The sequence below is a fragment of the uncultured Oceanicoccus sp. genome, from assembly GCF_963968385.1.
Taxonomy (GTDB): domain Bacteria; phylum Pseudomonadota; class Gammaproteobacteria; order Pseudomonadales; family Dasaniaceae; genus Oceanicoccus.
Map to the genome: position 1 here is coordinate 1 of NZ_CAXAHB010000006.1, position 42,237 is coordinate 42,237.

A 42,237-nucleotide genomic window follows, 5' to 3' on the forward strand; every position below is an offset into this window, starting at 1 on the left:
GTTGTGGATGAAATTACTGACATCGAGCCGGTTAAACAGCCCGATATTGCCGAGGCGGCTATGCAAACCAAGCCAGCTCCGGCTAAAAAGACTGAGCCCAAAGCCGCTCCGGTAATAGCCGCCACCCCATCCATGCCGGTGCGAGAACAGCGCCTATTGGCCTATCCACAAACAAACTACCTACTACAGCTGTTTGGCTCAGTGGAAGAGACGCGTGCCAGAGAGTTCGTTAAACGCTATATCAATCGCCTGCCGGTCACTTATTTTCAGGCCCGTCTGAAGGGCAAGCCTTGGTTTGTTGTCGTGACAGGCTCATACAGCGATAAGCCAGCCGCGCATGCCGCTGTCAAAACCCTGCCCGCAGAGCTACAAAAACTTCGCCCCTGGGTGCGAAGTGTTGCCAGTGTGCAAAAGGATATCCGCAGTAATCGGCTATAAGGCCGTGTTTTAGGGCTGGTTTATCCCTATGATCAAAAAATAACCTTTTCCTTTCCAAGTTTGTCACCTCAGAGCCATGCGTGTAGAATGTCCTCCCTTTTTTCCTGCGCAGGGCAGAATTTTGTCCTGCTGTCGTTGTATCTTTTTGATTTTACAAAAGATTTTTTGGCGAGATTCGTTATATGAGTACAGGCCTTTACCGACCTGAAGACGTCCGTGACAACTGTGGCTTTGGCCTTATTGCCGATATGGCAGGCAAGCCCAGTTATGAACTATTACGCACCGCGATTGAGTCCTTAACCTGCATGACTCACCGTGGTGGTATTGCGGCGGATGGTAAAACCGGTGATGGCTGTGGTTTATTAATAAAGAAGCCAGATAGCTTCCTTCGTACGGTCGCAAAAGAGAGTTGCGGGGCCGAACTGTCGGCGCAGTATGGTGTGGCGCAGATTTTCTTAAGCAAAGATCAGGCAAAAGCTGCCGCTGCCCGTCAAGCCGTTGATACTATTTTGGCAGAGCATGGCTTGTGTTCAGCGGGCTGGCGAGTGGTGCCAACCGACACCGCCTATTGTGGTGAAATTGCTCTATCCAGCTTACCTAGCATTGAGCAACTCTTTATTAACACCCAAGAAACTGACGAACAGGCTCTGGCCACCCAGTTATATATTGTCCGTCGTAAAATTGAATTGGCGCTGGCCAATGATGAAGATTTTTATATTTCCAGTTTTTCTGCTTCGGTTATTTCCTACAAAGGCTTAGTGATGCCGGTGGATTTACCAAAATTCTATCCGGACTTGGCGGACCCACGTTTAGAAACCGCTATTTGTGTTTTTCACCAGCGTTTCTCGACTAACACCTTGCCGCGTTGGCCGCTGGCGCAACCGTTCCGCCTGTTAGCCCATAATGGTGAGATCAATACCATTGAAGGCAATCGCAATTGGGCTGATGCCCGCGCCAGCAAATTTGAGACTGAGCGGCTGCCGGACATTGCTAGCATCAGTCCGCTGGTTAATCGCACCGGTTCTGACTCCTCCAGTATGGATAATATGCTGGAAGTGTTATTGGCTGGCGGCATGGATCTGTTTCGCGCAGTGCGGATGTTAGTCCCTCCCGCTTGGCAAAATATGGAGCATATGGATGCCGATCTCAGAGCCTTCTATGAATATAACTCCATGCATATGGAGCCTTGGGATGGCCCTGCCGGTATTGTAATGACCGATGGCCGTTACGCTGTTTGTATGTTGGATAGAAACGGTCTGCGTCCAGCTCGTTATGTTATTACCAAAAATGGTTTTATTACATTGGCCTCAGAAATCGGCACCTACGACTATAAGCCGGAAGATGTGGTCGCCAAAGGCCGTGTTGGCCCCGGACAAATTCTGGCGGTTGATACTCAAGCTGGCAAATTGCTGCATACCAAAGATATTGATCAGCAGCTAAAAACGGGTCAGCCCTATAAACAGTGGATGAAAGAAAATGCCACCCGAATAGAGTCGACCTTTGAGCCAGCACAAAAGCCTGATCTGATTTCGGCTGAAGATATTCCTGTATACCAAAAAATGTTTCAGGTCAGCTTTGAAGAGCGCGAGCAGGTGTTACGCCCACTGGCTGAAGCAGGTAATGAGGCGGTTGGTTCCATGGGCGACGATACCCCAATGGCGGTGCTCTCGCGCCAACAGCGTTCTCTTTACGATTACTTTCGCCAGAAATTTGCGCAGGTAACCAATCCGCCGATTGATCCTTTGCGGGAATCGATCGTGATGAGTTTGGAAACTTGTCTGGGTGTTGAAAAAAATATTTTTGAAGAAGATGCGGATCATGCCGATCGTATTATTTTAACCACACCGGTGCTTTCACCCGATAAATTTCAGCGCCTGATGGCGGTGGATAAACAGGGCTATGATAGTCAGACTATCGAGTTAAGCTTTGATCCCGCAGAAAAAGATTTGCAACAGGCAGTAGCAGAGATTGCCGCACAAGCGGAAGCCGCGGTCCGTGCCGGTACCGTATTACTGGTATTGTCGGATCGTAACTTACAGCCGGGCTGGTTGCCGGTACATAGTTTATTAGCCACCGGTGCCGTTCACCATCGCTTAATCGAGCAGGGCCTGCGTTGCGATACCAACCTGATTATTGAAAGTGGCTCAGCCCGTGACTCTCATCAGTTTGCCTGTTTGTTTGGTTTTGGTGCGACCGCTGTTTACCCTTATCTATCCTATAGCGTGCTGGATGAAATGATTCGCGTCGGTGAATTATTAGGTGACCCAGTACAAGCGCATATTAATTATCGCAAGGGCCTTAACAAAGGCCTGCTAAAAATTATGTCAAAGATGGGTATTTCCACCATCGCCTCTTACCGTGGTGCCCAATTATTCGAAGCCGTTGGTTTGGGTAGCGATGTGGTTGATCTTTGTTTTAAAGGCGTTGCCAGCCGTATTCAAGGCAGTGACTTTGCAAACCTTGAGAGCGAACAGGCCCAGCTGGCTAAAGCGGCATGGATTGCCCGCAAGCAAATTGATCAGGGTGGATTGCTGAAATATGTTCATGGCAAGGAATACCATGCGTTTAATCCCGATGTGATTAAAGGTTTGCAGGACGCTGTTTCAACCGGCGATTATGCAAAGTGGAAAACCTATGCTGCGTTGGTTAATGACCGCCCCGTAGCTTCACTGCGTGATTTGTTAGCGTTGAAAAAAGATATTAAACCGATCGCTTTGGATGAAGTTGAATCGATAGAATCGATTATGCCGCGGTTTGATTCAGCCGGTATGTCATTGGGTGCATTAAGCCCGGAAGCTCATGAGGCTTTAGCCACAGCGATGAACCGTTTAGGTGGTCGTTCCAATTCCGGTGAGGGGGGTGAAGATCCTGTTCGCTACGGTACCGAGCGCACCTCAAAAATTAAACAGGTTGCTTCAGGTCGCTTTGGTGTTACGCCGCATTATTTGGTTAATGCTGAAGTGCTGCAAATTAAAGTGGCGCAAGGTGCAAAACCCGGTGAGGGTGGTCAGCTGCCGGGCGGTAAAGTGAATAAACTAATCGCCCGTCTGCGTTACGCGGTACCTGGTGTGACCTTGATTTCACCGCCGCCGCATCATGATATTTATTCTATCGAAGATTTGGCGCAGCTAATTTATGACTTAAAGCAAGTTAATCCCAGCGCGCAAGTTTCGGTTAAATTGGTTTCAGAACCTGGAGTTGGCACCATCGCAGCCGGTGTAGCCAAAGCCTATGCCGATTTAATTACTATCTCCGGTTACGACGGCGGCACTGCGGCAAGTCCATTAACCTCTATTCGTCATGCCGGCTCTCCCTGGGAGCTAGGTTTGTCTGAAGCGCAACAAGCTTTGCGCTCCAATGGTTTACGCGGCGTGGTCAAAGTACAAACCGACGGTGGTTTGAAAACCGGCCTAGATGTGATCAAGGCTGCCATACTTGGTGCAGAAAGTTATGGTTTTGGTACCACCCCCATGGTGGCCTTAGGGTGTAAGTATCTGCGTATTTGTCACCTCAATAACTGTGCCACCGGTGTGGCGACTCAAAATGATTATCTGCGTGATGAGCATTTTATCGGCACGGTAGAAATGGTGATGAACTTCTTCCGCTTTCTTGCTATGGAAACGCGGGAGTGGATGGCACAAATTGGCGTGCGTTCGATTGAAGAATTAATTGGGCGTACGGATTTATTAGAAGCTCTTGACGGCTTTACTGAAAAGCAGGGTAATCTCGACCTTGCGCCGATTCTATACAAAGATCCGGCCGCCGAAGATCAGCCAGAATTCTGTCATGCTGCATCCAATGATCCTTTTGATAAAGGCGTCAAAGCGGAAGCGATGGTAGCGGCGACGATTGATGCGATCGACAACAAGGCCGGTGGTGAATTTAGTTTTGATATCACTAATTGTGACCGTTCTATCGGTGCACGTTTGTCCGGTGAAATCGCCAAGCGTTATGGCAATCAGGGTATGGCGGATACGCCGATCAAACTAAAGCTAAGCGGTACCGCTGGTCAAAGCTTTGGTGTCTGGAATGCGGGTGGCTTGCATTTGTATCTGGAAGGCGATGCCAACGACTATGTCGGCAAAGGTATGGCCGGTGGTAAACTGGTGATCTACCCGCCTAAGGTCAGCGAATTTGCCTCGCAGGAAACCTCTATTATTGGCAATACCTGTTTATACGGTGCAACCGGCGGACAATTGTTTGCCGCTGGTACGGCCGGTGAGCGTTTCGGTGTTCGTAACTCGGGTGCTTTTGCCGTTGTTGAAGGTGCCGGAGATCACTGTTGTGAATATATGACTGGCGGCAATATCACCGTACTGGGTGATACCGGGGTTAACTTTGGTGCGGGTATGACCGGTGGTTTTGCTTATGTGTTGGATCAGAGCAATCGTTTTGTTGATCGTTACAATAACGAATTGGTAGAAATCCAGCGTATCAATAGCGAACATTTAGAGGCATATCGCAATCACCTGCGCAACAATATTCAAACTTTTATTAATGAGACTGGCTCCCAATGGGGGCAGCATATTCTCGATCACTGGGCTGATTTTGTCGGTAAGTTTTGGTTGGTGAAACCCAAAGCTGCCAGCGTCGATACGCTACTAGACACAATCAAGCAACGCCCGGAATAAGCGACGAGACTTTTTTATGGCTGAACGTTTAAGTAATAATTTCCAATTTGTTGAGGTCGACCGTAAAGGTCCGGCAAAGAAGCCTATACATGCTCGCACCACCGAGTATGTAGAGATTTATGAACCTTACCAAAAAGAAGAAGTACAGGATCAAGCACACCGTTGTCTAGAGTGTGGTAATCCCTATTGCGAGTGGAAGTGCCCAGTGCATAACTTTATTCCGAACTGGTTAAAGTTAGTATCTGAGGGCAACTTATTTGAAGCGGCTGAACTATCTCATCAAACTAACACCCTGCCTGAGGTCTGTGGTCGGGTATGCCCGCAAGATCGTTTATGTGAAGGCGCTTGTACTTTGAATGATGGTTTTGGTGCGGTCACCATTGGTTCTACAGAAAAATATATTACCGATACGGCCTTGGCCATGGGTTGGCGTCCGGATATGTCAGGACGTGTTTGGACGGATAAAAAAGTCGCCATTATTGGTGCAGGTCCTGCCGGCTTGGGCTGTGCCGATGTTTTGGTGCGCGCAGGGGTTAAACCGGTAGTGTTTGATTTATACCCGGAAATTGGTGGCCTACTAACATTTGGTATTCCCGAATTTAAATTAGAAAAAAGCGTACTGTCCCGTCGTCGCGAAGTGTTTGAAGAGATGGGTATCGAATTTCGCCTCAACACAGAAGTCGGTAAAGACATTAGTATGCAGTCGCTAATGGATGAGTACGATGCGGTATTTATGGGTATGGGTACTTATAAATATATGAAAGGGGGTTTTCCCGGTGAAGACCTTGACGGTGTTTATGATGCACTGCCATTTTTGATTTCAAACGTTAACCGCAACTTGGGTTTTGAAAAAGATCCCGCTGATTATATTAGTGTTAAAGGCAAAAAGGTGGTTGTTCTTGGTGGTGGTGATACCGCGATGGATTGTAACCGGACTTCTATTCGTCAGGGAGCCAGTCAAGTGGCCTGTGCTTACCGCCGCGATGAAGAAAACATGCCCGGTTCTCGCCGCGAAGTGGCCAATGCCAGAGAGGAAGGAGTAGAGTTTTTGTTCAATCGCCAGCCTGTCGCTATTGTCGGTAACGATAAAGTCGAAGGCATTAAAATGGTCACCACGCGTTTAGGTGAGCCCGATGACAATGGCCGTCGTCGCCCTGAGCCGATTCCGGGTAGTGAAGAAGTTATTGCAGCGGATGTGGTGTTGGTGGCCTTTGGTTTTCAGCCAAATCCTCCGGCGTGGTTAAAAGACTTTGCCGTGACGACTAACAGTTGGCAAGGTGTTATCGCGGAAGAAGAGCAGACCTATAAATTCCAGACCGCCAACCCGAAAATATTTGCCGGCGGTGATATGGTGCGCGGTTCTGATCTGGTGGTCACTGCGATCTGGGAAGGACGTCAGGCTGCCGAAGGTATTTTGGATTATTTGGAAGTATAACCCACTAACCCCTGATTGATTCTTTTAAGGCAGGGTTACCGTGCCTTTTTTGCATTGAGTGATTAGTTCCTGTGGAAGGTAAAGGCAGTATGTCCGAGTTAAAAAACGATCGCTTTTTACGTGCCTTATTAAAACAGCCCGTTGATGTAACACCAGTGTGGATGATGCGTCAGGCGGGGCGTTATTTGCCGGAGTATCGGGCCAGCCGCGCCAAAGCCGGTGATTTTATGTCGCTGTGTATGAATCCTGAGTTTGCCTGCGAAGTCACCATGCAACCGCTTGATCGTTACCCTTCATTAGATGCCGCGATTTTATTCTCTGATATTTTAACTATTCCCGATGCAATGGGCCTGGGTTTATATTTTGAAACCGGTGAAGGTCCGCGGTTTAAAAAAACCGTTAGATCAGCGGCGGATGTTGAAGCGCTACCGGTACCTGACCCACAAAAAGATTTAGGCTATGTGATGGATGCCGTTAGCACCATTCGCAAAGAGCTCAATGGTCGGGTGCCGCTGATCGGTTTTTCTGGCAGCCCCTGGACACTGGCCACTTATATGGTCGAAGGTGGTTCATCAAAAGATTTTCGTTTGGCCAAAGCCTTAGCCTTTAATGAGCCCAACACCATGCATGCGTTGCTGGATAAATTGGCTCGTAGCGTCACTTCCTACCTTAATGGTCAAATTAAAGCTGGCGCACAGGCGGTACAAATTTTTGATACTTGGGGTGGCGCGCTCAGCCATAATGCCTATAAAGAATTTTCACTCAACTATATGCAAAACATCGTTAATGGTTTGATCCGTGAACATGAAGGCCGTGAAGTGCCGGTGATTTTATTTACCAAAAACGGCGGCCAGTGGTTGGAAGCGATTGCAGATACAGGTACCACTGCTTTAGGCCTGGATTGGACAACCGATATTGGCAGCGCGCGCAAGCGTGTAGGTGATAAGGTGGCGCTACAGGGCAATATGGATCCAACGATGTTATATGCAGCGCCAGAACGTATTCGGGAAGAAGTGAAAACAATTCTTGCAGGTTTTGGCAACGGTAGCGGCCATGTATTTAATTTAGGTCACGGTATTACCCCGGAAGTTGATCCGGAACATGCCAGAGCATTTATTGAATCGGTACATGAACTGTCCGAACCCTATCATCAATAAGTCTTATTGATGCGTTTCGGTGGGTAAAACGCCAGAATCTCAGCTACAGCGGCATCAACCACCGCAGTCATTTCTGCTGGCGATTGTTTGGCCAGTTTAAAAATTTTGCTGCCGCGCCATATCAGTTTGTTGTTCTTAACATTAACAAGATCAATCATCAGTTCAACCTCTTTGACAGCGATATCGCCACCAAGAGGAAAGCTCAATGAAACCCCCATCGTCGTATTGCCGCCACTACCACCGCCAAAACTTATACTGCCGCCTGATTGCGGTTGCTGCGATCGGGTCTGAGCGGCAATCTGGTAGCGCACCCAGATATCCGCCTGCTGTTGACTAACAGCTTGATGAAAACCGGCATCTAACAGCTTGGTTCTTAAAGCCTGCTGAACTCGCTGGGCAAGTAATGGATCAATATCGTTGGCCGTTCCCTTATCGGCTGCCAGCCAGTCGTAAGTCTGAAAGTTAGAGAAATCGGTGCCGGTATCATAATCCACGATGACATTGCTGCTAGTCTGACAACCAGCCAGCGCTATGCAGATGGAGAAAAAAAACAACCGTTGGATGCCTAACAGTAACGGCATGGTGGCCTCTGGAAGTGATGGATCAGAGGCATCAATATAGGCGATCGCTCAGGCGACATCAATTGTAGCTGCATTTTAATAATAGTTAAAAATTATCAATATTATAATTATAATTAACTTTTATAATATTCAGTGTGGCGGCATACTGTTGTCATCATTTAATAGAGGAGCAATATGATGCCAAGGTTTACGATATTTGGAAAAGAAGATTGCGGTTTTTGCCGCCGGGCCAAAGAGCTCTGTGATATCAAGAGGTTGAGCTATCGCTATGTCGATATCAATAAAGAGGCTATTAGTCAGGCTGACCTTGAAAAAACAGTCGGCGGCCCCGTGACTACCGTGCCACAAATTTTTCATGGTCGTCAGTATATCGGTGGTTTTGATGCCTTAAGCCGTTTGCTGGAAGAGTACGCTACATAATGCGCGTTACCGTCCGAAACAATTGTTGCTTGCCGGTAATCGCTATAAAATTTATTCTCATAACCCGCGCTCAATGTTACGGTCATTGGATAGATTTATGAAGCCTCTTGCCATTGTTTTACTCGCCTTGATGACAGTGGCCTGTACCACATCGCCAACCGGTCGTTCACAACTGTTATTAGTGTCGGCAAACGAAATGGATAAAATGGGTGCGGCCGCTTTTGCCAAAATGAAGAAAAATGCCGAGATAGAAAAAGCCGTTGCCACTAATGACTATGTGGACTGTGTGGCCAATGCCGTAACGGCGGTATTAGCTGAAGATCAACAGCGTGACTGGGAAGTGGTGGTTTTTAAAGATGACAGTGCCAATGCCTTTGCCTTGCCTGGTAATAAAATAGGCGTACACACCGGCATCTTAACGGTAGCTAACAACCAAGATCAGTTAGCTGCGATTATTGGTCATGAAGTTGGTCATGTTCTCGCCCAGCATGGTAACGAACGAATGTCGATCGGCTATGCTTCACAGGCTAGCCAGCAATTATTAGGTGCTGTATTTGAAGGCACCGATCAACTTATGGCCGTTTTAGGCGCAGGTTCAAAGTATGGTGTACAGCTTCCCTACAGTCGTGTGCATGAAATCGAAGCCGATTTAATGGGTTTAAAATTAATGGCAACGGCCGGTTTTGATCCCCGTGCCAGTGTTATGCTCTGGCATAACATGGCGGCCAATTCCGACGGTGCTCCGCCGGAAATTATGTCGACACATCCGTCCAATAAGAATCGTATCAAAGGTTTGCAGGAGAATATGGCAGCGGCTGTAGATGTGTATAACCGTGCGCGCCAGCAGGGGAAAACACCTCACTGTACACCATAGGCTGTGTAGCCTTAATCGTCATCCATATCACAGTTGATGCCGTGATTCATGTCCAGCGCCGGCTGGTCAGTAGTTGGATGACCAATTTCCTTGGCAGGAACACCAACGACAGTGGTATGTGCCGGTACGTCTTGCAGTACCACACTGCCGGCACCGACTTTTGCGCCAGTGCCAATTTGGATATTGCCAAGAATTTTTGCACCGGCACTGATTAAGACGCCGTCGCCTATTTTGGGATGGCGATCACCTTCTTGTTTTCCTGTGCCGCCCAGAGTCACAGATTGCAAGATAGACACGTTATTGCCAACGACAGCCGTTTCACCAATGACTACACCGGTACCATGATCTAGCAGCACACCATGACCAATATTGGCGGCTGGATGAATGTCGACCCCGAATTGTGTGGAAACAGCATTTTGCAAAAACAAAGCAAGTTCTTCTCGGCCCTGCTGCCACAGCCAGTGGCCAACCCGATAAGCCTGCAAAGCATGAAAGCCTTTAAAGTACAAAAAGGGAATAGAGTAGGTATGGCAGGCAGAATCGCGCTCCATAACCGCTCGCAAGTCACAGCGTATAGCCTTGCCGATATGGGTATCCGTTTTAAGTGCCTGTTCAAACACTTCACGTAGCAATAGCGCCGAGGCGGTTGGGCTATCAAGTTTATGCGCCAGATGAAAACTTAACGCACACTCCAGTGATTGGTGATTCAGAATCGTGGAGTGAAGAAAACTGGTTAGCAAGGGTTCCTTGCTAACGGTTTGCTCGGTTTCCTCGCGAATACTAAGCCAAATACTGTCGTTGTCAGCGTTAATAGAAATCGGTTGTGTAGCCATGACAAAGTGTCCGTGGTCGAATATTGACTGCTGTTGTTAATTGTGGAGGCTGATTAGCGCTTAATCAAGAGAGAAATTTATCCAATTGGCTAACACATTGCCATAGCGGCTGCCCTGATTCATGGTATTTACGTTCAAACGGGGTGATGGATGGTTTCGGAGTAAACTCTTCAAGGGTGGCACTATGGCCGGCGATTGCCAGTGCGGCAGCAAATTCCTGTAAATAAATAGGCCAGTTACTGCGTACTTCCACTTCGCCTCCCAGTGCTAACAGCGTAGCGAACAAGGGAGAGCCATGAATCCGGCGCTTGAAATGACAGGACTTGGGCCAAGGGTTAGGGTAAAACAGACAGTGGCGCGCAAGGTGCCAGCCATCTTCAACCGCCAGCCGCCAAAAATCATCGACATCTGCGCGCAGCAGTAGGTAATTATCAATCCCTGATTGCCGGTAGTGATCATCGTGTTTATTGAGTCTGGCAACCGATTTATCGATCCCTATGACTAGAGCATTGGGATATTGTCTGGCGAGATTGACGGTGCTTTCACCGACGCCACAAAAAGAGTCGAGAATAATTTCGCCTTGATGCTGGCTAAGGCGCTGTTTGGCTTGTGCAAAAACTTCGAGGCTGTAATCGGGGTAGGGTCGTTGAAAACGGGTGTTTAAATGCCGTCGAACCACCGGCTCCAGATTGTGGTGGAGCTGCTGTTGGTTGCTAGTGATAATGCGAGAGTCTGGCACAGTGATCTTCTTTATATCGAACGGGCTGCGATTATAGCAGGGATAGGTATCCAGTTATTGCGAAATTAACAGCCTACTGTCAGACTGCTTTTTAAAATAATGAGTTTGAGATATTTATGCGACAGGATAGACGCCCCTATTGGGTTAAAAAAAATTACCTTCGCTTTCGCCGTTGGTATGCCAACCATTTTTTGCGTCCGGCTTGTGATGAGCTAGGGGATCACCACACCATTATGAAGCCGTGGTATGTAGCTATTTCAGGCCCTAATATTTCTATAGGTCAATGCGCTACCATTATTGGTGAGCCGGCTGATAGGGTGAAGCTGGGAGTCTGGGGCCGAGAGCCTGATCAGGGGGAATTGCGGATTGGTGATTATGTCTTGATTAGCCCGGGTTGCCGAATTTCTGCTGGCGATAAAATCATTATTGGTGATAGCGTTATGATGGCTAACGGTGTTTATATTACCGACTCCGATTGGCATGATATTTATGATCGCAGTCGTCGTAGTGAAAAAGTAGCGCCGGTGATTATTAAAGATAATGTCTGGTTGGGCGATGGCAGTAAAGTACTAAAAGGTGTCACCATAGGTGAAAATAGTATTGTTGCTGCTGGCGCTGTTGTGAGTAAAGATGTTCCCGCCAATGTTATTGTAGCGGGTAATCCGGCGACGGTGGTTAAAGCAATTGATGCCGAACGAAAAATGACAACACGCAAAGATTTTTTTTCCGATCCTGTCGGGCAACAGCAGTTCTTTGATGATGTTGATAAAACGGTGTTAGAGAAAAACACCTTGTTCAGTTGGTTGCGAGCGTTGTTGTTCCCGAGTAAGGCAGATTAGCGGTTAAAACAATTGTAACGGTGGCTCATTAACCATAGAAAATTGTTCTCTCAATTGCAGAATATGATCCGACCAATATCGCGCGGTATTAAACCATGGAAAATGGTGAGGGAAAGCTGGATCTTGCCAGCGTTTTGCCAGCCATGCACTGTAATGAATAATCCGTAAAGTGCGCAACGCTTCAATTAAACGCAGCTGTCTTGGATCAAAATCAAAAAATTCGTTGTAACCTTCCACCAGTTCGCTGATTTGTGCCGTTTGGCGTTGTCTGTCGCCAGACATAAACATCCATAGATCCTGAATTGCAGGAGCCATACGGCTATCATCCAAATCGACAAAGTGGGGTGATTCGCCGCGCCATAAAATATTGCCGGCATGACAGTCGCCATGTACGCGAATAGCGTTAACTGTGGTTTGTGCAAATTGTTCTTTAATGGTTTTAATTAAATCTTCGCATAAACTGACATAGGCAGTACGTAAATCGCTGGGAATAAACTGTTCGCTAATTAATTGAAAGCTGTCTTCAGCAAAGGATTTTATATCGAGTGTTGGACGATGCTGGAAGTCTTGCTGGGCACCCACTGCATGAATTCTTCCCATTAGTCGCCCAAGAATTAATAGATTATCTAAATCATCTAGTTCGGGTGCGCGGCCACCTTGGCGTTGATAAATAGCAAACGGATAGCCGTCATAATCAAGTAAAGTTTTTCCCTTTGCATTCTTTAGCGGTGGTACTACTGGAATTTCAGCATCAAACAATTCATAGCTAAATTGGTGCTCTTCTAAAATTTGCGCTTCACTCCACCGTTCAGGACGGTAGAACTTAACAATAACTGGCTCAGCTTGGTCCATGCCAACTTGATAAACCCGATTCTCATAACTGTTTAATGCAAGGATGCGCAGATCGGTTAAGCGGCCAGTGCTTTCTACGGCATCAATCACTAATTCCGGTGTTAGTCTGTGGTAAGGATGGGGGTTAGTCATTAAATTTCTCATGGCTCGCTAAGCAGAGCGACTGTTTTTATTTGCGCGTAGACTTGTTGGCCTATATGTAGCTGAAGTCGGGCAACGGATTTATGAGTTAACCTGACTAACAAGTATTGTTGCGCTACTGCCAGTTTGATCAAAACTTTGGCGCTATTATCGCAGTTTTCAATATCGAGTAGCGGGTAGAATATTAGAATACTACTATTTTCTTCCCGCTCTAAGTTGATGCTGTTATCCTTTTTAAAATTACTGGCAACGGCACTAGTGGCAGTATCGGTATGAAGTAGCTTATTGGATAACGATTCTGGTCAAAATCTAGAGACTGTATAAAGCTGGCCAGTATGGCTTGCTAGGGCGTTCTTGCCAACACCCATATATGCACCTCGCCAGCGCCGGCCTTTAACAATACCTTGCTGATTTCAGTGGCGGTCGCTCCGGTTGTCATCACATCATCCACCACCGCAACCGATTGCCCCTTTAATGCGCTAGTCGCCGCAAAGGCTCTGCTTAGGTTATGCCGCCGCTGTTGGGCATCCAGTTGTTGCTGGGGCGGGGTGAATTGACAGCGTTTTAGTAGGGGTAGCGAGCGGATACCCAAGGCTTTAGCAAGATAGCTAGCAATATGTTCGCTTTGGTTAAAGCCGCGTTTTAGCCTGCGGCGCCAGTGCAGGGGAGTAGCGGTGATAATATCCGGCATGTCTCCGGAGTATGCACTTACAAACCCCTTGAGAGCTATTTTAGATAGGGTTCTGCCATAACTAAGCTGTTTTTTATACTTAAAGCCAGCAATTAGCTCGGCGATAGGGTATTGATATAAGTAAATCGCCACTACTCGCTGAAAGGGGGGAGGCTGCAACTGGCACTGGCCGCAAAGGGTTTGATCGAGATTTGGCAGAGGCAAGGCGCAACGCCGACAGTGGCTCCCCAATCGTGGTAATGGCGCCTCGCAGTCTTGGCAGATATCCAGCCCGGGTTGGCCGATATCATCACAGAGAATACAGCGGCCGCAAAGCTCTAGGCTGCTGAGCGCCGGTAAAGCCAGGCGCATGCTCAGTAAACCATATCTTATAAAGCAGTTAACCATGCTCGTCCTTGTAGGTTGACAGCGGAGCGATAATCCTTATCATTGATGGCCACTTTAGGGGATATTCAGTCCCGTTTCCAGCCACCCATTATCTTTGCAGGATATCCCTATGACCGCTGCTAATAGCTTGATTCGTCACGATTGGACCTCACAGGAAGTACAGTCCCTGTTTGAGCTGCCCTTTAACGATTTGTTATTTAAAGCCCAAACGGTGCATCGCCAGTTCTTTAATCCCAATGAGGTACAGGTCAGTACTCTGCTGTCGATCAAAACCGGCGCCTGTCCTGAAGACTGCAAATACTGTCCGCAGAGCAATCGCTATGACACCGGTCTGGAAAAAGAAAAATTAATGGCAGTTGAGAAAGTGCTAAAAGAAGCGGCCGAAGCCAAAGCCACCGGCGCTACCCGTTTCTGTATGGGTGCGGCTTGGCGTTCTCCCAAAGCCAAAGATATGCCCTATGTTACTGCCATGGTTAAAGGCGTGAAGGAAATGGGGCTGGAAAGTTGTATGACGCTGGGGATGTTAACCGCAGAGCAAGCGGACGAATTATCGGCGGCCGGTCTTGATTATTACAACCACAACCTAGATACCTCGCCCGAGTTTTATGGTGAAGTAATTACCACCCGTACCTATTCTGATCGTTTAACCACCATTGCCAATGTGCGCGATGCCGGTATTAAAGTCTGCAGTGGCGGTATAGTGGGTATGGGTGAAACAGTTAAAGACCGTGCCGGTTTATTAATTCAGCTAGCCAATATGCCGCAACACCCGGAAAGTGTGCCGATCAATATGTTGGTACGGGTTGAGGGCACCCCGTTGGCTACAGAGAACGATTTGGATAATTTTGATTTTATTCGCACCATTGCGGTAGCGCGTATTTTAATGCCCGAGTCGCATGTGCGTTTGTCCGCTGGCCGTGAAGCCATGAATGAAGAGATGCATGCATTGGCCTATTTTGCCGGCGCCAACTCTATCTTCTACGGTGAAAAACTACTAACCACCGCCAACCCCGAAGCCAATAAAGACTTGCAGTTATTTGAGCGTTTAGGTATTCAGCCGGAAGATCGTCAAGTTGAACGATGTGATGACGGCGAAGAAGACCGTATTCGCGAACAGATTCAACAAGCCGAACACGATAAGTTTTTCTACGACGCTGCGCAGGCCTGATTCGCCAGCGCAAACTGCGGCCATACTATGTCAGATCCTCTTCAACTGACGGCAGCGCTCGACCAGCGTAAGTCCAATCATTTATATCGACAGCGCCGGTTACTGCAAAGTGCTCAAGGCGCTGAAGTGGTTGTGGATGGCAAACCCTGCCTGAACTTTTGCAGCAATGATTATTTAGGTTTGGCCAATCACCCAGATGTTGTCGCCGCCTTTACCTCAGCAGCCAATGACTTTGGTGTAGGCAGTGGTGCTTCGCATTTAGTCTGTGGCCATAGCAGTTTGCATCATCAATTGGAGCAAGAATTGGCTGACTATGTTGGCCGTGATCGTGCCGTATTATTTTCAACCGGCTATATGGCCAACCTTGGCGTAGTTAACGCTCTGGTTGGCAAACAGGATGCGGTGTTTGAAGATAAACTTAATCATGCTTCACTACTCGATGCCGGTTTATTATCCGGCGCACGTTTTCAGCGTTTTTTGCATAATGATCTGGCGAATCTTGAAGCGCGATTAAAAAAATCTACTGAAAATAAAAAACTGATTGTGGTCGATAGTGTTTTCAGTATGGATGGTGATTTAGCGCCGCTGGATGATTTGGCCGCTTTGGCAAAACAATATAACGCTGGGCTGATGGCTGATGATGCTCATGGTTTTGGTGTGCTGGGTAATAGCGGCGCCGGTTGCGCAGAGCATTTTCAATTAGACCAGCAACAGCTACCGGTATTAATGGCCACCTTGGGCAAAGGCCTGGGATGTTTCGGCGCATTTGTCGCCGGTAGTGAACAGCTGGCTGAAACCTTGATTCAATTTGCTCGCCCTTATATTTATACCACCGCCTTGCCGCCCGCTGTCGCCGCCGCTACTTTGGCCAGTTTAAAAATTATGCGTGAAGACGTCGCCCGGCGTCAGCATTTACAGTCGTTAATCGCTTATTTTAGAGAGCGGGCCGAAACACTCGGTTTAACACTGATGCCATCGATAACCGCGATTCAGCCGCTGATGATTGGCACTAGTGAGCAAGCGCTGGCGATAAGTGATGCACTATTAGCAAAAGGTTTTTTAATCAGTGCTATTCGCCCGCCGACGGTGCCGGTTAATTCAGCCCGTTTACGTATTACCCTCAGCGCTGCGCATAGCGAGCAACAAGTAGAGCGTTTGTTAGTAGCTCTGGCTGAGGTGATGTCATAAATACCACTAAACTACCTTGTCTATGCGATCACTCAACTGCACCGACGCTAGTGCTTTTTCATGGCTGGGGAATGTCTAGCGTTGTTTGGGATCATTGGCTGCCGACCCTGCGTCAGCGTTGCGAGATTATTCAGATCGACCTGCCCGGTTATGGTGCCAGTGAAGTGGCTAGTTATGCTGAAATTGATCTGCTGATCGATCAGTTATTAGTTGAGCTACCTGAGCAGGCTATTTATCTCGGCTATTCTCTGGGTGGTATGTTGGCGACTACAATAGCCAGCCGTTATCCGCAGCGGGTAACAGCATTAATTACCATGGCAAGCAATGTGCAGTTTGTCGCCGATGATCAATGGCCCGCTGCCATGGACAAAAAAGTGTTTGATGATTTTTATTCCTTAGTAGAAAAAAATCCTGCGCTGGCATTAAAGCGTTTTGCAGGGCTGACGGCTTATGGGTCCAGCGATGAAAAATCCTTAGTGAAGCAACTTCGAAAAAAAAATGAACTATTCGCTGATAAAATTCTTTGCGATTCGCTGAATTTTTTATCCATATTAAATAATCCCATCCATAGAAAGCCAGTAACGGTGCCCGCGTTGTATTTGTTTGCTGAAAAAGACCATTTGGTTCCGCTATCGGCAGCAACAACCTTACAAGAACAACTGGGTGATCAGGTAAAAATTATCAGCGAAGCCTGTCATGGTTTGTTTTTGGATAAGCCGGATGAGTGCTGGAAAATGATTGAAAATTGGCTTGAAGACAATAAAATCCTGACGTCGAAAAAACGTCTATTGGATAAGCAGCAGGTCGCTCGCTCTTTTAGTCGCGCGGCTAATACTTATGATAGCGTCGCCGAGTTGCAACGCCGTATCGGCAATCGATTGCTGGATTTTTTACCGGCGGAACCAGCGGAAGTCGTTTTGGATTTAGGTTGCGGTACCGGTTTTTTTGCCAAGTCATTACAAGCTGCCTACCCGCATAGTCGTGTGATCGGATTGGATCTTGCCGAGGGTATGGCCTGCTATGCTGCAAAATATCTGTCTGATCATCAATGGCTATGTGGTGATGCTGAAAGTTTGCCGTTGGCAGACAATTCTGTAGATATTATTTTTTCCAGTCTGGCTATTCAGTGGTGTGAGGATAACAAAGCATTATTTAGCGAGGTATTTCGAGTCTTAAAGCCCGCCGGCCATTTTGTTTTTTCAACGCTAGGGCCCAATACACTGCATGAATTACGTCAAGCTTGGCGCAAGGTGGATAACCATATACATGTAAACCGCTTTGTTGAGCGCGGCATTATTGACGAGGCTATTGCGGGCGCCGGCTTTTGTTCCACTTATCAAACCAGCGAAGAAAATATCTTGTTAGAGTACGGCACTTTAAAACAACTGACTCGGGAATTAAAAGCACTGGGTGCCCATAATGTTAATAGCGGTCGCCAAACCGGCTTAACCGGCAAGCAACGCATTCGTCAATTAATCGCCGCCTATGATGAGCAGCGCAATCAGCAGGGCGAGTTAACGGCAACCTATCAAACATGGTACGGCCACGTACAAAAACCGGCTGTTGGTCATGGTGTTAAACAGCAGGGGCTAGGGTAAATCATGGCGCGCACATTTTTTATTGCAGGCACTGATACCGACGTGGGTAAAACCTTAATAGCCAGAGGCTTGCTTGCCGCCGCCAACCAGCAGGGTTTATCAACGGCAGCGATCAAACCAGTCGCAGCGGGTTGCAGTGAAACGCCTGAAGGTCTGCGCAATGAAGATGCCTTGTTATTGCAACAAGCGATGTCGCTAGAATTGGGCTATGAGCAGGTTAACCCTGTGGCGCTAAAGCCTGCGGTGGCGCCACATATTGCCGCTCAGCAAGCCGGTAAGCGTTTAATGGTTGCTCAATTGGCGGGTTATTGTCGCGGTGTGCTGATGCAGCGGGCTGATGTTACGCTGATTGAAGGCGCCGGCGGTTGGCGAGTACCGCTCAATTCGGTGGAAACCATGGCTGGCTTGGCCAAGGAATTAAATCTGCCGGTCATTTTAGTTGTCAGAATAAAATTGGGTTGTATCAATCATGCCTTATTAACCGCTGAGGCTATTGCCAATGATGGTTTGCCTTTGGGGGGTTGGGTAGCCAACTGCCTTGAGGCCGATATGCCTTGCTACGAAGAGAATATTGCTACCCTAAAATCGCTGATTAGGGCACCCTGTTTGGGGGTGGTGCCCGCGTTGGAAAGCCCCACCGCAGAGGCTGTCAGCGCCTATTTAAGTCTGAATTCGGCTTTAAATAGCTAATAGCAACTTTATCCCGACTAGCTCAATCTTTTGGTTGCTGAAAGATACTTCACTATTGGCAGGTTTATCGTAATTAAGGGATAATCAGCTTGCTAATAGCTCGCAACGCTTGTGTGTAATCCAGTAGGTTATTTGTTATGACAAAAGAAAATAAGTTATATCCTGAAGATCAAGCCAAAGTGGATGAGTTTCTGAGTAAAGGTGTTAACTCGGTAGAGCGAAAACCATTTCGTCCTTTGCGTTTATTGTTAATCCTGATTGTAATGGTGACCGGCTTGAGTATTTTTAGTCTGATGCTAGCAAGAAGTTCAGGTATTTATTAAAACCTGTTTATTCAAACTCGCTTATAGAAAAATAGTTGATTTTTGTAGCATCATCCAAGACTGGTAGAGAACTCTGTTGGTAATCAAGCCATGATCACAGCACTTATTGATCGCTTACGCGGTAAGCCCTCGACGAAAGCCGATAAAGCCGATAGTGCTTTAAATTATATGTATTTGCATTTATATCAGGCGCAGAGAAATCATGATCTTGTAGAGATTATGGTTGAAGGGGGTGAGGTTGCTTATCAAAGCATGATTTTGGCATCGGACCCCAACGAGCGCACCATTCTAATGGATGAGCTATTTCCCGCAGGTTTTGTCGGATTGCCCGGCCAAAAGGTCCGTATAACGGTGCGGCAACAGGGCGGCAGAAATATCAAATTTGAGACGACAATCCTCCAGCAGCATAACCATGACGATGTCCCCATCGTTGTATTGGCTATGCCGCAGGATATTGAAACGGGTCAGCGTCGCAACGCCTACCGTTTGCCGATGACTGAGGCGATGGCGATTGGTACTCGCTTTGTTTCCCCAGGTGGGCATGTCTATCAGGGTCGTTTACGCAATCTGTCGAGTAGCGGAATCGCTGTTGATGTATTCATTGAGAATGATGCCAAAGAAAATTTTCAGTACAGCGATAGGCTTGATGAATTGGTGTTTGACTTTGCCGGTGCCCATATTAATTGTGATGCAGCGGTGCGTAATGTTAACGCCGATGCGGCAGCTAAAAACCATTGGCTAATTGGCGCCGAGTTTATCGATTTGCCGCTGGTTCAGCAGCGTCTGCTGGAGCGTTCGATTATGCGTATTCAGCGCGACAGGATTAAACTGTCAGGTGCGTTTGAGGCGAATATGGCGCTAGTTTAAGCTGGGTGCATTATTAAAGTAATACCCTATATATTCCGATTGGTCCGCTGCTGAACTAGATCGTTAGCCATAAGGCTTAACTAATCCAGTCTGGAATAGGCAGCTTCATCCGTTTTAGAAAAGCGGGGTTAAATAGCTTGCTCTGGTAGCGGTGACCATAATCACAAAGTATCGTCACAATGGTATGTCCTGGGCCCATTTCTTTGGCCAGATGAACTGCGCCTGCAATATTGATTGCGGATGAACCACCGAGACAAAGTCCCTCATGCTTTAACAGGTTATAGATATACGGTAGCGCTTCTTCATCGCTAATTTGATAAGCCATATCAATAATGGCTTCACGGATATTGTCAGTAAGGATGCTGATGCCGATCCCTTCGGCAATTGAGCGCCCTTCGGTTTTCAGCTCACCATTTTTATAGTAAGTGTAGAGGGCAGAGCCCATTGGATCGGCAACGCCAATTTTGATATCGGCATTATGTGCTTTCAGGGCAGTACTAACGCCGGCTAAAGTCCCCCCTGTGCCCACGGAACAAATAAATCCGTCGACTTTACCATCGGTTTGCTGCCAGATTTCTTCACCGGTGGTGCGATTATGGATCTCCATATTGGCGAGGTTATCAAACTGCCTTGCCCAGATTGCACCATTATCAAGTTCGTTATTCAGTTTTTCCGCCAGTCGATTGGCTTGATGCACATAGTGATTGGGGTTGTCATAGTTAGTAGCTTGGACCAAGCGTAAGTCGGCGCCATATAAATCCAGCAGCTCTATTTTCTCTTTGCTTTGTGTTTGCGGCATAACCACAACACTTTTATAGCCCAGTGCATTGGCGATCAGGGTTAAACCAATACCGGTATTGCCCGCGGTACCCTCTACGATAGTGCCACCAGGCTGCAATTCACCTTTGGCTTCAGCATCACGAATAATACCCAGTGCGGTACGATCTTTAATCGAACCACCAGGGTTAAGAAACTCCGCTTTGCCATATATTTCGCAGCCAGTCGCCTCAGACATTTCACGCAGGTAAATTAAGGGAGTATTGCCGATCATATCGACAAGGGTGGCATGGCTGGACATTGGATTTCCTTGGTAGAGTGTTCGATACCGATAGTAACTAGCGGGGGCCAATGTGGCAATGTTAAAAGTCGTTAAAGCTATCGCTTTTTTCCAGTGGAGCGAGGTATGCGGCCATCAACCCAATTATCGATGATTGAGCATCGGCGATAGTATGGAGGACTGTTATCGCTAACTCTCTCAGCCTTACTTTTTCACTATTGAATTGTTACTATCCAACTATATTAGTCATGGAAGATACGTTAACCTATTCGTTTTTTAGGGTGTCAATATTAGCTCTGGCTGAAAGGAATCAGCTATTTCAGTTTGTTTGATTGGGGTTTGCATGAGTCGTAACAATCTTAACAGTTGGCAGCAATTAGAAGCGATGGCTGCCTCGGTCAATAATAAGCAAATCAAAACCTTCTTCGCCGACGATGCTGCGCGTTTTTCAAACTATCATATCGCCCAGTGTGGCCTGTTATTTGATTATTCCAAAAATCGCATCAGCGATGCGATAAAAGCAGCGCTGGTTCAGCTGGCGCAAGAGTGTCAGGTCGAGACATGGCGGGATGCCATGTTTAACGGCGACAAGATAAACCGCACAGAAGACCGAGCGGTATTGCATACGGCCCTGCGCGGCAAGCATTGTCCTGATAAAGCCATCAATCAGCAGGTAGAGCAGGAACTGGATCATATTCAATCTTTTTCTGAGCAGCTACGTTCAGGAAAAGTGCAGGGCTACACCGGTCGGGCAATAACCGATATTGTATGCTTGGGTGTGGGTGGTTCTAATTTGGGACCGCAAACGGTTATCGATGCATTGCTTCGGCGGCCAGAAGATCGCTTAAACCTGCATTTTATTTCCAGTGTTGACGCTGTGCCGCTAGAACAGTTGTTTGCTTGTCTTGATATAGAAACAACGTTATTTATTGTTTCTTCAAAAACCTTTACTACTACCGAAACCCTGCTTAATGCCGAGGCGGGTAAGCGCTGGTTGCTTAGTCAGGCGCCTGAATCAGCTGTTGCGCAGCACTTCGTTGCTGTTACTGAAGAGATAGAAAAAGCGCAGGCATTTGGCATAGCGTTTTCATACTGCTTTAAAATCCATGATTGGGTAGGTGGCCGATTTTCATTGTGGTCAGCAATCGGTTTGCCGATTGCAATCGCTAGAGGTTTTACGGTTTTTGAATCCTTGCTGGCTGGAGCCAGCGCCATGGATGACCATTTTCTTAGTGCTGATATTGAACAGAATATGCCAATGATGATGGCTTTGATTGGTGTTTGGAATACGACATTTTTACAGATAAACACCTTGGCTGTGTTGCCTTATGATCAAAATTTGCATCGTCTACCGTCCTATTTGCAGCAGGCCGAAATGGAAAGCAATGGCAAGTCGGTAAATTGGAACGGCGAAACAGTGAATTATAAAACCTGTCCGATTGTTTGGGGTCAGACCGGGATTAACGGCCAGCATGCTTTTTATCAGTTGCTGCATCAAGGCACCCATAAAGTGGCAACAGATTTTATTGCTTCTGCTATTAGCTGTGGTGAATCCGAGCTTCATCATAAAAATTTACTCGCTAATTGTTTTGCACAATCACAAGCTTTGATGAATGGCGTTAGCGAAGAGGAAGTTAAAAATGATTTGTCGAGTAAAGGGTTTACTGCCGAACAAATAGCGCAGCTGGCGCCGCATAAAGTTCATTCCGGTAATTCCCCGAGCAATACACTTATCCTTGAAACACTGGATGCCTATCATCTGGGGGCGTTGATTGCTCTCTATGAGCATAAAATATTTGTGCAGGGAATTATCTGGCAAATTTATTCTTTTGATCAGTGGGGCGTGCAGCTAGGCAAGCTGCTGGCTAGCCATCTGCTCGTTGATATGCAATCCAATAGCCAAAGTGATAACCATGACAGCTCAACTAGCGGCTTGCTTGATTATATAAAGTCGTTTTCCCAATAGATCCGATTATAAGCCTTGGTTTTATCAACAGGTTGGCTGTATCCTTGACAATATTGTGAAATGACTTAATGGTTAAACGATGCCCATTAACTTGAGAGGGATATCATGCAAAAAACCTTGATTCTGTATCCAATATTCCCAATGTTTGCGCTAACGGCTTATGTGGCATTTCGAGCCTTTATTATGAGAGTGGCTGCAGTCAAGTCCGGAGCAATTTCACATGAATACTATCGTCTCTACAATGGGGGAGAAGAACCTCAATCATGCCGTGTGTACACCCGCCATCTGGCCAACTTACTTGAATTTCCCCCGCTTTTTTATATCAGCTGTGTTCTGGTTTATGTTGCGGATATAAATTCACTGACACTAATGGTCTGTGCTTGGCTTTATGTAATCACACGCTTTATTCACAGTTATGTGCATTTGGGTAGTAATAGATTGCGCAATAGGTATCGCATCTTTTTCTTGAGCATTTTCACATTAATTACCATGTGGATTGTAGTCTTTGTCTCTGTTCTGACGTTGTAGAAGGTAGGGTAAGAATATCTATACGCTTAAAATACAATTTGGGCAGAGCGTTTGGACGGGGAGTCATTCTTGATAAAGTTAGCTTGAAAATGGCAGCTGCTCATTAAAAATAATCTCTATAATAAGGTTGTTAATCGTATTACAAAAGGATCTCTAATTAGCACAACATTGTATGAATAGCGATATCGGCAAAATGCACTTACTTGATTTTAGTAAGCTCAAATTTTCTTCAAACAAATTAATATGTCTAAATGCGATAGATGTAGTTAGCGAAGATGAAGTTAAAAGTGATTTATCGAATAAACGGTTTGCTGCCTAACAAATAGCGCAGTTGGCGCCGCATAAAGTTCATTCCGGTAATTCCCCGAGCAATACACTTATCCTTGAAACACTGGATGCCTATCATCTGGGGGCGTTGATTGCTCTCTATGAGCATAAAATATTTGTGCAGGGAATTATCTGGCAAATTTATTCTTTTGATCAGTGGGGCGTGCAGCTAGGCAAGCTGCTGGCTAGCCATCTGCTTGAGGATATGCAGTCAAACAGCTCAAGTGATCGTCATGACAGCTCAACCAACGGACTGTTTAATCATATAAAGTCATTTTCTTAATGTTCTAAGTTATAAAATCTGATTTGATCATCAGGCTTTTTACATCTATGGTAATATTATGAAAACATTTAATTAATAAACGGTATCTATTCGGTCAGTCTTTTCAATAGTAGGGAAATAAGCCAAAAAAATTCACTATGTAATATTACCTCATTGACATGGCAGTGACTGGGAGTAATTGATAATGAAAAAGTGCATTAAGGCTGTTTTAGTTTTCGTAGTCAGTATTCAGATAGCATGTGCAGGAAGTGCTAACCTGCCATCGATATTTTCCGGCAACAATCTATTTAATGTCATTGAGCGTCAACAACTCGATATCAATTTTTTTAAACCTCAGAGACAATCACTGATTTTTTCTTTTGGTGGTGAGGGTAAACATCGTTTCGCGCAATTCCCCTCGCGTAATCCGAACTTTTGGCCGCTTTTCGCCCATCAATATCTGCTAGGTGCTGATAGGAATAACAGGCATCAGTTAGCTATTGGTAATTTGGCCAGGGTTCATCAAACGGCGCAATATAAAATATCCGGCAAACAAAAGAAGATGGGTGGTGTTGCGAGCGATTTGAGCGTTAATAGCGCAGGTGATATGTTTCTAGATGACGAAAACTCAAATACTGAAGAGCATATAAATAAAAATAGAGACATTGGTTCTATGACCAATAAGGCAGCGATAGGTGGCCTAAGCGGTTATAGCTCAAATCGTGTTGGTGATATCAATGGCGATGGCTTCGATGAGGTGATGTTAACTGATGGTAAAGTGGCATTTGTAGTATATGGCAACGAAGGAAGTTATTTTAAAAAAAAAAATTAATAAATCTAAATAACTTCACAGAAGTACAAGGTTTTAAAATTCAATTTTATAATGAAGACTATCGCATAAGCGCTGTAAGTGGCGCTGGCAAGGTCAATAACGATAATCTCGATGATATAATTATTGGCGTTGCGAATGCTGACAGCGAGAGTGGGTCTAGTTATGTCCTGTATGGCCGACAGGAAAAAAAGAAAGGAATTATAAGGCTCAGCGAAGAAAATATTTCGAGCGACTTAGGATTTATTATTAAAGGCGCTGCCGCTGGAGATAAGAGCGGCTCCAGCGTGATGGGCGCGGGTGATATAAATTGTGATGGTTTTGATGATGTTATTGTAGAAGCATCAGGCGTTATTAATGGCGGAAGTGTTACTGGTGCCAGTTATGTGGTGTATGGGCAAGAGAATAATCCTGAAGTGATATATCTCAGTAGTTTTCATACTGCAGATTATGCCGGTTTTATGTTTGCGGGAGATAATAAAAAAGGCAGGAGTGACTACGGCGTGACCAATGCGCCAGCTATTAATCGTGATAGCTGCGATGATGTAATTATTGGTCGTGCTTATGCTGGCGCTGATGATAACCAAGACAGCGATGTTGGTTATGTGGTGTATTGGGAAGAGGATGGCTATCAAATTAACAACTTGGGTGGCTTGGGTTATCTAAAGGGTTCTATTCCTCATATTATTAACTTTGATGCTCTCAATGCCGACCGTCTAACCCATGCAGATTCCGACATACTCTTATATCCTAGTGCATTCAAAGACGACTCTATTAATCATTTAAAGGTTGCTGATGATGTGGCGTTAAATGTAGTGCCGAAGATTGCAGTTGATTTTAATACCATTTCATCGGAGAAAGATGCGTATGGCAGAGATTTTGTCTCTTTTAATGGGTCGGCTATAAATTCGCATTATCTGCAGCTTGATCATCAACAATTAAATGGTCTTGAGCAATTTACTATTCAGATAGACTTCGAGCTAAATTTCAAAAGGGATTATAAAAAAATACAGCATGCATACCTTCTTAGCTTAGCAACAAAAAGTGGTACTAAGCAGGTAAGGGATAATATGCTATCCATTTATCTAAAAGATCGAAATAAAGAATACTTATATAGCAAGGGCGGCTTTTCTGGCCGTTGGGATCTCTCTGTCGTATTAGAAGATAAAGAAAACAAAGAGCATCAAATTTTTCTTAATCAAAACTGGATTGGGCAAAAACGCAAACTAACATTAACGGTAGCGGTAAACCTGTCGAATAATCCGCAGACAATAAAAGTGTACCGCAATGATAACGACAGTATTTCTCATGGACATACTCATTTGCGGGATCAGAAAGTGGTGATTAATCAGATAGAGCAACCTGAAGGAGAAAGTGTGTATCAATTTACAACCGATATAACAGAGCTAACCGTAGATCCGAAAGGGGCATATTTTGGCAACGATCAAGATATGGTAGGTGGTAAGTTCAATCAAGAGCAGGCATTTGAAGGTAAGCTTTATAGTTTACGGATTTATAACAAAATGTTTGACCCCAGAGAAACTCACGGTCATGAGTACTTGCAATATTCTGTATCCGGAGACTCTATTACTTTTAAGCAATAGAGTAATTATCGGCTTTAGTGTTATTACCGTTGCCGAATAGGTGAAGTTGATAGACCCAATAAAAAAATTAATTAAACATCCTTTTCGAAATCTTTAAATAATAAGCTGGGTTGAATGCCTTTATTATTTTGATATTTGCCGCTGGAATATTCTTGATAGTTACCTTCAATAGTGTGGTAATAAACCTGACATATTTCTACGTCTGAATAGATTCTAATCGGTTGCACACAGAAAATTTCCAGCGTCCAGTACCCTTTAAAGCCGACGTCTCCAAAGCCTGCAGTCACATGCACAAATAGACCAAGCCTGCCAACAGAAGAGCGGCCTTCAAGCATCGGTACTAGATTATGGGTTTCGGTGTATTCACGGGTACGCCCCAGATATAAACGATTAGGCTCCAGCAACAAGCCCTCTGGCGGTATGATGAGTTGCTGACAGCGATTGTCTTTTTTCATATCGAGCGGCGGTTCATCGTAGACCAAAAGCTCATCATGTAACGATAGGTTGTAGCTATTGGGGTTAAGCCGATGTTTATCATAGGGCTCAATAATAATGTCGTTGCCAGCTCTGGCGGCGATTTCATTGCCTGAAAGAATCATTTATTTATCCTAGTGGTTTGCCAAATCGTAGAGGGCGCTCATCAGTGCCCAGATGAATCGGATCAAGACGTTTTTGAGGGATGTAACTCCAGCAACCCATTGCTAAAAACCCTTATCGACTAATCGCTCATATCATCTTGTTTATGAACGGCTTTTTCTGCCTAACATGCACAGCAAATAAGCCTTTTATTACTTGCCCGAAGTAATGTTATATCATATCATTTTATGCTTTTTCAGCCACACTTTACTTTTGCTTAATCGATAAAAGAGATTCAGGCCATGCAACACAGCCAAAAACTTCCAGTCACCGTGCTTTCAGGCTTTTTGGGTGCAGGAAAAACCACCGTGCTCAGCCATATTTTGAATAATCGAGAGGGCAAAAGAGTCGCTGTAATCGTCAATGATATGAGTGAAATCAATATTGATTCGGCGATCGTACAAAGTGAAGTGTCCCTAAGCCGTAGTGAAGAAAAGCTGGTTGAAATGAGTAACGGCTGTATTTGCTGCACGCTGCGCGAGGATCTGTTGGAGGAAGTGACTAAGCTTGCAGAGGAAGGCCGCTTTGATTACTTGGTTATTGAATCGACGGGGATTTCAGAGCCGCTACCTGTAGCAGAAACCTTCACCTTCGCCGATGAAAGTGGCATTTCACTGTCTGATGTTGCCGATTTGGATACAATGGTGACGGTGGTTGATGCAGTCAATTTTCTCAAGGATTATGATGAGGCAAAGTGCCTGCAGGATACCGACGAATCACTAGGTGAAGAAGACGAGCGCAGTGTCGCCGATCTATTGGTTGATCAAGTCGAGTTTGCTGACGTGATTCTTATCAGCAAAACGGATTTGGCGAGCTCGTCCGATATAGAGCGTTTAACGGCTATTCTTAAAACGCTAAATACCCATGCCAAGATTGTACCGATTGCTCAAGGCCAGGTGAATATTGACGAGGTGCTTAGCACCGGGCTATTTGACTTTGAGCGTGCACAGCAGGCACCCGGTTGGCTCAAAGAAATGCGTGGCGAGCATGTTCCCGAAACGGAGGAATATGGCATTGGCAGTTTCAGCTATGAAGCGCGCAGGCCGTTTCATCCGCAAAAATTTTATCAGTTTCTACACAGTACCGACCAATACGGTAAGCTGATTCGTTCCAAGGGTTATTTTTGGCTGGCGTCACGCCCTGAGTTTGCTGGCCAATGGAGTCAGGCTGGGGGCATTGCTCGCTATGGTTTTGCGGGCATGTTTTGGAAAGCCGTTCCTAAAGAAAACTGGCCTACCGATGCAGAATCTCTCGAATCTATTGAAAAGCAATGGATAGAACCTTTTGGTGATATGCGTCAGGAGCTGGTTTTTATCGGTCAAGGTCTGGATCAAAGCGGCATGACCCAAGCGCTTAATGAGTGTCTATTAAGTGAAGAAGAAATCTTGCGAGGGAAAGCCTATTGGGCGACATTGCGAGATCCATTTCCTGTATGGGAACCAGCATAAGCACTACCTACTATCCACTTGATCATGCAGCCGTTGACAGCTTTCGGTTAAGAGCCAAACGCGCATTACTAAAGCTTAATATCGGTAGCGCTAAACAGAATGGCTTTGAGCTAAAAGTTGCGCTTGAAAAGTTGCAGCTACTTATTGCTAGTGAGGGTTAAACAATATGACATCGACATTAATTAAAAACGCCCGCATTGTTAATCAGGGAAAAATCCTAGCAGCAGACCTGCGGATTCAAGATCAGCGCATTAGTCATATCGATACAGAATTAACGGCTAATGCACAAGAGCATATTGTCGAGGCTGACGGACGTTATTTGCTGCCTGGTATGATCGATGATCAGGTTCACTTTCGTGAGCCGGGGTTAACCCATAAAGGCACTATTGCCAGTGAATCTCGTGCAGCTGTTGCCGGCGGTATTACAAGCTATATGGAAATGCCCAATGTCGATCCGGCAACCACAACGATTGAAGCCTTAGAGAAAAAGTATGCCATCGCCGAGCAGCATTCCATGGCCAATTATGCGTTTTATCTTGGAGCGACAGAGCATAACCTTGAACAAATCAAGTTGTTAGATCCCAGCAAACACTGTGGTGTAAAAGTGTTTATGGGCGCGTCTACCGGTAATTTATTGGTAGAAAATCCAACTGCACTAGAAGGAATATTCCGCGAAAGCCCGACATTGATAGTCACCCACTGTGAAAGCGGGCCTGTTATTGCCAGCAATTTGGCGAAGTTTAGAGCTGAAGGTAAAACACCAACAATACTTGACCACCCAGTCATTCGTGATACTGAAGCCTGCTATGCTTCATCTTCATACGCCGTTGGTTTGGCTAAACAATACCAGAGTCAGCTACATGTTCTACATATCACCACGGAAAGAGAATTAAGTTTATTTGAGGCTGGCCCGATTGAAGCCAAACATATTACGGCGGAAGCCTGTGTCCATCATTTGTGGTTCAGTGATCAGGATTACCCTCGCTTAGGTAATCTGATTAAATGTAATCCATCGATAAAATTAGCGACTGATCGAGATGCAATACTGCAAGCAGTGCATAACAATCAAATTGATATTATCGCGACGGATCATGCGCCACATACCTTGCAAGAAAAACAACAAGACTATAATCAAGCGCCAGCCGGCTTGCCGCTAGTACAGCATGCTTTATTGAGTTTGCTGGATCATGTCAAACATCAGCGTCTCAGCCTTGAGCAAGTGGTTGAAAAAACCGCACATAACCCAGCTAAACGTTATGCCGTAGCGGAACGCGGATATATTCAAGAAGGCTATTTCGCTGATTTGGTTTTAGTCGATACCGAGCAGCCGACAACCGTGACAGATGAGTCTGTTTTCTACCATTGCGGCTGGACCCCTTTTGTGAATCATCAATTTTCATCAAGCATTAGCAGCACCTGGATCAATGGTCAGCAAGTGTTTGATGGTCAGAAAATTATTGAGCAAGCCTTGCCTTCGCAACGCCTTGCCTTTAACCGTTAGTTGAGGAGTTAAACCTTGTTAGTACAAGCTTTGCCGGATATAACATCCGACATTTATACTGAAGCGCCGGCTTCATTGCAGTGGGTGGGTATGGAAGCAATTGCCGTTCCCATTTCAATGGAACAGGCCAGTGGTAAATTGATGCAGATGTCAGCTAAAGCCAACGTCTTTGTCAGCTTGGATTCGCCTGAAACCAAAGGTATCCATATGTCTCGCTTACATCTAGTGATTAACAAGCTTGACGATCTGACATTGGAACAAAACAATATCAATGACTTACTCGATCAGATGGTAGATTCCCAGAGTGGCATTAGTGGCCAAGCTAAAATAGAGCTGAGCTTTGATTTACTATTAAAGAAATCGGCGCTATTGAGTGGTGAAAGCGGTTATCAATCTTATCCTGTGGTTATGCGTGCTGAGAAAAATGCACGGGAATACAATTATGCATTTGAAATCACCATTCCTTATTCCAGCACTTGTCCCTGTTCGGCCTCATTGACAAGGCAGCTGTATGCCAATGCAATAAATACGACCTTTGCTGATTCAACGATTGATAAGGCTGACTTGCTAACTTGGGTGCAATCCCAACAGGGGTCAGTCGCCACACCTCATAGCCAGCGCTCCTATGCTTATATTCACCTTTCGACCGGTGATGCCGCTTGGCCGGAGTTGTCTTCACTGATCTTGCAGCTGGAAGCCGTGATTGGAACGCCGGTACAAACTGCGGTAAAACGTAGTGATGAACAAGAGTTTGCGCGGTTAAATGCCAACAACCTCATGTTTTGTGAAGATGCTGCCAGACGGATTAAACAGCATTTGCAACAGATGGCCAATGTTAAAGACTATTGGTTTAAGGTAGAGCATCAAGAAAGCTTGCATGCACATAATGCCGTGGTTATTGATAGAAAAAATAGCGATCAAAAAATTTAACCGTAACAAGCCTAAATAGATGCAAAGAAGATAATAGAAATGATGAGTGACAATAAGCAAATAGTTATTACCTTGCCAGATGGTTCGACTAAGCAGTTACCGTTAGGTACTACAGTGATGGATGTGGCACAAGCAATTGGCCCCGGCTTAGCAAAAAGCACCATTGCAGGTGAAGTGAACGGCAAGCTTGTGGATGCCTGTGACCCTATCAATGAAGATGCCAACATCAGAATTATTACAGCTAAAGATGAGCAGGGCGTTGATATTATCCGGCATTCTTGTGCCCATTTATTAGGGCATGCCGTCAAGCAACTTTATCCGACCGCCAAAATGGTTATTGGTCCGGTTATTGAAAACGGCTTCTATTACGATATCGCCTATGAGCGTCCATTTTCGGCCGATGATTTAGCGGCGATTGAAAAGCGCATGAAACAGCTTATTGCCACCAACTATGATGTTATCAAGCAAGTAACACCGCGAGCACAAGTTATCGCAGCGTTTAAAGATAGAGACGAAGATTACAAGCTACAGCTGATTGATGATATGCCTGATGAACAGAGCATGGGCTTATATTATCACCAGGAATATATTGATATGTGTCGAGGGCCACATGTCCCCAATACTCGCTTTCTGGCCTATATGAAGTTAACTAAAATTTCCGGTGCCTATTGGCGCGGTGATTCGAAAAACGAACAGTTGCAACGTATTTATGGCACGGCTTGGGCGAATAAAAAAGACCTGCGTGCGTATTTGGCCATGATGGAAGAGGCGGAAAAACGCGATCATCGGCGGCTGGGTAAGCAGCTGGATCTTTTTCACTTTCATCAAGAGGCGATGGGTGCGGTGTTTTGGCATCCTAACGGCTGGACATTATTTCAAACGCTGATTGACTATATGCGCCGTCGTCAACACGAATCAGGCTATATTGAAGTTAACACGCCAGATATTATGGATCGCAGCCTATGGGAAACCTCTGGTCATTGGCAAAATTATCAAGATTATATGTACACCACAGCAACTGCTGATGAAAAAACCCTGGCTTTAAAACCTATGAGCTGCCCGGGTAGTGTTTTAATGTATGACCATGGTTTAAAAAGCTATCGTGATCTACCGATCCGAATGGCGGAATTTGGCAAGGTGCATCGTTACGAACCATCCGGCTCATTGCATGGTTTGCTCCGTGTCAGACATTTTACTCAGGATGATGCGCATATTTACTGCACTGAAGACCAAATGCTGGACGAGTGCAGTAAAATCATTCGTCTGGTGCTGGATATCTATCAACAACTTGGTTTTGAAGATATCAGTATTAAACTTTCCACTCGGCCTGAAAATCGTATGGGTGATGATCAAACATGGGATATTCTGGAATCATCGCTGCTTGATGCCTTAAAAAATCTCAATTTGGATTATCACTTAAACCCAGGCGAAGGTGCCTTTTATGGCCCAAAATTAGAGTTTGTACTGCGCGATGCAATTGGCCGTGACTGGCAGTGTGGCACCTTACAAGTCGATATGAATTTGCCCACACGCTTTAATCTCGACTATGTTGATCGCGATGGTGAGAGACGAGCTCCGGTGATGCTACACCGGGCCTTATTCGGTTCGTTAGAGCGCTTTACCGGTATACTGATTGAGCATTATGAAGGCAAATTCCCTGTTTGGCTGGCGCCAGTACAAGTTACTGTGTTGACCATTTCCGAAAAGTTTGAAGACTATGCTAAAAAAATTAATCAGGTTTTGGATATTGCCGGTTTGCGTAGCGAGTTGGATACATCCAAGGAAAAAATAGGCTATAAGATTCGCCAGCAAACACTCAAGAAAGTGCCCTATATGATGGTGATTGGAGCCAATGAAGCTGAGTCGGGTCAGGTTAATTTGCGCTCACGCGATGGCGAGCAGATCAATTTCGATGATATTAATAGTGCATTAGCCTATCTGCATGATGCCTGTAGGCCGCCGGATATTGTCGATCAGCAACAAGCCCTGAGGGCCTCAGTCGAAGCCTTAAAAGCAGTCAGCATCAACGACTAAACGGCTTTTTTAACAGCAAAGAGCAACCATCTCTTCTAACTATGAGGAATGGCTCCGCTGTATTACAATAAGCCACAGGTGATCTTGCACCTGATTACGCTTAACATCGCACCCTATCAATCAGTGACATTGGCAACATGTACTTACTTGGTTTAAGTAAGCGCAAGGTTTCCTTTAAAGAAACTAATAGGTCTAAATAGACTAGATAGCAAAGGCACTAATTATGGCACAGAGTGACATTCAAGCATTATTTGAAGCGTGGAATAACGCGTTGCAAACCGGCGATCCAAAAAATGTGGTATCACTTTACGATACTGACGCTATTTTGTTGCCGACGGTATCTAATCAAGTTCGTCATAACCATGCAGAAATCGAAGACTACTTTGTCCATTTTTTAGCAAAAGGACCGCAAGGTAAAATTGATGAATCCAATGTGCGTATATTGGGTGATATTGCGATTAACTCCGGGGTTTATACATTTACCTTTAAAGATGGTGCCGTTGTACAAGCGCGCTTTACCTTTGTGTATTCGTGGAATGGTCGGCGCTGGATAATCATCGAGCATCATTCCTCAGCCATGCCTGAGTGAGAATGATTTAAGCATAAGATTTAAACACTGGATTTAAACACTGTATGGCACGCTTATTTGTAGACAATCTAACAGTTATTGACTTTTCATACCTCGACAGTGAACGAGGAATTGTTGGTGAGTCATGGATCGTTGATATCGAATTATCTGGCGAATTAAATGATCAGGGTATGGTGTTTGATTTTGGTCATGTAAAAAAACAAATCAAATACTATATCGATGAGGAAATTGATCACTGTTTGTTAGTGCCTATGGTTGGATCAGGCTGTACTTCAAGCCTTGATAAAGGCGAGCTGACGATTGAATTTCCACTGAATAACGGCGGTGTTATTTCTCATCAATCACCTTCGGACGCAGTAGTATTAGTCGATGCAGAAACGATCAATACAAAATATATTGCTGACGATTTGCAGCTGAAAATAAAAGCCCTGTTGCCGAAAAATGTCTTAAAAGTAGCCATTAAACTTCGCCCTGAAGTGATAAATGGCGCTTATTATCACTATACTCATGGCTTGCAAAAACATTTGGGCCAATGCCAGCGTATCGCCCATGGTCATCGTTCCCGCATTGAAATTTTATTGAATGAAACACGAAGTGCAAAGCTTGAAGCGCAGTGGGCCAATACATTGAAGGACTGCTATATTGCCACTGAAAGCCATATCGTCGATGAGTATCAGGTCGATGGTATCGCCCACACCCAATTGGCTTATACGGCACAACAAGGCAATTTTTCAATCAGCTTACCTAGCAGTTATTTATTTACTATGCCGAAGGAAAGCACCGTTGAAAATATCGCTATTTGTCTGGCCGAGCTTATATCAACAGAGTGTAAAGAGGCTGTGTTGGTGAAAGCCTTTGAAGGTCTTAACAAAGGTGCCTTTGCAGAGGCTGTTTGGTCATAGCAAAATAATAAGGTGGTATGAAAAACATTGTCGCCACTACGGCTATTGACCGAAAACAAAGGAAAAATGGTGAGCCTTCCCCGATTTGAACGGGGGGCCTGCCGATTATGAGGCTAGTTTGGCGAGATAATATCGCCGCAAATTCTGCAGGACTAACGAGGGTGCTAACCAAGCTCTTACCGAATTTCGTACCAAGCTGGTACGGTCATCTTCATGGGGAGATTACCCCATAATCTTGGCTTCGGCTTTTAGAATGGGCTGCATAATTGGATGTGCTCTTACCCGATCGATAAAGGCGGACAGTTTAGGCCAACGCTGCGCATCGACTGTGTAATTGGCATAACTCGCGTTTATGAACGGGCTCACCAAACTGACGTCAGCCAATTGCAATTCACCAAATATAAAGTCGGTCGCAGGTACTAGCGTCTCTAAGTAATCGAGAATGGGCGGTAGATCTTTGTCGATTATTTTTGCGATCAGCGCCTCGTCTGGGTCTTTTTTAAACGCCATGGGGCGCATAAAGCGTTGGAAAAATATACCGGCTGCCAGCTCAGTTACACGGCTGCCCGCGAGCTCTTCTACCCAGCGCGCTTTGGCTTTGTTGGCATGGTTGATTGGGTATACATTGATCTCAGGATAGATGTCTTCTAGGTATTCGCAGATCACCGTGGAATCGCATAGGGTAATGTCGCCATCTTGCAGAGCAGGGACCTTGCCTAGCGGGCTGATTTTATTGAACTCGGCATCCCTCGCGAACGGCATTTGTTGTTTGTGTTCGAACGATAGTTGTTTCATCGCCAATACGGCAATGACTTTTCTAACATATGGTGAGGCGGATACGCCGTGCAGTATGATCATCGAAGCTGTCTATGCTTTCTGTATTAATAGGGTTTTAACACCATGCTGTGTTGGCGTTTACTTTTGCAGCATTGCGCGCGCGTTAGCCTTGAACTTTTCCTGCTCTTTTTCATTATGCAGTAAATTACTAAGTTTAACAGGCACTTCAATACCTTTGGCCATACCTGGTTGTTTGGCCATAATCTTGAGCCAACGCTGAAGATGATCTAACCCATCAACAGATACACCAGACCATTTGTAGGTACGTGCCCAGCACCAGTGAGCAATATCAGCAATAGAATAATCATCCGCTAACCACTGGTTATCGCTTAAGTGAGTGTCCAGTACTTCAAACAAACGGCGGCATTCATTCTGATAACGATCAATAGCAGGCTGAATCTTTTCAGGAAAGTAACGATAGAAGACATTGGCCTGCCCCATCATTGGGCCGGTACCGCCGATTTGGAACATTAGCCATTGCATAACTCTGGAGCGGGCTTTGGTTTCTGTGGGTAACAGTTTCCCCGCTTGGTCGGCTAGGTAAATCATAATGGCAGCGGATTCGAAGACGGCAAAATCACCGTTGTTGCGATCAACAATTGCGGGGATACGGCCATTAGGATTAATGGTCAGAAATTCCGGCTTTTTCTGCTCGCCTTCCACCAGATTAATGGGATGTACGGTGTATTCGATATTTAGCGCTTCCAGGGTGCAGGAGGCTTTATGGCCGTTAGGGGTGGCGGCGGTATATAAGTCAATCATGTTTTCTCTCTCGCTCAATTGTTTTATTTAATTGGGTGTGTATTGCCATCATTACCTAAATGCCGTTCGAGGTCTTTTCGATGAGATTTTCTACACAGATATTAAGCATGAATAACCCAACAGTATTCGTGGCTTTCTTTAACACTGTACGAGCAGTTGATGCTCAAGACCGGCTTTCCGGTGAACATGAATTTTCTTGTATTCTTCACTTGATGTCATGCCAATGAATGCCGCTACCGAAGGGTATTCAACGATGGATACCAAATCCCATTCGAGCTCGCCATCACCGATCACCAGAGTATTAGCTTGGCCATTAAAAACAAGTTCACCACCTAGCTTATTGATGATCTTGGTCACTTCCACGGCATAACGTTGGTAGGCTTCAAATCCCGAAAGCTTCGTATCAATGCCATCGCCATACTCGGCAAACGCTTTAAATTTGAGCAGATTCAGCATGCGAATCGGGCCTTCTTTATCATTTTCTAACAGGGCCTCGATTTGCTCTCTTCTGGGCTGTGTTGCCATCATTTCCTCCTTCAACCAAAAAATATTGAAACATACTGTTATCACCCCCATCAAGGGGCGCCCACATCGATGCACCAGACCTTATTGTTTAAAATTTATTTTGGTTAAACTCCGATTTCAGAAAGGCATCGGACAAAAATTCAAGTTCATTGACTTTTGCCAAGACGCGTCCGTGTAACCCCGAGTTATCACCAACAGTAACTTATTAGTGATAACAATAAACCAGCAAGAAAAGATGCTGATTAAGCAGAGCTTATTAACGAAGAGTAAACTTGCCAGCCCCCGGCAACTGCTCTGCCAATTCTGCCCCCATCAGCTGCGACGGAGTAAAGCAACCACCGTCACCTTGATAGCTGCGCAGGAAATCCGCCGTCATTAAAATACCGTCCATGGTTACCGTATAGCCGTTCGGCACTTCAATAGTGGCGGCTACAGTTTTTCCACTGGCATTTTTCGCCTCACCCCAAACATAAGCGGAATTCTTTGCACGACTCTTTGCACTGGGACCCGCGATTTTACCGGCCTTTTCCATTGCGCGCTTTTGCACAAACGGAATCGACATCAGCAACTTAATCAGTGGAAATAAAAACAATTCTAGCTGGCTGCCACGAAAGGGTATATACACTGTGATATTCGGGATACGGGTCTGCCAATAAGCGGTGTAGAGATCACCCCAAGTGAGCACCGACGAGCGCTTCGGCCCCAACCCGAAATCAATCATGCGCATCTCGAAACGACGACCAACCGCTTTGATCTTGCCGTTGCGGCGCACCATTATACCCTGCGGGATGTTTTCAACCATGGTCTTAGTTGTACCGGGGCTGAGATCTATCTTGCTATCAAAACCCAACACCAAATCGGTGGCGTCGGGCATTTTCTGGTGCAGAAAGTTTGTCATACAGTCGGTCGGAATCACATCAAAACCGACACCGCCCATCAACACCACACCAGCCTGTTTGGCTTGCTCATGCAACGTCTGTCCAATGCCAAATACCGTACCTTCGCCGGTGATATCGGTGTAGTGGGTTCGCGCCTGAATGCAAGCCTTCATCATCGGCTCAGCGGTGGCCGAAAACGGCCCGGCACAGTGACTGACAACCGCCACATCGGCCAAGTGACCAGCAACGGCATCAATATCGCTTAAATCAAAAATACGCACCGGCAAATCAAACTGCTTGCCTAGCGCTTCAATCGCCGCTTTATTACGCCCGGCTAAAATCGGCTTGTTGCCCTGTTCGATGGCTTTTTCAATAGCCAGTTGAGCGCTGTAGCCATTAGCGCCATAGATCATCCATTGTGATTTCATGCTGCAATCCTAATTGTCTTCAGCTGTAACGCACCAAATAACATAGTTAACAAGTAATCCCTTGGCCCGCGCATTCTTTTTTTAAACACTACAATCTCAATAATATGAGAAACCACTAAAAAAATACCGATCCCCTGAAACACGTGAGGAAATGGCACTTGGGAAGGCTCTATCACCGAGGCCACAATGAATAACCAGACAATAGATACAATTACCTTTCCAATCTTTAAGCGTTGACTTAACGGCATACTTAGCACTCTCCTAAATAATAGTGTTACGCTCATAGCTTCGGTTTGGATAATAACTTCAGGGCTTGGATAAACTTCATCTTATAATGATCTCCGTTAATCTTTTTAATGCTGCTTTTAATTAGCGGGTAAATCCATTATCGTTTTATCTAATTATTGCTTGGAAGCATATTCGGTCAATCTCGTTTTGTCGCTGTTTGTTTTTATATTTCTTGGAGTGCCTTCGCACTGTCGGCGGCGTATAGAACCTAATGAAAGTAAATCAGGCGCATCATGCGTTTTTAAATGAGCTGCTACACCTGCTTAACAGCGCTGGGGTCAGTTCTGAACAATTGGTTGCTGAGCTCACCCGGCGAGGTATCACCGTTTCCCCTAACGTCCAAACTGTTAGTTCAGGTGTTGACGGGATGGTTTTGCTCTGATGAGCTGCGCGAATCTATCCGACTAATGCTTCGCTATGGGCAGGTCCTGTTCCGACCCGGTTGGGCGGTATATGAACATGAAGGCGGTTTATTGTTGCGTGCGAGAATATCCATGGGTACTGCTGCACAGCAGCAATTGTTAGCTGAGGTGATTTTTTCAAATCTTGTTGCCGTGGGGAGATCGCTGTATGGAGCCACGTTAGAGCGTGCACAGGGTGTCGAAATACACCTGAGTTACTCTCGGCCTTCACACTCGGTTTGCCATAGGCGTGCGTTTGACACGCCTGTGACGTTTGACTGTGAGCACAGCCAGCTATTCCTCCCGGCGCAGGTTTTAGACATACCTGTGAGAACGGCAAACCGTCCGCAGCATGTGGTCTTTCAGCAGCAATGCGAGGAGATGGTGCGCGGGTTGAACAGTGTCGAGAAAACCACCGTCACCGTGCGGCAGCTGCTGATCCAATCTGCAGGCGACTGCCTCGATTTCGCGCGGGTAGCCAAGCTATTGCATGTTAGTGAGCGTACCCTGAGGCGCCGGCTAAAGACTGATTAGCAATGAACCTGACAAAAACAGGGTTGGCCGTAACGAAATCACCCCACGAAACAGTGAAACTGCTGGGACAAGTTGTCCGAATATGTCTCCATAGCACCGTTTCCACCACAATATAATCATCAATTGAATCAACAACTCTAATGATGGTGCTATTAACGCGGCTACTATTGTTGCCATTTCATGTTGCCCATCCTATGAACAGGACAGCCAATCTATGACGACTAAACACTGGCGTGACACGGCATATTCTGATTGCTCAGCTTGCTCTCTACCCACATTGACGAATATCGGAGTGTCTTTTAAATGAAACGTATTCTTATTACCGGAGCAGCGAGTGGGTTGGGTCTGGCACTGGCGAAGAAGTATGCTAGTGAAGGTTGGTCTGTTTGTATTGCTGATATTCAGGACGAGGAGGGAATCAAGATTGCCTCCCATCTGAAGGGGGAGTATGGCAACGATTGTTTTTTCCACCATCTGGATATTACCAATGATGCCCAGTGGCAGGAGCTGGTCGGTATCATTTCCGAGCGCTGGGAAGGGCTGGATGCCTTAGTCAACAATGCAGGTGTGGCGTCGACTGGGGATATTGATTGCTTGTCCATGAAAGACTTTCAGTGGACTGTGGATATCAATTTAATGGGTGCTGTGAAAGGCTGCCATGTCTGCGTGCCCCTATTGAAAGAAAGTAAAGGGCTCCTTATCAATGTAGCCTCTATGGCTGGGCTATTACATATGAGTGGAATGTCTGCCTATAACGTCTCAAAGGCGGGCATGGTGTCCTTATCGGAGGGGCTGCTGAGTGAACTTGATCCTTATGGGGTAAAAGTGTCTGTTGTATGCCCTGCCTTCTTTCAAAGCAACTTAGTTAAGACCATGCGCAGTAACAACCCTGACGCAGCAAAAAAAGTTGCTAGACTCCATGCCGAAGGCTTTACCGCAGATAGTATTGCGGCAACCGTTTTTGAGGATTCCCGAAAGGGTAAGCATTATATACTGGGTGGAACTCGCCTTAGCGACAGAATAATTTGGCGGCTAAAGCGTTACCTTCCCGCCGTATATCTCAGCATGATGAAAGGCAATGCACGTATTCAGTTTGCTGATAAAAACCCTTCATCCGTCAAGGAAGGAATCTCTGCGCGAGTAATGCGTTTTATAAGATCGCGGGTTTTAGGATGAGGCTCCCTATAGCCGAAATTGCTTCCTTGGTTAGCATTGCTTGAGTGTAAGGTTTTGTCACTGACATTTGCGAGTAGCTTAGACCATGAATGTGGTGACTGATACAACAACAGGACTATCAATATGAAGTGGATTGGCAGAGTTACTTTAACGCTTGTCGCAATTCTGAGCATTGGTTGGGTCTTCCGAGCAGAGCTCGTGCTGTCCGGTGTTGCGCAGATGAAATCAGCGGTGACCGAAGTCGGTCCAACCATCGAGATCGAGTGGTCCACTGGTGCAGACAGCCAAGGACGCGCCCCGTCGAACCGGCCGCCCAATATCGTCCTTATTGTCGCCGACGACATGGGCTGGAACGATATCTCGATGAACAGTCTGAACTCCACCGCCCAGACACCCAATATTGACGTGCTGGCAGCAGAGGGTGTTGCTTTCTCTCAGGGTTACGCTGCCCACGCAAGCTGCGCACCCTCCCGGGCCGCGCTTATGTCGGGGCGCTATGGGACTCGCTTCGGCTTCGAGTTCACTCCCACCCCACCAGGTTTCGAGCCTGTCGTTGGCATGCTCAGCGATATGATGGACCGGCCATTGCAACCGCCAGCGTTCACTAATCCGCAAGCCGACACCCTGGACAGCCTCGAATTCGCCGGGCTAGGTATGCCCCCGTCAGAAATCACTTTGGCGGAGCTGCTAGCCGATCAGGGTTATCACACCGCTCACATCGGCAAGTGGCACCTCGGCGAGGAAAACGGGATGGCCCCTCATGATCAGGGCTTTGCCGAAAGTATCCTAATGGTAAGTGGCCTGTACGGAAGACTGGATGATGAGAACATCATTCAGGCCAGGCAGGACTTCGATCCCATCGATCGCTTCCTATGGCGGGTTGTGGACTTCGCGGCGAGCTTCAATGGTGGCCCTTGGTTCGAACCGCCGAAATATTTGACGGACTACTACACGGATGAAGCGGTGAAGGTGATCGAAGCCAACAAGGATCGCCCCTTCTTTCTGTATCTGGCTCACTGGGCGCCACACACACCTTTACAGGCGTCACGGGAAGACTACGAAGCGCTATCGCACATCGAGCTTCATCGGGAACGGGTCTATGCTGCCATGATCCGCTCGCTGGACCGAGGCGTTGGGCGGGTCATGGCGGCGCTCAAAGCCAACGGCCTGGATGAAAATACCCTGGTGATATTCACCTCGGACAATGGTGGCGCTGGTTACATCGGGCTGCCCAACGTGAATGCCCCCTACCGGGGCTGGAAATCCACCCTGTTCGAAGGCGGCATCCGGGTGCCGTTCTTGGCCCGTTGGCCGGCGAAACTACCGGCCGGTGAGATCTATGACGCGCCCGTTCACCACGTTGACATTTATGCCACTGCGGCGGCGGCCGCCGCCGCTGATCTGCCCGCTGACCGAATCATGGACGGCGTCAACCTGACCCCCTATGTGACGCCTTCTGTGAAAGAGAGCAGGCGCATGGACTCGCCACATGAGTACCTGTTCTTCCGTGGCGGCGCTGCTCAGGCGGTAAGGGATAAACGCTGGAAACTGGTGGTCAGCGCCCCTCCTCAATCAGGTCGTAAACAGTTACCGCGTAAGGAGTGGTTGTTCGATCTCTCCGCACAAGGTGAGCAGGTCGACCTTCTGGCCAAGCATCCGCAAGTGGCAAATCGATTGAGAGGCGCACTCGAAGTTCACAACGAGGCACAGGCCGAGCCGCTCTGGCCTTGGATAACCACTAAAGCCACCAACATAGATCGGGATCTGTCTCAGCAAGATCAGCCGGAAGATGAATTCATCTACATGTCGAACTGACCCGCTACAGCTGCAGAATTCCTTTAACTACGCCCCCGAGTCCGATCCATCACAGGGTACTTTCTATTTTTGCGCGATCGATCGAGAATCTGACCTGTCCCTGGTCTAGCTGAGATGCGATTCGTGCC

At 46.3% G+C, this 42,237-nt stretch carries 38 protein-coding genes; 27 read left to right on the top strand and 11 right to left on the bottom strand.

Translation table 11 applies throughout. The annotated features are described in order from the left end of the window. From AACP44_RS01395 to hemE, 4 genes are all read left to right on the top strand, one after another. Positions 1–438, top strand: a 438-nt coding sequence (locus tag AACP44_RS01395; protein WP_339338266.1) for an SPOR domain-containing protein, incomplete at its 5' end; no start/stop codon positions are given. Between the two features lie 182 nt (positions 439–620). Further along, a complete protein-coding gene (gene gltB, locus AACP44_RS01400; RefSeq protein WP_339338268.1) occupies positions 621–5,069 on the top strand; it encodes a glutamate synthase large subunit in 4,449 nt (1,482 codons plus the stop codon). 16 nt (positions 5,070–5,085) lie between these two features. Beyond that, positions 5,086–6,504: an FAD-dependent oxidoreductase gene (locus AACP44_RS01405; RefSeq protein ID WP_339338270.1), complete on the top strand. Its 1,419-nt coding sequence runs from the start codon at positions 5,086–5,088 to the stop codon at positions 6,502–6,504. An 89-nt stretch (positions 6,505–6,593) separates the two neighbouring features. Next, positions 6,594–7,661 (top strand): uroporphyrinogen decarboxylase, encoded by a 1,068-nt coding sequence (gene hemE / locus AACP44_RS01410; protein WP_339338272.1) that lies wholly within the window; start codon positions 6,594–6,596, stop codon positions 7,659–7,661. Here hemE and AACP44_RS01415 read toward each other — a convergent pair. Continuing rightward, positions 7,655–8,242: a DUF4136 domain-containing protein gene (locus tag AACP44_RS01415; RefSeq protein ID WP_339338274.1), complete on the bottom strand. Its 588-nt coding sequence runs from the start codon at positions 8,240–8,242 to the stop codon at positions 7,655–7,657. The two genes, hemE and AACP44_RS01415, sit on opposite strands and share 7 nt — an antisense overlap. A 174-nt stretch (positions 8,243–8,416) precedes the next feature. Between AACP44_RS01415 and AACP44_RS01420 the strand changes: the two genes are divergently transcribed. After that, complete coding sequence (locus AACP44_RS01420; RefSeq protein WP_339338276.1) at positions 8,417–8,662, top strand: glutaredoxin domain-containing protein; 246 nt, start codon at positions 8,417–8,419, stop codon at positions 8,660–8,662. Positions 8,663–8,759: 97 nt separating this feature from the next. Further along, positions 8,760–9,536 carry a M48 family metallopeptidase gene (locus AACP44_RS01425; protein ID WP_339338278.1) on the top strand — a complete coding sequence of 259 codons (777 nt, stop codon included), beginning with the start codon at positions 8,760–8,762 and terminating at the stop codon, positions 9,534–9,536. 11 nt (positions 9,537–9,547) lie between these two features. On the opposite strand, the gene cysE is transcribed toward AACP44_RS01425, so the two are convergent. Continuing rightward, positions 9,548–10,369 (bottom strand): serine O-acetyltransferase, encoded by an 822-nt coding sequence (cysE, locus tag AACP44_RS01430; protein WP_339338280.1) that lies wholly within the window; start codon positions 10,367–10,369, stop codon positions 9,548–9,550. A gap of 64 nt (positions 10,370–10,433) precedes the next feature. Continuing rightward, entirely contained in the window at positions 10,434–11,108 is a 675-nt protein-coding gene (locus tag AACP44_RS01435) for a methyltransferase domain-containing protein (RefSeq protein ID WP_339338282.1), read from the bottom strand. A gap of 116 nt (positions 11,109–11,224) precedes the next feature. On the opposite strand from AACP44_RS01435, the gene AACP44_RS01440 reads away from it, so the two are divergent. Then, the gene (locus AACP44_RS01440) at positions 11,225–11,947 is read left to right on the top strand and encodes an acyltransferase (RefSeq protein ID WP_339338284.1); all 723 of its coding nucleotides are present in this window, start codon (positions 11,225–11,227) and stop codon (positions 11,945–11,947) included. A 3-nt stretch (positions 11,948–11,950) separates the two neighbouring features. Here AACP44_RS01440 and AACP44_RS01445 read toward each other — a convergent pair whose 3' ends face one another. Both AACP44_RS01445 and AACP44_RS01450 read right to left on the bottom strand, forming a co-directional pair. Further along, positions 11,951–12,931: a serine/threonine protein kinase gene (locus AACP44_RS01445; RefSeq protein WP_339338286.1), complete on the bottom strand. Its 981-nt coding sequence runs from the start codon at positions 12,929–12,931 to the stop codon at positions 11,951–11,953. Between the two features lie 352 nt (positions 12,932–13,283). Beyond that, on the bottom strand, positions 13,284–13,982 hold the full coding sequence (locus tag AACP44_RS01450; protein ID WP_339338288.1) for a ComF family protein: 699 nt from the start codon (positions 13,980–13,982) through the stop codon (positions 13,284–13,286). A gap of 145 nt (positions 13,983–14,127) precedes the next feature. Between AACP44_RS01450 and bioB the strand changes: the two genes are divergently transcribed. The 6 genes from bioB (at position 14,128) to AACP44_RS01480 (ending at position 19,852) form a co-directional block, all read left to right on the top strand. After that, the gene (gene bioB, locus AACP44_RS01455; protein ID WP_339338290.1) at positions 14,128–15,186 is read left to right on the top strand and encodes a biotin synthase BioB; all 1,059 of its coding nucleotides are present in this window, start codon (positions 14,128–14,130) and stop codon (positions 15,184–15,186) included. Between the two features lie 27 nt (positions 15,187–15,213). After that, positions 15,214–16,374, top strand: coding sequence for an 8-amino-7-oxononanoate synthase (gene bioF / locus AACP44_RS01460; protein WP_339338292.1), 1,161 nt, complete (start codon positions 15,214–15,216; stop codon positions 16,372–16,374). Between the two features lie 50 nt (positions 16,375–16,424). Further along, positions 16,425–17,972 (top strand): malonyl-ACP O-methyltransferase BioC, encoded by a 1,548-nt coding sequence (gene bioC / locus AACP44_RS01465; protein ID WP_339338294.1) that lies wholly within the window; start codon positions 16,425–16,427, stop codon positions 17,970–17,972. A gap of 3 nt (positions 17,973–17,975) precedes the next feature. Continuing rightward, positions 17,976–18,662 (top strand): dethiobiotin synthase, encoded by a 687-nt coding sequence (bioD, locus tag AACP44_RS01470; protein ID WP_339338296.1) that lies wholly within the window; start codon positions 17,976–17,978, stop codon positions 18,660–18,662. A gap of 137 nt (positions 18,663–18,799) precedes the next feature. Beyond that, positions 18,800–18,985, top strand: a complete 186-nt coding sequence (locus AACP44_RS01475) for a DUF3094 family protein (RefSeq protein WP_339338298.1) — start codon at positions 18,800–18,802, stop codon at positions 18,983–18,985. 90 nt (positions 18,986–19,075) lie between these two features. Beyond that, positions 19,076–19,852, top strand: a complete 777-nt coding sequence (locus tag AACP44_RS01480; protein WP_339338300.1) for a PilZ domain-containing protein — start codon at positions 19,076–19,078, stop codon at positions 19,850–19,852. A gap of 76 nt (positions 19,853–19,928) precedes the next feature. Here AACP44_RS01480 and AACP44_RS01485 read toward each other — a convergent pair whose 3' ends face one another. After that, positions 19,929–20,930 (bottom strand): cysteine synthase A, encoded by a 1,002-nt coding sequence (locus AACP44_RS01485; RefSeq protein WP_339338302.1) that lies wholly within the window; start codon positions 20,928–20,930, stop codon positions 19,929–19,931. A gap of 322 nt (positions 20,931–21,252) precedes the next feature. Between AACP44_RS01485 and pgi the strand changes: the two genes are divergently transcribed. The 4 genes from pgi to AACP44_RS01505 all read left to right on the top strand — a co-directional run bounded on the left by pgi (position 21,253) and on the right by AACP44_RS01505 (position 26,425). Beyond that, positions 21,253–22,875: a glucose-6-phosphate isomerase gene (gene pgi, locus AACP44_RS01490; protein WP_339338304.1), complete on the top strand. Its 1,623-nt coding sequence runs from the start codon at positions 21,253–21,255 to the stop codon at positions 22,873–22,875. 859 nt (positions 22,876–23,734) lie between these two features. Then, positions 23,735–24,013, top strand: a complete 279-nt coding sequence (locus AACP44_RS01495) for a hypothetical protein (RefSeq protein ID WP_339338306.1) — start codon at positions 23,735–23,737, stop codon at positions 24,011–24,013. Positions 24,014–24,197: 184 nt separating this feature from the next. Further along, the gene (locus AACP44_RS01500; RefSeq protein WP_339338308.1) at positions 24,198–24,824 is read left to right on the top strand and encodes a hypothetical protein; all 627 of its coding nucleotides are present in this window, start codon (positions 24,198–24,200) and stop codon (positions 24,822–24,824) included. 284 nt (positions 24,825–25,108) lie between these two features. Beyond that, entirely contained in the window at positions 25,109–26,425 is a 1,317-nt protein-coding gene (locus tag AACP44_RS01505; RefSeq protein ID WP_339338310.1) for a hypothetical protein, read from the top strand. Between the two features lie 71 nt (positions 26,426–26,496). Here AACP44_RS01505 and dcd read toward each other — a convergent pair whose 3' ends face one another. After that, positions 26,497–27,024 carry a dCTP deaminase gene (gene dcd / locus AACP44_RS01510; protein WP_339338312.1) on the bottom strand — a complete coding sequence of 176 codons (528 nt, stop codon included), beginning with the start codon at positions 27,022–27,024 and terminating at the stop codon, positions 26,497–26,499. A 279-nt stretch (positions 27,025–27,303) separates the two neighbouring features. Between dcd and zigA the strand changes: the two genes are divergently transcribed. The 7 genes from zigA to AACP44_RS01545 all read left to right on the top strand — a co-directional run bounded on the left by zigA (position 27,304) and on the right by AACP44_RS01545 (position 34,465). Next, the gene (gene zigA, locus AACP44_RS01515; protein WP_339338314.1) at positions 27,304–28,509 is read left to right on the top strand and encodes a zinc metallochaperone GTPase ZigA; all 1,206 of its coding nucleotides are present in this window, start codon (positions 27,304–27,306) and stop codon (positions 28,507–28,509) included. Next, the gene (locus tag AACP44_RS01520) at positions 28,494–28,670 is read left to right on the top strand and encodes a hypothetical protein (protein ID WP_339338316.1); all 177 of its coding nucleotides are present in this window, start codon (positions 28,494–28,496) and stop codon (positions 28,668–28,670) included. The genes zigA and AACP44_RS01520 overlap by 16 nt, the downstream gene beginning before the upstream one ends. 5 nt (positions 28,671–28,675) lie before the next feature. Beyond that, entirely contained in the window at positions 28,676–30,010 is a 1,335-nt protein-coding gene (locus AACP44_RS01525) for a dihydroorotase (RefSeq protein WP_339338318.1), read from the top strand. Between the two features lie 15 nt (positions 30,011–30,025). Further along, complete coding sequence (folE2, locus tag AACP44_RS01530; RefSeq protein ID WP_339338320.1) at positions 30,026–30,940, top strand: GTP cyclohydrolase FolE2; 915 nt, start codon at positions 30,026–30,028, stop codon at positions 30,938–30,940. Between the two features lie 42 nt (positions 30,941–30,982). Continuing rightward, complete coding sequence (gene thrS / locus AACP44_RS01535; protein ID WP_339338322.1) at positions 30,983–32,974, top strand: threonine--tRNA ligase; 1,992 nt, start codon at positions 30,983–30,985, stop codon at positions 32,972–32,974. Positions 32,975–33,197: 223 nt separating this feature from the next. Beyond that, entirely contained in the window at positions 33,198–33,563 is a 366-nt protein-coding gene (locus tag AACP44_RS01540; protein ID WP_339338324.1) for an SgcJ/EcaC family oxidoreductase, read from the top strand. A 44-nt stretch (positions 33,564–33,607) separates the two neighbouring features. Beyond that, positions 33,608–34,465: a 6-carboxytetrahydropterin synthase gene (locus tag AACP44_RS01545; protein WP_339338326.1), complete on the top strand. Its 858-nt coding sequence runs from the start codon at positions 33,608–33,610 to the stop codon at positions 34,463–34,465. Positions 34,466–34,687: 222 nt separating this feature from the next. Here the strand turns inward: AACP44_RS01545 and AACP44_RS01550 are convergent, their stop codons facing one another. The 4 genes from AACP44_RS01550 to AACP44_RS01565 all read right to left on the bottom strand — a co-directional run bounded on the left by AACP44_RS01550 (position 34,688) and on the right by AACP44_RS01565 (position 37,895). After that, complete coding sequence (locus AACP44_RS01550; protein ID WP_339338328.1) at positions 34,688–35,323, bottom strand: glutathione S-transferase family protein; 636 nt, start codon at positions 35,321–35,323, stop codon at positions 34,688–34,690. 57 nt (positions 35,324–35,380) lie between these two features. After that, positions 35,381–36,064 carry a glutathione S-transferase N-terminal domain-containing protein gene (locus AACP44_RS01555; protein ID WP_339338330.1) on the bottom strand — a complete coding sequence of 228 codons (684 nt, stop codon included), beginning with the start codon at positions 36,062–36,064 and terminating at the stop codon, positions 35,381–35,383. A gap of 138 nt (positions 36,065–36,202) precedes the next feature. Next, positions 36,203–36,589 carry a DUF1330 domain-containing protein gene (locus tag AACP44_RS01560; RefSeq protein WP_339338332.1) on the bottom strand — a complete coding sequence of 129 codons (387 nt, stop codon included), beginning with the start codon at positions 36,587–36,589 and terminating at the stop codon, positions 36,203–36,205. 256 nt (positions 36,590–36,845) lie between these two features. Next, positions 36,846–37,895 carry a saccharopine dehydrogenase NADP-binding domain-containing protein gene (locus tag AACP44_RS01565; RefSeq protein ID WP_339338334.1) on the bottom strand — a complete coding sequence of 350 codons (1,050 nt, stop codon included), beginning with the start codon at positions 37,893–37,895 and terminating at the stop codon, positions 36,846–36,848. Between the two features lie 695 nt (positions 37,896–38,590). On the opposite strand from AACP44_RS01565, the gene AACP44_RS01570 reads away from it, so the two are divergent. From AACP44_RS01570 to AACP44_RS01580, 3 genes are all read left to right on the top strand, one after another. Then, on the top strand, positions 38,591–39,118 hold the full coding sequence (locus AACP44_RS01570) for an AraC family transcriptional regulator ligand-binding domain-containing protein (protein WP_339338336.1): 528 nt from the start codon (positions 38,591–38,593) through the stop codon (positions 39,116–39,118). Positions 39,119–39,421: 303 nt separating this feature from the next. Beyond that, positions 39,422–40,294: an SDR family NAD(P)-dependent oxidoreductase gene (locus tag AACP44_RS01575; protein ID WP_339338338.1), complete on the top strand. Its 873-nt coding sequence runs from the start codon at positions 39,422–39,424 to the stop codon at positions 40,292–40,294. 123 nt (positions 40,295–40,417) lie between these two features. Continuing rightward, positions 40,418–42,109, top strand: a complete 1,692-nt coding sequence (locus AACP44_RS01580) for a sulfatase-like hydrolase/transferase (RefSeq protein WP_339338340.1) — start codon at positions 40,418–40,420, stop codon at positions 42,107–42,109. Positions 42,110–42,237: the final 128 nt, after the last annotated feature.

What these genes read in the sequence shown, in the direction of transcription:
- gltB (WP_339338268.1), top strand. Translation starts at nt 621, where the DNA reads ATGAGTACAGGCCTTTACCGACCTGAAGACGTCCGTGACAACTGTGGC.
- AACP44_RS01405 (WP_339338270.1), top strand. Translation starts at nt 5,086, where the DNA reads ATGGCTGAACGTTTAAGTAATAATTTCCAATTTGTTGAGGTCGACCGT.
- hemE (WP_339338272.1), top strand. Translation starts at nt 6,594, where the DNA reads ATGTCCGAGTTAAAAAACGATCGCTTTTTACGTGCCTTATTAAAACAG.
- AACP44_RS01415 (WP_339338274.1), bottom strand. Translation starts at nt 8,242, where the DNA reads ATGCCGTTACTGTTAGGCATCCAACGGTTGTTTTTTTTCTCCATCTGC.
- AACP44_RS01420 (WP_339338276.1), top strand. Translation starts at nt 8,417, where the DNA reads ATGATGCCAAGGTTTACGATATTTGGAAAAGAAGATTGCGGTTTTTGC.
- AACP44_RS01425 (WP_339338278.1), top strand. Translation starts at nt 8,760, where the DNA reads ATGAAGCCTCTTGCCATTGTTTTACTCGCCTTGATGACAGTGGCCTGT.
- cysE (WP_339338280.1), bottom strand. Translation starts at nt 10,369, where the DNA reads ATGGCTACACAACCGATTTCTATTAACGCTGACAACGACAGTATTTGG.
- AACP44_RS01440 (WP_339338284.1), top strand. Translation starts at nt 11,225, where the DNA reads ATGCGACAGGATAGACGCCCCTATTGGGTTAAAAAAAATTACCTTCGC.
- AACP44_RS01445 (WP_339338286.1), bottom strand. Translation starts at nt 12,931, where the DNA reads ATGACTAACCCCCATCCTTACCACAGACTAACACCGGAATTAGTGATT.
- AACP44_RS01450 (WP_339338288.1), bottom strand. Translation starts at nt 13,982, where the DNA reads ATGCGCCTGGCTTTACCGGCGCTCAGCAGCCTAGAGCTTTGCGGCCGC.
- bioB (WP_339338290.1), top strand. Translation starts at nt 14,128, where the DNA reads ATGACCGCTGCTAATAGCTTGATTCGTCACGATTGGACCTCACAGGAA.
- bioF (WP_339338292.1), top strand. Translation starts at nt 15,214, where the DNA reads ATGTCAGATCCTCTTCAACTGACGGCAGCGCTCGACCAGCGTAAGTCC.
- bioD (WP_339338296.1), top strand. Translation starts at nt 17,976, where the DNA reads ATGGCGCGCACATTTTTTATTGCAGGCACTGATACCGACGTGGGTAAA.
- AACP44_RS01475 (WP_339338298.1), top strand. Translation starts at nt 18,800, where the DNA reads ATGACAAAAGAAAATAAGTTATATCCTGAAGATCAAGCCAAAGTGGAT.
- AACP44_RS01480 (WP_339338300.1), top strand. Translation starts at nt 19,076, where the DNA reads ATGATCACAGCACTTATTGATCGCTTACGCGGTAAGCCCTCGACGAAA.
- AACP44_RS01485 (WP_339338302.1), bottom strand. Translation starts at nt 20,930, where the DNA reads ATGTCCAGCCATGCCACCCTTGTCGATATGATCGGCAATACTCCCTTA.
- pgi (WP_339338304.1), top strand. Translation starts at nt 21,253, where the DNA reads ATGAGTCGTAACAATCTTAACAGTTGGCAGCAATTAGAAGCGATGGCT.
- AACP44_RS01500 (WP_339338308.1), top strand. Translation starts at nt 24,198, where the DNA reads ATGAAAAAGTGCATTAAGGCTGTTTTAGTTTTCGTAGTCAGTATTCAG.
- dcd (WP_339338312.1), bottom strand. Translation starts at nt 27,024, where the DNA reads ATGATTCTTTCAGGCAATGAAATCGCCGCCAGAGCTGGCAACGACATT.
- zigA (WP_339338314.1), top strand. Translation starts at nt 27,304, where the DNA reads ATGCAACACAGCCAAAAACTTCCAGTCACCGTGCTTTCAGGCTTTTTG.
- AACP44_RS01520 (WP_339338316.1), top strand. Translation starts at nt 28,494, where the DNA reads ATGGGAACCAGCATAAGCACTACCTACTATCCACTTGATCATGCAGCC.
- AACP44_RS01525 (WP_339338318.1), top strand. Translation starts at nt 28,676, where the DNA reads ATGACATCGACATTAATTAAAAACGCCCGCATTGTTAATCAGGGAAAA.
- thrS (WP_339338322.1), top strand. Translation starts at nt 30,983, where the DNA reads ATGAGTGACAATAAGCAAATAGTTATTACCTTGCCAGATGGTTCGACT.
- AACP44_RS01540 (WP_339338324.1), top strand. Translation starts at nt 33,198, where the DNA reads ATGGCACAGAGTGACATTCAAGCATTATTTGAAGCGTGGAATAACGCG.
- AACP44_RS01545 (WP_339338326.1), top strand. Translation starts at nt 33,608, where the DNA reads ATGGCACGCTTATTTGTAGACAATCTAACAGTTATTGACTTTTCATAC.
- AACP44_RS01550 (WP_339338328.1), bottom strand. Translation starts at nt 35,323, where the DNA reads ATGATCATACTGCACGGCGTATCCGCCTCACCATATGTTAGAAAAGTC.
- AACP44_RS01555 (WP_339338330.1), bottom strand. Translation starts at nt 36,064, where the DNA reads ATGATTGACTTATATACCGCCGCCACCCCTAACGGCCATAAAGCCTCC.
- AACP44_RS01560 (WP_339338332.1), bottom strand. Translation starts at nt 36,589, where the DNA reads ATGGCAACACAGCCCAGAAGAGAGCAAATCGAGGCCCTGTTAGAAAAT.
- AACP44_RS01565 (WP_339338334.1), bottom strand. Translation starts at nt 37,895, where the DNA reads ATGAAATCACAATGGATGATCTATGGCGCTAATGGCTACAGCGCTCAA.
- AACP44_RS01570 (WP_339338336.1), top strand. Translation starts at nt 38,591, where the DNA reads ATGCTTCGCTATGGGCAGGTCCTGTTCCGACCCGGTTGGGCGGTATAT.
- AACP44_RS01575 (WP_339338338.1), top strand. Translation starts at nt 39,422, where the DNA reads ATGAAACGTATTCTTATTACCGGAGCAGCGAGTGGGTTGGGTCTGGCA.
- AACP44_RS01580 (WP_339338340.1), top strand. Translation starts at nt 40,418, where the DNA reads ATGAAGTGGATTGGCAGAGTTACTTTAACGCTTGTCGCAATTCTGAGC.